48 protein-coding genes and 1 pseudogene (1 of these 49 running past the window's edge) are annotated in these 57,671 nt (G+C 62.5%); 20 read left to right on the forward strand and 29 right to left on the reverse strand.

What is annotated here, in order from left to right:
* Positions 1-164: 164 nt before the first annotated feature.
* The gene (locus WM94_RS25610; RefSeq protein ID WP_061552423.1) at positions 165-749 is read right to left on the reverse strand and encodes an ACP phosphodiesterase; all 585 of its coding nucleotides are present in this window, start codon (positions 747-749) and stop codon (positions 165-167) included.
* A gap of 150 nt (positions 750-899) precedes the next feature.
* On the opposite strand from WM94_RS25610, the gene WM94_RS25615 reads away from it, so the two are divergent.
* Entirely contained in the window at positions 900-1,202 is a 303-nt protein-coding gene (locus WM94_RS25615; RefSeq protein ID WP_003258229.1) for a helix-turn-helix transcriptional regulator, read from the forward strand.
* Between the two features lie 17 nt (positions 1,203-1,219).
* Complete coding sequence (locus WM94_RS25620; protein WP_039613786.1) at positions 1,220-2,269, forward strand: alkene reductase; 1,050 nt, start codon at positions 1,220-1,222, stop codon at positions 2,267-2,269.
* Positions 2,270-2,392: 123 nt separating this feature from the next.
* On the opposite strand, the gene WM94_RS25625 is transcribed toward WM94_RS25620, so the two are convergent.
* The 3 genes from WM94_RS25625 to WM94_RS25635 form a co-directional block, all read right to left on the reverse strand.
* Positions 2,393-3,262, reverse strand: a complete 870-nt coding sequence (locus WM94_RS25625; RefSeq protein ID WP_015271677.1) for a hypothetical protein — start codon at positions 3,260-3,262, stop codon at positions 2,393-2,395.
* Positions 3,263-3,349: 87 nt separating this feature from the next.
* Positions 3,350-4,345, reverse strand: a complete 996-nt coding sequence (locus tag WM94_RS25630) for an NAD(P)-dependent oxidoreductase (RefSeq protein WP_015271678.1) — start codon at positions 4,343-4,345, stop codon at positions 3,350-3,352.
* 45 nt (positions 4,346-4,390) lie between these two features.
* Positions 4,391-5,281, reverse strand: coding sequence for a LysR family transcriptional regulator ArgP (locus tag WM94_RS25635; RefSeq protein ID WP_013974075.1), 891 nt, complete (start codon positions 5,279-5,281; stop codon positions 4,391-4,393).
* 97 nt (positions 5,282-5,378) lie between these two features.
* Between WM94_RS25635 and WM94_RS25640 the strand changes: the two genes are divergently transcribed.
* The gene (locus WM94_RS25640) at positions 5,379-5,978 is read left to right on the forward strand and encodes a LysE/ArgO family amino acid transporter (RefSeq protein ID WP_003258234.1); all 600 of its coding nucleotides are present in this window, start codon (positions 5,379-5,381) and stop codon (positions 5,976-5,978) included.
* Between the two features lie 473 nt (positions 5,979-6,451).
* Positions 6,452-7,048 carry a superoxide dismutase gene (locus tag WM94_RS25645; protein ID WP_013974076.1) on the forward strand — a complete coding sequence of 199 codons (597 nt, stop codon included), beginning with the start codon at positions 6,452-6,454 and terminating at the stop codon, positions 7,046-7,048.
* A 115-nt stretch (positions 7,049-7,163) separates the two neighbouring features.
* Here the strand turns inward: WM94_RS25645 and WM94_RS25650 are convergent, their stop codons facing one another.
* Positions 7,164-7,913 (reverse strand): hydroxypyruvate isomerase family protein, encoded by a 750-nt coding sequence (locus WM94_RS25650; protein ID WP_061552424.1) that lies wholly within the window; start codon positions 7,911-7,913, stop codon positions 7,164-7,166.
* A gap of 93 nt (positions 7,914-8,006) precedes the next feature.
* Here WM94_RS25650 and WM94_RS25655 point away from each other — a divergent pair, with 93 nt between their 5' ends.
* The 9 genes and pseudogenes from WM94_RS25655 (at position 8,007) to WM94_RS25695 (ending at position 23,928) form a co-directional block, all read left to right on the forward strand.
* A complete protein-coding gene (locus tag WM94_RS25655; RefSeq protein WP_061552425.1) occupies positions 8,007-8,909 on the forward strand; it encodes a GntR family transcriptional regulator in 903 nt (300 codons plus the stop codon).
* A 212-nt stretch (positions 8,910-9,121) separates the two neighbouring features.
* Positions 9,122-11,575, forward strand: coding sequence for a membrane-bound PQQ-dependent dehydrogenase, glucose/quinate/shikimate family (locus tag WM94_RS25660; protein ID WP_061552426.1), 2,454 nt, complete (start codon positions 9,122-9,124; stop codon positions 11,573-11,575).
* Between the two features lie 437 nt (positions 11,576-12,012).
* Positions 12,013-14,067: pseudogene (locus WM94_RS25665) on the forward strand (putative bifunctional diguanylate cyclase/phosphodiesterase).
* Positions 14,068-14,224: 157 nt separating this feature from the next.
* Entirely contained in the window at positions 14,225-15,559 is a 1,335-nt protein-coding gene (locus WM94_RS25670) for an imelysin family protein (protein WP_061552427.1), read from the forward strand.
* 317 nt (positions 15,560-15,876) lie between these two features.
* On the forward strand, positions 15,877-17,304 hold the full coding sequence (locus tag WM94_RS25675; RefSeq protein ID WP_061552428.1) for a di-heme oxidoredictase family protein: 1,428 nt from the start codon (positions 15,877-15,879) through the stop codon (positions 17,302-17,304).
* A gap of 20 nt (positions 17,305-17,324) precedes the next feature.
* The gene (locus WM94_RS25680; RefSeq protein ID WP_013974082.1) at positions 17,325-18,389 is read left to right on the forward strand and encodes an imelysin family protein; all 1,065 of its coding nucleotides are present in this window, start codon (positions 17,325-17,327) and stop codon (positions 18,387-18,389) included.
* 2 nt (positions 18,390-18,391) lie between these two features.
* On the forward strand, positions 18,392-19,489 hold the full coding sequence (locus WM94_RS25685) for a DUF1513 domain-containing protein (protein WP_061552429.1): 1,098 nt from the start codon (positions 18,392-18,394) through the stop codon (positions 19,487-19,489).
* Positions 19,490-19,722: 233 nt separating this feature from the next.
* A complete protein-coding gene (locus WM94_RS25690) occupies positions 19,723-20,871 on the forward strand; it encodes an efflux RND transporter periplasmic adaptor subunit (RefSeq protein WP_061552430.1) in 1,149 nt (382 codons plus the stop codon).
* Between the two features lie 12 nt (positions 20,872-20,883).
* Positions 20,884-23,928: a multidrug efflux RND transporter permease subunit gene (locus WM94_RS25695; protein ID WP_039612987.1), complete on the forward strand. Its 3,045-nt coding sequence runs from the start codon at positions 20,884-20,886 to the stop codon at positions 23,926-23,928.
* 297 nt (positions 23,929-24,225) lie between these two features.
* Here the strand turns inward: WM94_RS25695 and WM94_RS25700 are convergent, their stop codons facing one another.
* From WM94_RS25700 to colR, 5 genes are all read right to left on the reverse strand, one after another.
* Positions 24,226-24,459, reverse strand: a complete 234-nt coding sequence (locus tag WM94_RS25700; RefSeq protein WP_013974086.1) for a hypothetical protein — start codon at positions 24,457-24,459, stop codon at positions 24,226-24,228.
* The gene (locus WM94_RS25705; RefSeq protein ID WP_061552431.1) at positions 24,456-25,157 is read right to left on the reverse strand and encodes a lipopolysaccharide kinase InaA family protein; all 702 of its coding nucleotides are present in this window, start codon (positions 25,155-25,157) and stop codon (positions 24,456-24,458) included. Before WM94_RS25705 ends, WM94_RS25700 begins: the two co-directional genes overlap by 4 nt.
* A gap of 6 nt (positions 25,158-25,163) precedes the next feature.
* Positions 25,164-25,847 carry a class I SAM-dependent methyltransferase gene (locus WM94_RS25710; RefSeq protein ID WP_061552432.1) on the reverse strand — a complete coding sequence of 228 codons (684 nt, stop codon included), beginning with the start codon at positions 25,845-25,847 and terminating at the stop codon, positions 25,164-25,166.
* Between the two features lie 107 nt (positions 25,848-25,954).
* Complete coding sequence (locus WM94_RS25715; RefSeq protein ID WP_061552433.1) at positions 25,955-27,265, reverse strand: HAMP domain-containing sensor histidine kinase; 1,311 nt, start codon at positions 27,263-27,265, stop codon at positions 25,955-25,957.
* Positions 27,255-27,938, reverse strand: coding sequence for a two-component system response regulator ColR (gene colR, locus WM94_RS25720; protein WP_003255215.1), 684 nt, complete (start codon positions 27,936-27,938; stop codon positions 27,255-27,257). The genes WM94_RS25715 and colR overlap by 11 nt, the downstream gene beginning before the upstream one ends.
* A gap of 183 nt (positions 27,939-28,121) precedes the next feature.
* On the opposite strand from colR, the gene WM94_RS25725 reads away from it, so the two are divergent.
* Complete coding sequence (locus WM94_RS25725) at positions 28,122-28,850, forward strand: phosphatase PAP2 family protein (protein ID WP_046616956.1); 729 nt, start codon at positions 28,122-28,124, stop codon at positions 28,848-28,850.
* A gap of 284 nt (positions 28,851-29,134) precedes the next feature.
* Here the strand turns inward: WM94_RS25725 and WM94_RS29870 are convergent, their stop codons facing one another.
* From WM94_RS29870 to WM94_RS25755, 7 genes are all read right to left on the reverse strand, one after another.
* Complete coding sequence (locus WM94_RS29870) at positions 29,135-29,359, reverse strand: DUF2188 domain-containing protein (RefSeq protein WP_071984793.1); 225 nt, start codon at positions 29,357-29,359, stop codon at positions 29,135-29,137.
* 114 nt (positions 29,360-29,473) lie between these two features.
* The gene (ltrA, locus tag WM94_RS25730) at positions 29,474-31,135 is read right to left on the reverse strand and encodes a group II intron reverse transcriptase/maturase (RefSeq protein WP_082810649.1); all 1,662 of its coding nucleotides are present in this window, start codon (positions 31,133-31,135) and stop codon (positions 29,474-29,476) included.
* 1,036 nt (positions 31,136-32,171) lie between these two features.
* The gene (gene groL / locus WM94_RS25735) at positions 32,172-33,812 is read right to left on the reverse strand and encodes a chaperonin GroEL (RefSeq protein ID WP_013974091.1); all 1,641 of its coding nucleotides are present in this window, start codon (positions 33,810-33,812) and stop codon (positions 32,172-32,174) included.
* A 48-nt stretch (positions 33,813-33,860) separates the two neighbouring features.
* Complete coding sequence (locus tag WM94_RS25740; protein WP_003260750.1) at positions 33,861-34,154, reverse strand: co-chaperone GroES; 294 nt, start codon at positions 34,152-34,154, stop codon at positions 33,861-33,863.
* Between the two features lie 332 nt (positions 34,155-34,486).
* The gene (locus tag WM94_RS25745) at positions 34,487-34,948 is read right to left on the reverse strand and encodes an FxsA family protein (RefSeq protein ID WP_039612990.1); all 462 of its coding nucleotides are present in this window, start codon (positions 34,946-34,948) and stop codon (positions 34,487-34,489) included.
* A 67-nt stretch (positions 34,949-35,015) separates the two neighbouring features.
* The gene (locus tag WM94_RS25750; protein ID WP_039612991.1) at positions 35,016-35,747 is read right to left on the reverse strand and encodes a HugZ family protein; all 732 of its coding nucleotides are present in this window, start codon (positions 35,745-35,747) and stop codon (positions 35,016-35,018) included.
* Between the two features lie 181 nt (positions 35,748-35,928).
* Positions 35,929-36,939 (reverse strand): DUF481 domain-containing protein, encoded by a 1,011-nt coding sequence (locus WM94_RS25755; protein ID WP_061552434.1) that lies wholly within the window; start codon positions 36,937-36,939, stop codon positions 35,929-35,931.
* A gap of 166 nt (positions 36,940-37,105) precedes the next feature.
* Here WM94_RS25755 and WM94_RS25760 point away from each other — a divergent pair, with 166 nt between their 5' ends.
* On the forward strand, positions 37,106-37,459 hold the full coding sequence (locus WM94_RS25760; protein WP_003260756.1) for an MGMT family protein: 354 nt from the start codon (positions 37,106-37,108) through the stop codon (positions 37,457-37,459).
* 43 nt (positions 37,460-37,502) lie between these two features.
* Positions 37,503-39,050, forward strand: coding sequence for an AmpG family muropeptide MFS transporter (locus WM94_RS25765; RefSeq protein WP_013974096.1), 1,548 nt, complete (start codon positions 37,503-37,505; stop codon positions 39,048-39,050).
* Between the two features lie 115 nt (positions 39,051-39,165).
* Here WM94_RS25765 and WM94_RS25770 read toward each other — a convergent pair whose 3' ends face one another.
* From WM94_RS25770 to WM94_RS25780, 3 genes are all read right to left on the reverse strand, one after another.
* A complete protein-coding gene (locus WM94_RS25770; RefSeq protein WP_061552435.1) occupies positions 39,166-40,410 on the reverse strand; it encodes an MFS transporter in 1,245 nt (414 codons plus the stop codon).
* Positions 40,411-40,624: 214 nt separating this feature from the next.
* Positions 40,625-41,467, reverse strand: a complete 843-nt coding sequence (locus tag WM94_RS25775; RefSeq protein WP_015271698.1) for a mechanosensitive ion channel family protein — start codon at positions 41,465-41,467, stop codon at positions 40,625-40,627.
* Positions 41,468-41,581: 114 nt separating this feature from the next.
* Positions 41,582-42,067 carry a YajQ family cyclic di-GMP-binding protein gene (locus tag WM94_RS25780; RefSeq protein WP_003260761.1) on the reverse strand — a complete coding sequence of 162 codons (486 nt, stop codon included), beginning with the start codon at positions 42,065-42,067 and terminating at the stop codon, positions 41,582-41,584.
* 100 nt (positions 42,068-42,167) lie between these two features.
* Here WM94_RS25780 and WM94_RS25785 point away from each other — a divergent pair, with 100 nt between their 5' ends.
* Genes WM94_RS25785 through WM94_RS25795 form a run of 3 tightly spaced genes read left to right on the forward strand, consistent with a single transcriptional unit; the run spans position 42,168 to position 45,722 of the window.
* Positions 42,168-43,085, forward strand: coding sequence for a putative 2-dehydropantoate 2-reductase (locus tag WM94_RS25785; protein WP_061552436.1), 918 nt, complete (start codon positions 42,168-42,170; stop codon positions 43,083-43,085).
* 38 nt (positions 43,086-43,123) lie between these two features.
* Entirely contained in the window at positions 43,124-45,154 is a 2,031-nt protein-coding gene (locus WM94_RS25790) for an ATP-binding protein (RefSeq protein WP_061552437.1), read from the forward strand.
* Between the two features lies 1 nt (position 45,155).
* The gene (locus WM94_RS25795) at positions 45,156-45,722 is read left to right on the forward strand and encodes a cob(I)yrinic acid a,c-diamide adenosyltransferase (protein ID WP_061552438.1); all 567 of its coding nucleotides are present in this window, start codon (positions 45,156-45,158) and stop codon (positions 45,720-45,722) included.
* A 121-nt stretch (positions 45,723-45,843) separates the two neighbouring features.
* Here WM94_RS25795 and WM94_RS25800 read toward each other — a convergent pair whose 3' ends face one another.
* The 4 genes from WM94_RS25800 to secA form a co-directional block, all read right to left on the reverse strand.
* On the reverse strand, positions 45,844-46,788 hold the full coding sequence (locus WM94_RS25800; RefSeq protein ID WP_061552439.1) for a Nudix family hydrolase: 945 nt from the start codon (positions 46,786-46,788) through the stop codon (positions 45,844-45,846).
* Positions 46,785-47,417 carry a glutathione S-transferase family protein gene (locus tag WM94_RS25805; RefSeq protein ID WP_013974104.1) on the reverse strand — a complete coding sequence of 211 codons (633 nt, stop codon included), beginning with the start codon at positions 47,415-47,417 and terminating at the stop codon, positions 46,785-46,787. Before WM94_RS25805 ends, WM94_RS25800 begins: the two co-directional genes overlap by 4 nt.
* Positions 47,418-47,560: 143 nt before the next feature.
* On the reverse strand, positions 47,561-48,778 hold the full coding sequence (gene argJ, locus WM94_RS25810) for a bifunctional glutamate N-acetyltransferase/amino-acid acetyltransferase ArgJ (protein WP_061552440.1): 1,218 nt from the start codon (positions 48,776-48,778) through the stop codon (positions 47,561-47,563).
* A 196-nt stretch (positions 48,779-48,974) separates the two neighbouring features.
* Positions 48,975-51,710 carry a preprotein translocase subunit SecA gene (secA, locus tag WM94_RS25815; RefSeq protein WP_061552441.1) on the reverse strand — a complete coding sequence of 912 codons (2,736 nt, stop codon included), beginning with the start codon at positions 51,708-51,710 and terminating at the stop codon, positions 48,975-48,977.
* 390 nt (positions 51,711-52,100) lie between these two features.
* Between secA and WM94_RS25820 the strand changes: the two genes are divergently transcribed.
* On the forward strand, positions 52,101-52,556 hold the full coding sequence (locus tag WM94_RS25820; RefSeq protein ID WP_023661964.1) for a DUF721 domain-containing protein: 456 nt from the start codon (positions 52,101-52,103) through the stop codon (positions 52,554-52,556).
* Between the two features lie 47 nt (positions 52,557-52,603).
* Here the strand turns inward: WM94_RS25820 and lpxC are convergent, their stop codons facing one another.
* The 5 genes from lpxC to WM94_RS25845 all read right to left on the reverse strand — a co-directional run.
* Entirely contained in the window at positions 52,604-53,515 is a 912-nt protein-coding gene (gene lpxC / locus WM94_RS25825; protein WP_023661965.1) for a UDP-3-O-acyl-N-acetylglucosamine deacetylase, read from the reverse strand.
* 112 nt (positions 53,516-53,627) lie between these two features.
* Positions 53,628-54,824: a cell division protein FtsZ gene (ftsZ, locus tag WM94_RS25830; RefSeq protein ID WP_003260772.1), complete on the reverse strand. Its 1,197-nt coding sequence runs from the start codon at positions 54,822-54,824 to the stop codon at positions 53,628-53,630.
* Between the two features lie 55 nt (positions 54,825-54,879).
* Positions 54,880-56,136, reverse strand: coding sequence for a cell division protein FtsA (gene ftsA, locus WM94_RS25835; RefSeq protein ID WP_015271706.1), 1,257 nt, complete (start codon positions 56,134-56,136; stop codon positions 54,880-54,882).
* 14 nt (positions 56,137-56,150) lie between these two features.
* Positions 56,151-57,020, reverse strand: a complete 870-nt coding sequence (locus WM94_RS25840) for a cell division protein FtsQ/DivIB (RefSeq protein WP_012274056.1) — start codon at positions 57,018-57,020, stop codon at positions 56,151-56,153.
* A 4-nt stretch (positions 57,021-57,024) separates the two neighbouring features.
* A protein-coding gene (locus WM94_RS25845) for a D-alanine--D-alanine ligase (RefSeq protein WP_015271707.1) crosses the window boundary here: on the reverse strand, positions 57,025-57,671 show its 3' portion. It continues 310 nt past the right edge of the window; only the last 647 of its 957 coding nucleotides appear in the window; its start codon lies off the right edge, out of view; it ends in the stop codon at positions 57,025-57,027.

Here is a 57,671-nt window from a genome sequence, read left to right on the forward strand (position 1 = left end):
TCGAAGCCAAAAGCCAAGACCGACAGCTTCGGGCTTTGCTTCGCAAAGCCCGAAAGCTGGGATATCAATTGGTGGCAGCCTAAGGTGCTTAAAAAACAGCGGGTTGCATTTTGTTTGATGAGAGCGGGTTTACCCGCGAAGAGGCCGGCAATGCCAACCCAGCACTAACTGTCAGACATCCGCCCCGCTGCAGCAAACGCCTGCAACTGTGGATAAAACTCCCTGAAGTCCGCCAGCAATGGCTCATACAGCCGCTCCAGCTCCCCCATCACCCCAACCATGCCCTCCGGCCGCGATAGGCGCCGGGCAATGCCGTTGAACACCTGCTCCAGCGTGGCAAAGTCGCCATACGCACCCAGCCAGTCATCCGCCGCCATGAACGGCGCTATCCGCGCCAGCCGCCCCGGCAACTCGGGCTCCGCAAGCAATACCCGATAAAAATCCCCGGTGAACTGCTCCAGCGGCTGCTCGGCATAATCCTGCCAATGCCGGGCCAGGAAATGGTCGAAAAACACATCCAGAACGATGCCGGCAAAGCGCCGCCGCTCCCGCGGAAAGCGCGCCAGTGCCGCCAGCACCAACGGGTGCTGGTCGGTATAGCTGTCGATATGCCGGTGCAACCGGATGGCCGCCTCCAGCGCTGGCGGGAAGCGCCCTTCCAGCGAGCCTTTGACGAAGTCGCCATACAGGCTGCCAAGCAGTTGTTGCGGCGCCGGGCCGCCAAGGTGCAGGTGTGCGAGGTAGTTCATGAGCGCAGTCTAGCACCGCCGGCCCATATATCGTTATAACGCGATATAGCGATTCGTGCTCAGCTCAGAACCTCTTCATATTTGTATATCGGGAAACCACGATTTACATTTCGTCCTATCGCGATATACCGCTACAACGAGCCTCAACCCATGCCTCTCGATCTCGACGAAATCATAAAAGCGCTGGCCCACCCGGTCAGGCGAGAAATCCTCAGCTGGCTGAAGGACCCGGCAACGCAATTCCCCGACCAGTACCACAGCACCGAGAACGGTGTATGTGCCGGGCAGATCGACCAACGCTGCGGTCTGTCGCAGTCGACCGTCTCCGCCCACCTGGCCACCTTGCAGCGCGCTGGGCTGATCAGCAGCCAGAAGATCGGCCAATGGCATTTCTTCAAACGCAACGAAGCCACCATCCAGGCGTTTCTCGAACAACTGCGCCAAGCACTCTGAACAGGCAGGTAACCGTCATGACCACGCTTTTCGATCCGATCACCCTGGGCGACCTGCAACTGCCCAACCGCATCATCATGGCCCCGCTCACCCGCTGCCGGGCCGACGAAGGCCGCGTGCCCAACGCGCTGATGGCCGAGTATTACGTGCAGCGCGCCAGCGCCGGGCTGATCCTCAGCGAGGCGACCTCGGTCAGCGCCATGGGCGTCGGCTACCCGGATACCCCCGGTATCTGGAACGACGAACAGGTGCGTGGCTGGAACAACGTGACCAAGGCCGTGCATGCCGCCGGCGGGCGCATATTCCTGCAGCTGTGGCATGTTGGCCGCATCTCCCACCCCAGCTACCTGAACGGCGAGCTGCCGGTGGCCCCCAGCGCGATCCAGCCCAAGGGCCATGTAAGCCTGGTGCGCCCGCTCAGTGACTACCCCACCCCACGTGCGCTGGAAACCGAAGAAATCATCGACATCGTCGAGGCCTACCGCAGCGGTGCCGAGAATGCCAAGGCTGCCGGTTTCGATGGCGTGGAAATCCACGGCGCCAACGGCTACCTGCTCGACCAGTTCCTGCAGAGCAGCACCAACCAGCGCACCGACCGCTACGGCGGTTCGCTGGAAAACCGTGCACGGCTGCTGCTGGAAGTGACCGATGCGGCCATTGAGGTGTGGGGGGCAAACCGCGTGGGCGTGCACCTGGCGCCGCGGGCCGATGCCCATGACATGGGCGATGCCGACCGTGCCGAAACATTTACCTACGTGGCCCGTGAGCTGGGCAAGCGTGGTATTGCCTTCATCTGCTCGCGGGAAAAGGAAGCCGATGACAGTATCGGCCCGCTGATCAAGGAAGCGTTCGGCGGCCCGTACATCGTCAACGAGCGCTTTGACAAGGCCAGTGCCAATGCAGCCCTGGCCAATGGCAAGGCCGACGCCGTGGCGTTTGGCGTGCCGTTCATCGCCAACCCTGACCTGCCGGCGCGGCTGGCGGTGGATGCGCCGTTGAACGAAGCGCGGCCGGAGACTTTTTATGGCAAGGGGCCGGTGGGGTACATCGATTATCCGCGGTTGTAACTGAAATCGCCGGGGCCGCTTTGCGGCCCTATCGCGACACAAGGCCGCTCCTACAGGGGAACGCGATTTCCTGTAGGAGCGGCCTTGTGTCGCGATAGGAGGGCAAAGCCCTCCCCTGCAATGTCACGGCCGGGCATTGATCTGCTGCTGCAGGTTCTGGATCTGGCTCTGCAAGGTATTCAGGTTGCGTGTCGTCTGCGCCCGGAAGGCGTCGAATTCCTGCACCGAAGCACCACTGGACGCCGCCGCGGCCGGGCGGTTATCGATCTGGCTCTTGAGCACCAGGATGTCCTGCTCCAGGTCCTGGATGGCCGCGCTCGGGTTACCCTGCTTCTTCAGCGCAGCAACCTCGCTGCCCAGGCTCTTGAGCTGCGCATCCAGCTTGGCGCCATCCACCTGCGCGGCCTTCAGCGCAGCAACCTGTTCGTTCAGGCCCTTGAACTGGGTATCCAGCTTGCCACCATCGACCTGGCCCGAGCGCAATGCGGCCAGCTCGCCATTCACCGCCTTCAGTTGCGCCTGCAACTGGGTTTGCAGCTGGGTCACGGCCTTCTGCTGTTCGCGGGTATCAGCCAGTACCTGCTCCAGGCGCTTGCCCAGATCGCCGGTCTGCCCGGCCACCCCCTGCTGCAACTGACGCAGTTGCAGCTTCAACGCCTCGCTGTTGGTAGTGGCGCCGGATTCGCTGGCCGCCACCTTGCCGCTGATCGCCTGCAGGCGCCCGGCAGCCTCTTCGCTGATGCGAGCGAAGCTTTCCTGGGTCGCCACCAGCTGCTGCTCCATCAGCGAGATCTGCTGGAAGCTCCACCAGCCAAGGCCCGCCAAGGCGATGAACGAGGCCCCGAGCAATGCCCACAGCGGCGCCGTGCTGGCACCGCGAGCGGCCTTCTGGCGGCTGCGCACCACGTGCGCCGGCATCAGTTCGTCATCGTCATGGGTGCCCGCCCGCAGGCTAGGCACGTCATCGTAGTCATCGTGAGCATGGTTACGCATTGATACATTCAACCGCGGTAGTCGCAAAGAGGCACGAGTATAAACCGCCTGCGCGGCGCGTTGATGACCATTGTCGGCCGGCCGGCTTTACTGCCCCGGCGGCTGGTGCTTCCACCAGGCACAGAATTCATCCAATGCCGTCCACAGGCTGACCTTGGGCTGGTAGTCCAGGTACTGTCGGGCGCGGCTGATATCCAGGGTGAAATCGCGGCTCATCACCTGCATCCCCAGGCGCGACAGGGTCGGTTGCGGGCGTCCCGGCCACAACATGCAGGCCGCCTCGTTCAGCGCGGCCAGGCTGTAGGCCAGGCCGTAGGAACGGTAACGGGTAACCTGCGGCAGCTGCATCTGGCGCATCACGTAGTTGACCACGTCCCACAGCGGCAGCGGCTGGCCGTTGCTGATGTTATAGGCTTGGCCCAGCGCCCGGTCATCGGCGAACAGGGCACTGAGCAGCGCTTCGTTAAGATTGTGCACGCTGGTGAAATCGACTTTGTTCAGGCCGTTGCCGATGATCGCCACGCGCCCCTTGCGCTGCATCTGCATCAGCCGCGGGAAGATACTGGCATCGCCAGCGCCGGTGACGAAGCGTGGGCGCAGCGCCAGCACCTCGAGGCCGAACTCCTGGGCACCGAACACTTTCTGCTCGGCCATGTACTTGGTCTGCCCGTAGTGGTCGTGGAAGCGGCGCGGCACCTGGTCTTCACGGATGTCCAGGCGCGAGCGGCCATTGAAGTAGATCGACGGCGACGACAGGTGTACCAGCCGCCGTACGTGCTCCTTCAAGCAGCCCTCGACCACGTTTTCGGTGACCACCACATTGCCTTGATAGAAGTCCTGGTAGCGCCCCCAGTTGCCCACTGCGCCGGCGCAGTGCACTACCGCCTCGACGCCCTGGCACAGGCGGCGGGCCAGCTCGGCATCCCCCAGGTCGCCGGGGATGAACTGGGCGCCGCGCTTGACCAGGTGCTCGACCCCTTCGGCTCGACGGCCGCTGACCCGCACGTCCAGGCCCTGCTCCAGGGCAAAGCGTGCAAAGCGCCCGCCAATGAAGCCACTCGCGCCGGTGACCAGAATTCGCATGTAAGACTCCGTCTAGATTTCAGATGCAACTGACGCCAGCCGTGGCTACAAGGGCACCAGCCATTGCCGTGCGGTGTGCCGCAGGTGGTCGGTCAGTTGCGCGAGCAGTTGCCCGCCATTGCGCCAATGATGCCAGTACAGCGGCACATCGATGGGGGTATCACTGCAGATTTCCACCAGCTGGCCGCTGGCCAGTTGCTCGCGGGCCTGCAGTTCGGGCACCAGGCCCCACCCCAGGCCGGCTTCGGTCATGCGCAGGAAGCCTTCGGACGACGGGCACAAGTGGTGCAGGAAGCCATCCTCGATGCCCAGCGATGCCAGGTAGCGGTGTTGCAGGAAGTCGTCCGGGCCGTAAACGATCGCCGGGGTACGGGCCAGGCGGCTGGCAGCGAAGCCCTGCGGAAAATGCCGCGCCATGAACCCGGGGCTGGCCAGCGCCCGGTAGCGCATGGCGCCCAGCGGCAGGCTGCGCGCGCCGGCCACCGGCCGCTCGCTGCCACACAGGCAGGCCGCAACTTCGCCCGCACGCATGCGTTTCAGGCCCACTTCCTGGTCTTCCACCACCAGGTCGGTCAGCACATTCTGCTGCGCGCAGAAAGTGCCCACTGCCCCGGCCCACCAGGTGGCCAGGCTGTCGGCATTGAGAGCAATGCGCAGGCGCTCCGGCATACCCTCCTCGTCCAGTGCCGGCACCTGGCGCTGCAGGTCGCGTTCGAGCAGGCGCACCTGCTGCACATGGTTGAGCAACTGGCGGCCGACTTCGGTCGGGCTTGGCGGTGTGGCACGCACCAGCACCGGCTGGCCGACCCGCGCCTCAAGCAGCTTGATGCGCTGGGAAATGGCCGACTGCGACAAGCCCAGCACCTGCGCCGCGCGTTCGAAACCACCCTGCTCGATCACGGCGGCGAGGGCGGCCAGCAGCTTGTAGTCGAACATCGATTTTCCTAATGACGGATCAGCTCTATTTGTTTTTCTTATACAGCGTGGTTCATCACAATGGCCAGCATCTTTTAGACGCTTTGGAGAGCGCGCCATGTGGCAAAGCTATCTCAACGGCATGCTCGTGGCCTTCGGCCTGATCATGGCCATCGGTGCACAGAACGCTTTCGTCCTCGCCCAGAGCTTGCGCCGCGAGCATCATTTGCCGGTGGCGGCACTGTGCATCGTCTGTGACGCCATCCTGGTGGCTGCCGGAGTGTTCGGCCTGGCAACCGTGCTGGCGCACAACCCTACCTTGCTGGCGATCGCCCGCTGGGGCGGCGCGGTGTTCCTGATCTGGTACGGCGCCAAGGCGTTGCGCAGCGCCTGCTCCAGGCAGAGCCTGCAGCACCAGCAAGGCCAGGGTGCGCGCTCACGCCGCGCGGTACTGCTCAGCGCCCTGGCGGTGACCCTGCTGAACCCGCACGTATACCTCGACACGGTGCTGCTGATCGGCTCGCTGGGCGCCCAGCAGGCTGCGCCTGGCGCCTACGTGGCCGGCGCTGCCAGCGCCTCGCTGCTGTGGTTCTCGACCCTGGCGATCGGTGCGGCCTGGCTGGCGCCGTGGCTGGCCCGGCCAGCGACCTGGCGCATGCTCGACCTGATGGTGGCGGTGATGATGTTCGCGGTGGCGGCGCAGTTGATCTTCAACTGACCTCGGCTCACCACAACATCTTTATCGCCTGTGAGATCGAGCGCCGCCCGCGCGGCGCTTCGCAGCACAAGGCTGCTCCTACATCTGTTTCGGGCCAGTAATGCCTGCACCAACGCGCGCGACCGCCTTGTTGGTCCGACACGATATCGAGGTGAACACTAAGGGGCCGAGCGCGCCTGCCTCAGGAATGACTGGCCTGAAACAGATGTAGGAGCAGCCTTGTGCTGCGAAGCGCCGCGCGGGCGGCGCTCGATCTCACAGGCGCTACAAGCGTTAAGCCGAACACCACCGGTCGGCACACCCCAACCGCTCTGGAACCTCTATTCCCTATCTTTGTTGCGTGGTTATGCGCCGGGCCCGGTGCTATGATCCAGCCCTTGCGTCGCAAAGAGTACAAACTCGCCGACGCTCATCGGGCCGCCCGTGATCGGCCTTGCGCAAACCGCAAACAGACCTGAATCAGGAGATCCACCATGGCTTTTGAATTGCCGCCGCTGCCGTACGCCCACGATGCCCTGCAGCCGCACATCTCCAAGGAAACCCTGGAGTATCACCACGACAAACACCACAACACCTATGTCGTGAACCTGAACAACCTGGTCCCAGGCACCGAATTCGAAGGCAAGACCCTGGAAGAGATCGTCAAGAGCTCTTCGGGCGGCATCTTCAACAACGCCGCTCAAGTCTGGAACCACACCTTCTACTGGAACTGCCTGGCACCAAACGCCGGTGGCCAGCCGACCGGTGCCCTGGCTGACGCCATCAACGCCGCTTTCGGTTCCTTCGACAAGTTCAAGGAAGAGTTCACCAAGACTTCGGTTGGCACCTTCGGTTCCGGCTGGGGCTGGCTGGTGAAGAAGGCTGACGGTTCCCTGGCCCTGGCCAGCACCATCGGCGCCGGCTGCCCGCTGACCAGCGGCGACACCCCGCTGCTGACCTGCGACGTCTGGGAACACGCCTACTACATCGACTACCGCAACCTGCGTCCGAAGTACGTCGAGGCGTTCTGGAACCTGGTCAACTGGGCCTTCGTTGCCGAACAGTTCGAAGGCAAGACCTTCAAGGCCTGAGTCATCCAGCCTTGAGACAGAACCCCGGCGCCACGCCGGGGCTCTTCGAAGATCCGATGCCAGTCCCCTGGTATCGGATTTTTCGGGGCATGCGAGGGGCCAGAACGCCCTGTTTTCAGGAAGCGTACCGATCAAGCCAGCCAAGGCTATCTACGGTGGCACCCGTAGGCCGATACTCACATCCAACCCACCCCGCATACCCGCGCTGCTCCAGCGCCGCCAACAACCCCGCAACATCCAACTGTCCCGTTCCCGGCTGATGCCGCCCCGGACAGTCGGCCACCTGCACATGCACCGTCCGTTCAAAGAACTGCGCCAACACATCGGCAGCATTTCCAGTCAGCAACTGTGCATGATAAAGATCAAGGATCAGCCCCATACCGGGATGCGCCTCCAGTACCTGCTGCGCCTTGCCGAAATCGGACATGTAATACCCCGGCATTGCCTGCGTGCAGATCACCTCGATCAATGGCCGCAGCCCCTGGTCCTCAAAATACTTCACGGCATAGTCCAGGTTGCTCGCATACACCTTGTCGGCGCCATCCTCGTGGGTTACCCCGGACATCAGGTGCACATCCGCACACGCCAGTGCGCGGGCATAGCTGACGGCCTGGCGTAACCCGTCACGGAATTCGAGCTCCTTGCCCGCCACAGCAGCAATGCCCTTGGAAACGCCGGCCGGCGCGGCAAACTGGACCAATGGCAACGCATATTGCGCCAGTTGATCAGCCAACAAACTCGCGTCGAATTCATAGGGTGACGGGAATTCCACCGCGCGAAATCCGGCGGCGGCAGCGGCTTCGATACGCTGCAGAAAAGGCAGTTCATTGAACTGGAAGCCGAGATGAGCATTGAATTTGAGCATACGTATAGATCCATCCGTGTGTGGTATTTTCCTGTCCCCAGTCCGACCCGAATCTGCTGGATCGACTGAAGATAACCATTCGGAATACAGCCTGTGATAAAGAAAGATCTCGCCCTGCAGTTGGCCCCTCGCGTCATCGAGATGATCCGCGCCCGGTCGATGAAGGCCGGCGAGCCATTGCGCGAGCAGACCTTCGCCCAAGCCTTCGATGTCTCCCGCTCCCCCATTCGCAGGGTATTTGCCCTGCTCGCCGAGTGGAACATCGCGGTGCAGGAGCCCAATCGCGGCTACTTTCTGAAACAGGACGCCGGGCAGATCCAGGAAACCACTGTACCGCCCACCTGCGACCCATTCGAAGACTTCTACCTGCGCGTGGTGGACGACATCCTCAGCGGGGAAATCCCTGCCGAATTCTTTGAGGCCCAATTACTGCGACGCTACTCCGTGCCCCGCGGGCAACTGCTCAAGGTCCTCAACCGGCTGGCAAGCGAAGCCATGGTCGAGCGCAAGCCCGGGCAAGGCTGGAGCCTTAACGAATTCGTACACAACGCCCAGACCCACATCCAGAGCTACCGCTTCCGCATGGCCATCGAGCCGGCCGCACTGCGCGAACCAGGCTACAAGGTCAACCAGGCCGCATTTGCCAAAGCCCGGGAGCAACAGCAGGCCATGCTCGACGGCGAAATTCACCAGCTGTCACGTGCCCAACTGTTCGAAATTGGCGCCCAGTTTCACGAAATGATCGTGCAGTGCTCGGGCAATCTCTTCTTCCTAGATGCCATACGTCGGCAAAACCAGCTCAGACGCTTCATGAGCTACAAAGCCAACGTCGACCGCAGTCGCCTGATGACGCAATGCCTGGAGCACCTGCACCTGCTCGACTTGATCGAGTCCGGTCGACGTGAAGAAGCCGCTCAGTTTCTCTGGAAACATCTGGACGAAGTCGGCCGGCTCAAGACCCGTCAGGATGCCTTGCTGGAAAGCCAGCAGGCGTAACCCCTTCCCCCGCCTACCTTTCATTACCCGCGCGTTCAGATCAGGGAAGGCAGCTTAGACATTGCCTTCTTTTCACGCAAGATACAAAACCACCCTGAGATCCAGCGCCAGGAGTAAATTTCGCGCCACTTATTGTATTTCATTGCAAGAATAAGCAATTATGCGCGCCGCTCGGACGCACTGTGGCACCGAATCACACAGGGATGATTGCAATGAAACAAGGAACGTTGGCTAACGGGACGGGGGTCTCCAGCCTGCTGTTCGGGGTGTACACGATTCTGCTGGCCCTGCTTGGCCTGACGCTGGCCTGTCAGGGAAGCACGCTGGTCAGTGCCGGCGGCTCGCCTTACTACGCAATGATGGGTACCGCATTGCTGCTGTCAGCCGCACTCATGGGCCTGAAGAAGTCGCTCGGCATCTATCTCTACGGTGCAGCATCCCTGGCCACCTACGGCTGGGCAATCTGGGAATCCGGCTACAACGGCTGGGCCTATATCCCACGTCTGGCATGGCTGGTACTTCTCAGTGTGATCTTTCTGGCCTTCTGGCCTCTTGTCCGGCGCGACTTTGCCAAAGTCAACAAGGCACTGTATTTCAGCATCATGGGGGGGCTGCCGCTGCTGATGGCGGCCACCATCCTGACACCGCTGTTCTTCCCCAACACCGTTCACCTGGCCGACTCGCCCGCTATCACCGCCCATACACAGCAACCCTTCAGCCGCAGTACGGTGACCTCACCGGACGCCAATGTCGCCGCGTCCCACGACAAGACCAACTGGACCGCCTATGCCGGCTCCAACCGCAACCACTATTCCGCTGCGGCGCAGATTACCCCAAGCAACGTTTCCGGCCTGGTCAAGGCCTGGGAGTATCATCATGGCGATGTGAAACAGCCTGGCGAAAAAACCAAGTATCTGAACGAGGCCACGCCAATCAAGGTTGGCGACTCGCTGTATACCTGCACGCCCAAGCAAATCATCATTTCGTTGAGCGCCACTACCGGCAAAGAGAACTGGCGCTACGACTCGAAAGTCGACCCGGACTATTTCGCCAACGGTGGTGCCTATTGCCGTGGTGTCTCGTACTACGAAGTACCCAATGCCAGTGGCCTATGCGCCAAACGCATCATCTGGGGCACCAACGACATCCGCCTGGGTGCAGTTGATGCGCTCACCGGGCAGGCCTGCCCAGATTTCGGCACGGCAGGCTTTGCCGACCTCAAGGACGGCCTGGGCACGTTCCGCAAAGGCTCCACCGGCATCACTTCTGCACCACTGGTAATCCGCGGTGTGGTCATTACCGGTGGCCGCGTGCTTGATTCGGATGTGCGCCCAGCGCCATCAGGTGTGGTTCGCGCCTACGACGCAGTCAGCGGCAAACAGAAGTGGGCCTGGGACCTCGGTCGCCCCGACAGCACTGCGCCTGCCGACGCCGATGAAACCTATACGCTCAGCACGCCCAACTCATGGGCGCCGATTTCCGCCGACGACGAACTGGGGCTGGTCTACATCACCACCGGCAATGCTGCAGGCGACTTCTATGGCGGTACCCGTACCGAACAGGAAGACAAGTTCAGCTCTTCACTGGTGGCCCTGGATGCGCTCACCGGCAAGGTCAAATGGCATTTCCAGACCGTCCATCACGACCTCTGGGACTACGACCTGAGCCCACAACCGGCGCTGATCGATTTCCCCACGAGCAGCGGCCCACGCCCGGCCGTCATTCAAGCGACCAAATCGGGCCAGTTGTTCGTCCTCGACCGCGCCACCGGCGCACCGCTGGTCGACGTGGTGCAGGCTGCCGTCCCGCAGGGTACTGCCCCTGGAGACTACACCGCGGCGACGCAGCCGCTGTCACCAAGCATGCCGAGCACCATGGGCCGCCCATCGAAAAGACCGGAAGTGCTGAACGAAGCCGACGCTTGGGGCCTGACGCCCTTCGATCAGTTGCAATGCCGCATCGAGTTTCGCCAGGCGCGTTACGAAGGGATCTTTACACCGCCGGTAGTCGGCCAGCAAAGCCTGATCTTTCCCGGCCATCACGGCGGCCTGAACTGGGGCGGAGTGATGGTGGACCTGCAGCGAGGCCTGCTGATCATCAATAACCAGCGGTTGCCGTACATGCAGGGGCTGGTTCCACGCGAACAGCTCGATGCGATCAATGCCAAGTCGTTCCAGGAGTCGCCGGGCAATAACCAGGGGTTCCGCGTCCAGGCCGGTCTGCCGTTCGGGGCAATCAAGGACCCATGGATGTCAGCGCTGGAACAGCCGTGCATCGCACCACCCTGGGGGTTCATCTCCGCTATCGACCTGCGCACACGTGAAGTGCGCTGGAGCCGCCCGTTCGGCACCGGCTATGACAGTGGGCCCTTGGGCATCCCCTCGAAACTGCGCTTCGAAATCGGCACTCCGAGCGACGCCACTGGCGTGGCTACAGCAGGAGGCGTGACCTTCATTGGCGCTGCCATCGACCGTTTCATGCGCGCCTACAACAGCGAAAGTGGTGAATTGCTGTGGGAAGAGCGCCTACCGGCCGGCAATCAGGCTTCGCCCCTGACCTACATGAGCGAAGGGCGGCAGTACGTTGTTGCCGTGGTCGGCGGGCATGACCGGATTCCGACCAAGCTGGGTGACAGCATCATTGCCTGGGCGCTGCCGGAAAAATAGCGCGCCCGCTGCGTAAAGGCGCTGCTCGGCACTGAAAGCCAGGCGCTGACATACCCGCTATCAACCAATCATCGACAGCCGATGGCGCGCCGTGCGCCGTCGGGTGGTAGTTGCCGTTCATCGCAGGGACCCGTCCGCTTCTCCAGCGGCGTGCAAATCAGACCCGCCCCACAGGCGCTACTCCATTTGGAGGAATGTGCCATGCCTGAGGGGGCGGGCTTGCCCGCGAAGCGGTCGACACGGTTTTCATCCACGCCCCACCCGCAAAACGCTTGCTCAGCCCGCATACCACGCTAACATCAAACCTCTGGAAGATTGTCACGGCGCATTCAAGTTGCGGGGTCAGGCAACCGATACACTTCTGATGGTCGGCCGATAGTGTATCGTCATCGTTGATGGCAAAATGATGCCATGCGCATGGATTAAGGAAACCCCCATTGAAGCTGGAATTGCGGAACAGCTTGTCGGTCAAGTTGCTCAGGGTCGTGCTGCTGTCGGCGCTAGCGGTCGGTGTCGTGCTCAGCTGTGCGCAAATCGTCTACGACACCTACAAGACCCGCCAAGCCGTGAACAGCGATGCCCAACGCATCCTCGATATGTTCCGCGACCCCTCGACCCAGGCGGTATATAGCCTCGACCGCGAAATGGGCATGCAGGTGATTGAAGGCCTGTTCCAGGACGAATCGGTACGCATGGCCTCCATTGGCCACCCCAACGAAACCATGCTCGCAGAAAAGTCCCGCCCGCTGCAGGACATGTCCATGCGCTGGCTGACCGACCTGATCCTCGGCCAGGAACGTACCTACAGCACGCAACTGGTCGGCCGCGGCCCCTACAGCGAATACTACGGCGACCTGAGCATCACCCTCGACACCTCGTCCTACGGCGAAGATTTCCTGATCAACGCCGTGATCATCTTCATATCCGGCGTTCTGCGGGCCCTGGCCATGGGCCTGGTGCTGTATCTGGTCTACCACTGGCTGCTGACCAAACCGCTGTCGAAGATCATCGAGCACCTCACCCAGATCAACCCCGACCGCCCAAGCCAGCACCAGCTGCCGCTGCTCAAGGGGCACGAGAAGAACGAGCTGGGCCTGTGGGTAAATACCGCCAACCAGCTGCTGGCCTCGATCGAGCGCAACACCCACCTGCGTCACGAGGCGGAAAACAGCCTGCAACGCATGGCCCAGTACGACTTCCTCACCGGCCTGCCCAACCGCCAGCAACTGCAGCAGCAACTGGACAAGATCCTCGTCGACGGTGGCCGCCTGCAACACCGCGTGGCGGTGCTATGCGTAGGCCTGGACGACTTCAAGGGCATCAACGAGCAGTTCAGCTACCAGGTCGGCGACCAGTTGCTGCTGGCCCTGGCCGACCGACTGCGCGCCCACAGCGGCCGACTGGGCGCCCTGGCACGCCTGGGTGGTGACCAGTTCGCCCTGGTGCAGGCCAATATCGAGCAGCCCTACGAGGCCGCCGAACTGGCGCAGAGTATCCTCGACGACCTGGAAGTGCCGTTCGACCTCGACCACCACCAGCAGATCCGCCTGCGCGCCACCATCGGCATCACCCTGTTCCCGGAAGACGGCGACAGCACCGAGAAGCTGCTGCAGAAAGCCGAACAGACCATGACCTTGGCCAAGGCCCGTTCGCGCAACCGCTACCAGTTCTACATCGCCAGCGTCGACAGCGAGATGCGCCGCCGTCGCGAACTGGAAAAGGACCTGCGCGAAGCCCTGCCACGCAACCAGCTGTACCTGGTGTATCAGCCACAGATCAGCTACCGCGACCACCGCGTGGTCGGTGTCGAAGCACTGCTGCGCTGGTAACATCCGGAGCTGGGCATGGTGCCCCCGGACCAGTTCATCCCCCTGGCCGAACAGAACGGCAGCATCATCGGCATCGGCGAATGGGTGCTCGACCAGGCCTGCCGGCAATTGCGCGAATGGCACGACATGGGCTTCAGCGACCTGCGCATGGCGGTCAACCTGTCCACCGTGCAGCTGCACCACAACGAGCTGCCGCGGGTGGTCAACAACCTGCTGCAGGCCTACCGCCTGCCACCACGCAGCCTGGAGCTGGAAGTCACCGAGACCGGCCTGATGGAAGACATCAGCACCGCTGCCCAGCACCTGCTGAGCCTGCGCCGCTCCGGAGCACTGATTGCCATCGACGACTTCGGCACCGGCTACTCGTCGCTCAGCTACCTGAAATCGCTGCCGCTGGACAAGATCAAGATCGACAAGAGCTTCGTCCAGGACCTGCTGGACGACGATGACGACGCCACCATCGTCCGCGCCATCATCCAGCTGGGCAAGAGCCTGGGGATGCAGGTAATCGCCGAAGGCGTGGAAACCGCCGAACAGGAAACCTACATCGTCGCCCAGGGCTGCCACGAGGGCCAGGGCTACCACTACAGCAAGCCGCTGTCGGCCCGTGAGCTGACCAACTTCCTCAAGCAGGCACAGCGAAACCAGGTTTCGATGTTCTGAGCCGCCTGCCCGATTACAGCCCGTGACCGGCATTTACACGAATTGCATGCCCGCCCCCTTTACAGCAAATGCAAATCTTTCGCATGATGTTGTCGTTTCGCGTGCCACGGCGCACCGTCCACCCCTTGGTCCAACCACACGACGCAGGAAACCAATAATGATTCGAATGCCTCTGGCCTCCGCCAGTCTGCTGGCCATTGCCATCGCTCTCGCCGGTTGCGGTGAAGGCAAGGACGACAAGGCCGCCGCGCCGCAAGCCCAGGCACCTGCTGCCGCCAGCACCACCGCTGCAGCGCCCGGGGCTGTCGACGAAGCCGCCGGCAAAGCCGTGGTCAAGCATTACGCCGAGCTGGTCTACGCCGTGTACAGCGACTCGCTGAGCACCGCCAAGACCCTGCAGACCGCAGTCGACGCGTTCCTGGCCAAGCCGAACGACGAAACTCTGAAAGCAGCCAGGGAAGCCTGGGTCGCCTCGCGCGTACCGTACCTGCAGAGCGAAGTATTCCGTTTCGGCAACACCATCATCGACGACTGGGAAGGACAGGTGAACGCCTGGCCGCTGGACGAAGGCCTGATCGACTACGTCGACAAGAGCTATGAGCACGCCCTGGGCAACCCGGCGGCCAACGCCAACATCATCGCCAACACCGAGATCCAGGTGGGCGAAGAGAAGATCGACGTCAAGGACATCACCCCCGAGAAGCTGGCCAGCCTGAACGAACTGGGCGGCTCTGAAGCCAACGTCGCCACCGGCTACCACGCCATCGAGTTCCTGCTCTGGGGCCAGGACCTGAACGGCACCGGCCCGGGCGCGGGCAACCGTCCGGCGTCGGACTACCTGGAAGGCAAAGGCGCCACCGGTGGCCACAACGACCGCCGCCGTGCCTACCTGAAAGCGGTCACCGACCTGCTGGTCAAGGACCTCGAAGAAATGGTCGGCAACTGGGCACCGAACGTTGCCGACAACTACCGCGCCAAGCTGGAAGCCGAGTCGGTCAACGACGGCCTGCGCAAGATGCTGTTCGGCATGGGCAGCCTGTCGCTGGGCGAACTGGCTGGCGAGCGCATGAAGGTTTCGCTGGAGGCCAACTCGCCGGAAGACGAGCACGACTGCTTCAGCGACAACACCCACTACTCGCACTTCTACGATGCCAAGGGCATCCGTAACGTCTACCTGGGCGAGTACACCCGCCCGGACGGCAGCAAGGTGACCGGCCCGAGCCTGTCGTCGCTGGTGGCCAAGGTAGACCCGGCCGCCGACGCCCTCAAGGCCGACCTGGAAGCCACCGAAGCCAAGATCCAGGTGATCGTCGACCACGCGCTCAAGGGCGAGCACTACGACCAGCTGATCGCTGCCGACAACGCAGCCGGCAACCAGATCGTGCGTGACGCCATCGCCTCCCTGGTCAAGCAGACCGGTGCGATCGAGCAGGCCGCGGGCAAGCTGGGCATTGCCAACCTGAACCCGGATACCGCGGATCACGAGTTCTGATCCTGCTGTAGCGGTTCTGAAAGAGGCGGCCTTCGGGTCGCCTTTTTCGTCCAGGCAACACACACCCTTGTAGGAGCGGCCTTGTGTCGCGAAAGGGCCGCAAAGCGGCCCCCCCCGGCATTGTTTGCATCGGTGCCGAAATCCTGGGGCTGCTTTGCAGCCCTTTCGCGACACAAGGCCGCTCCCACAAGAGACCGAGCATGCCGACATGGCCAACTGACACCGATTTCATCCAGCAATTGCAAATTGCTCTTATTCAAACTCACTCACCCTGCTAAGCTTGCACGCCGGTTTTTCGCTCACGCCCAGGATTTTCGATGTCCTTGTCGCTGTCCCGACTCTCCCCCCTGCTGCTGGCCTTTGCCCTTGCCGCCTGCGACGACGCCCCGCGTTTCACCCAGGCCGAGCCCGGCGAAGCGTTGTCGGGCGGCAAAGCCACCGTGCAGCGTACTGACCGCAATGCCTATTCCCTGCCCTCGGCCAACCTCACGCCCGAGCGGCGCCTGGACTTCGCCGTAGGCAACAGTTTCTTCCGCAACCCCTGGGTGATCGCCCCGTCCACTACCACCGCCCGTGACGGCCTGGGGCCGCTGTTCAATACCAATGCCTGCCAGAACTGCCACGTGCGCGACGGCCGCGGCCACCCGCCAGAGCCGGGCGACAGCAACGCCGTATCGATGCTGGTACGCCTGTCGATCCCCGACCAGCCCTACCTGGCCAAGGTGGTCGAACGCCTCGGCGTGGTGCCGGAGCCGGTCTATGGCACCCAGCTGCAGGACATGGCCATCCCCGGCGTGACGCCGGAAGGCAAGGTGCGGGTGAGCTACACCAGCGAAACGGTGTCGTTCGAGGATGGCCACCAGGTCGAGCTGCGCAAGCCGGCCCTGCAGATCACCCAGCTCGGCTATGGCGTGATGCACCCCGACACGCGCTTTTCGGCGCGGGTGGCGCCGCCGATGATCGGCTTGGGCCTGCTCGAAGCCATCCCCGAAGCCGACCTGCTGGCCAACGAGGATCCCGACGACCGCAACCGCGACGGCATCCGCGGCCGGGCCAACCGGGTGTGGGATGACGCCCAGGGCAAAACCGTGGTCGGCCGCTTCGGCTGGAAGGCCGGGCAGCCCAACGTCAACCAGCAGAACGTGCATGCCTTTGCCGGCGACATGGGCCTGACCACCACCCTGCAGCCCAACGACGACTGTACCCCGGCGCAGGCCGACTGCCTGGCCGCGCCCAACGGCGACGGTGCCGATGGCGAGAAGGAAGTCAGCGATAATATCCTGCGCCTGGTCACTTTCTACACCCGCAACCTGGCCGTGCCGGCCCGCCGCGATGTTGGCTCGCCGCACGTGCTGGCGGGCAAGAACCTGTTCTACCAGGCCGGCTGCCAGGGCTGCCATACACCGCAGTTCACCACAGCCGCCAATGCCGCCGAGCCGGAGCTGGCCAACCAGTTGATCCGCCCTTACAGCGACCTGCTGTTGCATGACATGGGCCCGGGCCTGGCCGACGAGCGCACCGAATTCGCCGCCAACGGCCAGGACTGGCGCACCCCGCCACTGTGGGGTATCGGCCTGAGCGAAACGGTCAGTGGCCACAGCCAGTTCCTGCACGACGGCCGCGCCCGCAACCTGCTCGAAGCCGTGCTCTGGCACGGTGGCGAGGCCGAGGCGGCACGCAATTTCGTACTCACTTTCAATGCCGAGCAGCGTGCCGCGTTGCTGGCTTTCCTGAACTCACTTTAAAAAGCGCAAAGGAGCCGGGCATGTTCCGACCCAAACTGTTGTTCACCAGCCTCGCCGCACTCGCCCTCGGCGCCTGCTCGCCGCAGGACCCGCAAGCCGTGACCTCCGCTGCCATCGCCAAGCAGGTGATCCTGCCCACCTACAGCCGCTGGGTCGAAGCCGACCGCACGCTGGCCGCCAGCGCCCTGGCCTACTGCGAAGGCAAGGAAACCCTGGACAAGGCCCGTGCCGACTTCCTCAACGCGCAAAAGGCCTGGGCCGAGCTGCAACCGCTGCTGGTCGGCCCGCTGGCCGAAGGCAACCGCGCCTGGCAGGTACAGTTCTGGCCCGACAAGAAGAACCTGGTCGGCCGCCAGGTCGAGCAACTGGTCAACGCCGACCAACCGGTCGATGCCGCGGCCTTGGGCAAGGCCAGCGTGGTGGTACGTGGCCTGTCGGCCTACGAGTACATCCTGTTCGACAGCAAGCCGGACATCGCCACTGCCGAGCAGAAAGCCCGCTACTGCCCGTTGCTGGTGGCCATCGGTGAACACCAGAAAACCCTGGCCGAAGAGATCCTCAAGGGCTGGAACAGCACCGACGGCATGCTCTCGCAGATGACCAAGTTCCCCAACCAGCGCTACGCCGACTCCCACGAGGCCATCGCCGACCTGCTGCGCGCCCAGGTCACCGCACTGGACAGCCTGAAGAAAAAGCTCGGTGCGCCGATGGGCCGCCAGAGCAAGGGCATTCCGCAGCCACTGCAGGCCGAAGCCTGGCGCAGCCACAGCTCGCTCAAGAGCCTGGAGGCCAGCCTCAAGGCCGCCGAAGCGGTCTGGGTCGGGGTCGACAACCAAGGCCTGCGCGGCTTGCTGTCCAGCGATCAGAAAGCCCTGGCAGACAAGATCGACGCCGCCTACGCTGCCTCGCTCAAGCTGCTGGCCGACAACCAGAAAACCTTGGGCGAGCTGCTGGCCGACGACGCTGGCCAGCAAACCCTGAACCAGATCTACGACAGCCTCAACGCCGTCCACCGCCTGCACGAAGGCGAGCTGGCCAAGGCGTTGAACATCCAGCTGGGCTTCAATGCCAACGACGGTGACTGATCATGCTGCGACGCCAGGCCCTCAAACTCGGTAGCGTATTGCTCAGCGCCCTCACCCTGGGCGGCTGGAGCCTGTTCCGCAACAAAGGCAGCGAGCCCCTGCTGCTGTCGGCGCGTGACGACGGCGACGGCAAGCACTATGCGGTCGGGTTCCGCCTGGACGGCACCCAGGTGTTCAGCACCCAGGTCGCCCAACGTTGCCATGCCATCATCCATCACCCGGACCTGCCGATCGCGCTGTTCGTCGCCCGCCGTCCCGGCACCGAAAGCTACCTGGTCGACCTGCGCGACGGGCGCCTGCTGCAAACCGTCACCTCGCAGCCGAACCGGCACTTCTACGGCCACGCGGTCATCCACAAAGGTGGCGAATGGCTGTATGCCACCGAGAACGACACCACCGACCCGGGGCGTGGCGTACTCGGTGTGTACCGCTTCGAAGGCGAGCGCCTGGTGCACAGCGGGGAGATTCCGACCCACGGCATCGGCCCGCACGAAGTGGCCTGGCTGCCGGACGGCGAAACGCTGATCGTGGCCAACGGCGGTATCCGCACCGAAGCCGAAAGCCGAGTGGAGATGAACCTCGACGCCATGGAACCGAGCCTGGTGCTGATGCAGCGCGACGGCACCCTGCTGAGCAAGGAAACCCTGGCCCAGCAGATGAACAGCGTGCGCCACCTGGCGGTGGGCAGCGATGGCACCATCGCCGCCTGCCAACAGTTCATGGGCGATGCCGATGAAACCGCCGAACTGCTGGCGATCAAGCGCCCGGGCGAGCCGTTCATGGCCTTCCCGGTACCGGAGCGGCAGTTGCAGGCCATGGCCCAGTACACCGCCAGCGTGGCTATCCACAGCGAGCTGCGGCTGGTCGCGCTGACCGCGCCACGAGCCAACCGCCTGTTCGTCTGGGACCTGGACAGCGGCGCGGTGCGGCTGGATGCGCCAATGCCCGATTGCGCGGGGGTGGGCGCGGTACAGGACGGCTTTGTCGTCACCTCCGGGCAGGGCCGTTGCCGGTTCTATGATTGCCGCAAGGCCGAGCTGGTCGGGCAACCGATGAACCTGCCGTCCGGTTTCTGGGACAATCACCTGCATCTCGTCTGATTTTCGGGTTGGCTGTACTGGCCCCTTCGCGGCTAAAGCCGCTCCCACAGGAATAGCGCAACCCGTTGACTGCGCGTTCCCTGTGGGAGCGGCTTTAGCCGCGAAGAGGCCGGCCCAGGCATTCCACTCCCCTTCCCCCAAAAAACAGTCAATACTTCCCCCATCCACACGTGGGCAGGATCGCCCGTTGTCGTGTCTAAGCGAATAACAACCGCATCCAAGGAACCGGACCTATGCTGCGCCGCCGCATGCTCATCATGTTGGCCGTGGTTCTGCTGATCGTGCTGGCCCTGGGGGGCTACAAAGCCTTTTCGATCTACCAGCAGATCCAGATGTTCACTGCCCCCAAGCCGCCCATCACCGTGGCGGCCGCCTTGGCCGAACAGCGCCCGTGGCAAGAGCGCCTGCCCGCTGTCGGCAGCCTCAAGGCGCTACAGGGCGTTGAGCTGAGCCTGGAAGTGGAAGGCATCGTCAAGGCCCTGCATTTCGACTCAGGCCAGCAGGTCAAGGCCGGGCAACTGTTGCTGCAACTCAACGACGACCAGGAAACCGCCCTGCTCGGCACCGCCCAGGCTGACCTGGGCCTGGCCAAGGTAGATTTCGGCCGTGGCAGCCAACTGGTCGGCGACTCGGCCATCTCCCGCGGCGAATTCGACCGCCTCACCGCCCAGTACCGGCGCAATCAGGCGGTGGTCGACCAGCTCAAGGCATCGAAGACCAAGAAGAGCATCAGCGCTCCGTTCAGTGGCACCATCGGCATTCGCCAAGTGGACGTCGGCGACTATCTGGCCGCCGGCACGGTGATCGCCACCCTGCAGGACACATCCAGCCTCTACGTCGACTTCAACGTACCGGAACAGGCCCTGCCGCACCTCAGCCTGGGCCAGCAGGTGCTGGTGCAGGTGGCCGCCTACCCGGGCCAGACCTTCCCCGCCAGCCTCAGCGCCGTCAACCCCAAGGTCGAGGAAACCACGCGCAACCTGCTGGTGCGTGCAACCATGGCCAACCCGGACAGCAAGCTGCTGCCGGGCATGTTCGCCAGCCTGCTGATCCTGCTACCCAACCCGCAGCCACAAGTGGTGGTGCCGGAAAGCGCCATCACCTACACCCTGTATGGCAACTCGGTGTATGTCGCAACGCCGAAAAAGGACAAGGACGGCAAGCCACTAAACGACGATAAGGGCCAGCCGCAGCTCACCGCCGAGCAGCGCACGGTGCAAACCGGCGAGCGCCGTGACGGCGTGGTGGTGGTCAGCAAGGGCCTGCAGGCCGGGGAACAGGTGGTCACTGCCGGCCAACTGAAGCTCACCCCCGGCGCCGCGATCCGCATCGGCCAGGACAAAGCCCTGAAGCCCGCACAGGGCGCGCCGGGCAAGGACTGACAGGAGGCTGGCATGGCGTTCACCGACCCGTTCATCCGCCGCCCGGTGCTGGCTAGCGTGGTGAGCCTGCTGATCCTGCTGCTGGGCTTCCAGGCCTGGAACAAGCTGCAGATCCGCCAGTACCCGCAAATGGAAAATGCCCTGATCACGGTAACCACCGCCTACCCCGGCGCCAACGCCGAGACCATCCAGGGCTATATCACCCAGCCGCTGCAGCAAAGCCTGGCCAGCGCCGAAGGCATCGACTACATGACCTCGGTGAGCAGACAGAACTTCTCGATCATTTCCATCTACGCCCGCATCGGCGCCGACAGCGACCGGTTGTTCACCGAACTGCTGGCCAAGGCCAACGAAGTGCGCAACAAGCTGCCCCAGGACTCCGAAGACCCGGTACTGAGCAAGGAAGCCGCCGATGCTTCGGCGCTTATGTACATCAGTTTCTACAGCAAAGAGATGAGCAACCCGCAAATCACCGACTACCTGTCGCGGGTGATCCAGCCCAAGCTGGCGACCCTGCCGGGCATGGCCGAAGCGGAAATCCTCGGCAACCAGGTGTTCGCCATGCGCATCTGGATCGACCCGGTGAAACTGGCGGGCTATGGCCTGTCTGCCATCGACGTGACCAATGCCGTGCGCCGCTACAACTTCCTTTCCGCGGCCGGCGAGGTGAAGGGTGAATACGTGGTCACCAGCATCAACGCCAGCACCGAGCTGAAGTCGGCCGAGGCGTTCGCCGCCCTGCCGGTCAAGACCAGTGGCGACAGCCGCGTGCTGCTTGGCGATGTGGCGCGGGTCGAGATGGGGGCTGAAAACTACGATACGGTCAGCTCGTTCGACGGCACCCCATCGGTGTACATCGGCATCAAGGCCACACCAGCCGCCAACCCGCTGGACGTCATCAAGGAAGTGCGGCGCATCATGCCCGAGCTGGAAAGCCAGCTGCCCTCGGCGCTGAAGGTATCGATCGCCTATGACGCCACGCTTTTCATCCAGGCCTCCATCGACGAAGTGATCAAGACCCTCGGCGAAGCGGTACTGATCGTCATCGTGGTGGTGTTCCTGTTCCTCGGTGCCCTGCGTTCGGTGCTGATTCCGGTGGTGACCATTCCGCTGTCGATGATCGGCGTGCTGTTCTTCATGCAGATGATGGGCTATTCGCTCAATCTGCTGACCCTGCTGGCAATGGTGCTGGCCATCGGGCTGGTGGTGGACGACGCGATCGTCGTGGTGGAAAACATCCACCGGCACATGGAAGAAGGCAAGTCGCCGTTCGACGCCGCCCTCGAGGGCGCCCGCGAAATCGCCATGCCGGTGGTGTCGATGACCATTACCCTGGCGGCGGTGTATGCACCGATCGGCTTCCTCACCGGGCTGACCGGCGCATTGTTCAAGGAATTTGCCCTGACCCTGGCCGGTGCGGTGATCATATCCGGCATCGTTGCCCTCACCCTGTCACCGATGATGTGCGCGCTGCTGCTGCGCCAGGAACAGAACCCCAGCGGCCTTGCCCACCGCCTGGACGTGCTGTTCGAACGCCTGAAGGTGCGCTACCAGCGCCTGCTGCACACCACCCTCGACAGCCGGCCCGTCGTGCTGGTGTTTGCCGTGATCATTTTGTGCCTGATTCCGGTACTGCTGAAGTTCACCCAGAACGAACTGGCGCCCAACGAGGACCAGGGGGTGATTTTCATGATGAGCAGTTCGCCGCAGCCGGCCAACCTTGATTACCTCAACGCCTATACCGACGAATTCACCCCGCTGTTCAAGGCTTTCCCGGAGTATTACTCGTCGTTCCAGATCAACGGTTTCAATGGCGTGCAGACCGGCATCGGCGGCTTCCTGCTCAAGCCCTGGAACGAGCGCGAGCGCACGCAGATGGAGCTGCTGCCGCTGGTGCAGAGCAAGCTCGAAGAAATCAGTGGCCTGCAGATCTTCGGCTTCAACCTGCCGTCGCTGCCCGGCACCGGCGAGGGCCTGCCATTCCAGTTCGTCATCAACAGCGCTGGCGACTACCCGGCACTGCTGGATGTGGCCCAGCGCATCAAGGCCCGCGCCCAGGAATCCGGCAAGTTCGCCTTCCTCGACATCGACCTGGCCTTCGACAAGCCCGAGGTGGTGGTGGATATCGACCGGGCCAAGGCGGCGCAGATGGGGGTGTCGATGGACACCTTGGGCAGCACCCTGGCGACCTTGCTGGGCGAGGCGGAAATCAACCGCTTCACCCTCGAAGGCCGCAGCTACAAGGTGATTGCCCAGGTCGAGCGGCCTTACCGCGACAACCCCGGCTGGCTGAACAACTACTACGTGAAGAACGACCAGGGCCAACTGCTGCCGCTATCCACCCTGATCACCCTCACCGACCGCGCCCGCCCGCGCCAGCTCAACCAGTTCCAGCAGCTGAACTCGGCGATCATCCAGGGCGTGCCCATGGTCAGCCTGGGCGAGGCGCTGCAGACCGTACAGGGCATCGCCCGCGAGGAGGCTCCGGAAGGTTTCGCCTTCGACTATGCCGGCGTGGCGCGCCAGTACGTGCAGGAAGGCAGCGCGCTGTGGGTGACCTTCGGCCTGGCATTGGCGATCATCTTCCTGGTGCTGGCGGCGCAGTTCGAAAGCTTCCGCGACCCACTGGTAATACTGGTGACAGTGCCGTTGTCGATCTGTGGCGCGCTGCTGCCACTGTTCCTTGGCGTATCGAGCATGAACATCTACACCCAGGTCGGGCTGGTGACACTGATTGGGCTGATCAGCAAGCACGGCATCCTGATTGTCGAGTTCGCCAACCAGTTACGTGAGGAGCGCGGCATGAGTGTGCGCGAGGCGATCGAGGAAGCCGCGGCGATTCGCCTGCGGCCGGTGCTGATGACTACGGCAGCGATGGTATTTGGCATGGTACCGCTGATCCTGGCGACTGGTGCGGGGGCAGTCAGCCGCTTTGACATCGGTACGGTGATTGCCACCGGGATGTCGATTGGTACGCTGTTTACCCTGTTCGTGTTGCCTTGTATCTACACGTTGCTGGCGCACAAGGCGGTTGCCAGGGAAACATCGGTTGCCTGAACAGGCCTCTTCGCGGGCTCGCCCGCTCCCACCTGGCCAGCATCGACTTTGAGGTTTGCGCAGGACCGGTAGGAGCAGCCTTGTGCTGCGAAGGGGCCCCTACTGCCGAAGAAGCTCTGTTGCCCTGCTGGCCTCTTCGCAGCACAAGGCTGCTCCTACAAATACCGCACAGGTCTTGAACCTTGCGCGTTACCTGTGGGAGCGGGCAAGCCCGCGAAGAGGCCGGCGAGGCAAATGCAAAAATGCCAGAGGCCCCGCAACCGCGAGGCCTCTGGCATTTCCCATATACCACCGGGTTCAACCGAACGGCCGCAACCCCTGGCGCATGCCGAACAGGAACAGCAACAGGTCCTGATCCGGCGCGGCCTCGGCTTGTTGCTGCGGTTTCATTTCCCGCGGCAACGCGCACTGGTCGGCCAGTTCGGCCTTGCTGAACACCGTCGGCTTCGGCTCCTCCCAGGCAGCCACCGCCACGGTGGTCACCGCCAGGCCAGCTACCAGGAACAAAGCTCGAGCTATTTCTAGTTTCATTGCCCTAACCCTTTGACAGCGCTGCCAAACGCCATCTGGTAAAAATAGAGCAGTGTTTGCCATTCCGCGTCATTCATCGACGAATGGCGGCGCAGCTGGCGCAGGTCATTGCCCGCCGCACGCTGGCAGCTGATGCGCCGACGGCATTTTTCCAGGTCCAGCAGCGCGACTTCGACCCGGGCCTGCTCGCCCTCGCCAATCACCTTGACGAACACATGCTTGCCATACAGACAACCGTGCTGCCAATGCCCCAGGTGCATGCGCGCCAGGTTGTCCGCCAGGTCCTTGAGCATGCGCTCATGCACCACCTGCGGGTAACGCTCGCGGGCACCTTCGGCATGCCAGGTATCGAGGTCGACGAAACCGTCGAGTGCTTCGCTCACCAATAGCGCACGCCACTGCTTGTCGGCACCACGTTCGGCGCCACAGAAGACGATGCGCGGTACACGCACGCCCAGTTGCTCGAAGCTGTTCAACGCATCGAGCTCACGCAATACGGTCGGCCGGCCGAAAGGGTGCAGCAGGCTACGGTAGATATGCCCGACCTGGCGCTTGGCATACAGCAGCTTGCCATTGCCATCGTCGAGGCGTTGCACACCGCTCTCGCCACCACGGCGCTGGTTAGGCTCCTCGACCCACTCGCCCTGCTGGCGCCAGTAAAAATCGAACCGCGACTCCCCGCTCTGGGCTACAGCCATCAAACACTACCCCTTACGCAATACATATACCCGCCACATGGCATAGAACGGCAGGAAGTCGAGGCGTTCCTGGATTCTGAAGCCGGCGGCTCGGAATTCTTCTTCGACCGTGTCGGCCGGTAACACAAAACGGTTCTGGTAGTTGTCCAGGTCGCCCTTCCTGGACCTGCGGCGCTGTTCCAGTTTTTTCCGGCGCCATGCCTTGAAATTACCATCCACCCACAATGACAGGATCACACTATCACGGCTAACCCGTTGAAATTCCGAAAGAATGGTCTTTCTGTGCGCCGCTTCGCCGATGTGATGGAACAAGCGCATGCAAAAGATGCTGTCCACCGAATTGTCCGGCAAGTCGATGGCAAATGCCGAAGTCTGCAAAGGGCGTACCCGTGCCACCACCTCTGGCGCTTGCGCGGTACAGGCTGTCTCGATCATCGCTTCCGAGTTGTCGGCGCCGATGATCACTCGGTTGGGCTTTTCTGCCAGCAACGGCCAGAAGCGGCCGGCACCGCATGGCAGGTCGAGGACCAGCCCAGGCTCACCAGCCAACGCCAAGGCACGACGCGCCAGTTGCTCATCACGCTTGTGGGAAAGGCGTCGCGCCAGGCCATCCTGGTGCTTGAGAAAGTACTCGCGGGCATGTTCTTTGTCGTACTTCTCGGAAAATTCAAGCTTGATGGGGCTACGCATTGGGCATCTCCTGACTCCATTCCGCCCACATTAGGTAAGCAAGCGTAGGAATCAGGTCATGCTGATGTGAAAAATATGTTGAGCGCCGAATGGCCTGTAACAACAGATTACTCGACCAAAGCCTCCGGATCGCCCTTGACCGCGGTATTGCTCAGATCGACCACGAAACGGCAGCCGTGGGGCAAGGTTGATGTGAGGGTTACATGCCACCCCTGGTCATCGCAGATGCGCTGTACCAACGACAGGCCCAGGCCAAGGCCCTCACCGCGCCGCTCATCGCCGCGCACGAACGGCCGGAACATCGCCTCGCGCTGTTCCTCCGGGATACCCACGCCACTGTCCTCCACGCTGAAGCCGTTGGCTTCCAGGCTCAGGCGGATGTAGCCGCTGTCGGTGTAGTGCGCGGCATTACGCAGCAGGTTGCCCATTACCGACTGCAGGAAGGTGGCGTTGTACAGTACCGGGCTGGCACTGACGCGGCCATCGTAATACAAGGCCAGGCCCTTCTGTTCGATGGTGTCGCGCCAAACCCCGACCAGTTCGTCAGCCACCTCCCGCAGGGTGGCCCGCGATGCCACCGCACCCTCGTCGCGCTGTGCCCGGGCCAGCATCAGGAAGGTCTTGACCAGCTCGCGCATTTCTTCCGTGGCCCGCGCCACACGCTCCACCTGGCTGCGCGAGCGGGCGTCCAGCGTCGGGTTTTCCATCAGCAGCTCACACGAGGTGGCCAGCACCATCAAGGGTGTGCGCAATTCATGGCTGACGTCGCTGGTGAACAACCGTTCGCGGGTCAGGGCATCGCGCAGGCGGCCCAGGGTATCGTCGAAGGCTACCGCCAGCTGGCCGACTTCGTCCGCGGCATAGTCCGGTGCCAGCGGCGGGGCCAGCCCCAGCAACTGGTCACGGTGGCGTACCTGGCGCGCCAGGCGGATCACCGGCGCCATCACCCGGCGCGCCACCAGCCAGCCGAGGATCACCGCCAGTACCAGGCTGAGCACGAAGCCCACCACCACCACCGCGAACAGCAAGCGCACGCGCTCTTCGAAGTCGCTCTGGTCCTGCAACAGCACATAGCGACGGCCATCAACGATCTCGACCATGGCGTGGTACGACAGTTGATCGCGGAATACCTCGTGGAAGCCGCGGTCAAGGTGGCGCAGGTCCTTGGGCAGCTCGAAGTCGTCACGCCCGCCGCTGAAGTAGAACAGCTGGTCGGGGCGTGGCCGGTGGCTCCAGTCACTGACGCTGTCCATGCGCAGCAAGCGCTGCAGGTCACCGCCCAGCACCGACGAAATCAGCCGCTCTTCGACCAAGTGCACGGTGCCGACGATGCCAAAGGCGAAGGCCCCGGCCACCAGTGCACTCATCAGGGCAAAGGCGATGATGATGCGCTGGGCAAGGCTTTGCTTAAACTCCATCACGGCCCTCGGCGAGGCGATAGCCGACGCCATGGACGGTATGCAGCAGCGGTTTTTCGAACGGCTTGTCGATCACCTGGCGCAGCTGGTGCACGTGGCTGCGCAGGCTGTCGCTGTCAGGGCAATCATCGCCCCACAGGGCTTCTTCCAGCACTTCGCGACGCAATACGTGCGGACTCTTCTGCATCAGCACCGCCAACAGCTTGAGGCCGACCGGGTTGAGCTTGAGCAAGCGGCCCTGGCGGGTGACTTCGAGGGTGTCCAGGTCATAGCTGAGGTCGGCCACCTGCAAGGTGCGGCGCCCGCCCCCCTGGGCCCTGCGCAGCACCGCTTCGATGCGGGCAGCCAGCTCCGACAGGGCGAAGGGCTTGAGCAGGTAATCGTCGGCACCGGAGCGGAAGCCTTGCAGGCGGTCGTCCAGTTGGTCGCGGGCGGTGAGCATGATCACCGGCGTATCGCGGCGGGCGTCTTCGCGCAGGCGCTTGCACAGGGTGTAGCCGTCGATGCCCGGCAACATGATGTCGAGCACGATCAGGTCGTAGTGCTCGGTGGCAGCCAGGTGCAGGCCGGACAGGCCATCCTGGGCACAGTCGACGGTGTAGCCCTTCATGCCCAGGTAATCGGCCAGGTTGGCCAGGATATCGCGGTTGTCTTCAACCAAAAGAATGCGCATCGGTTTCTCCTGTGCGGCGCTTCTCGCTGTGGTGCGCGGCAGGCGCAGCTTAAGGCCTATGCCTGCAGGGTGCCAGCCCCAGGGAAAATTCAGCGCACTTGACGGTTTTTTCACTGATCCTTCACGGACACAGGATAGCGGGCGGCCGACAATGCCCGATCTTTTTCGCGCCCTGGAGCCGTCATGCAGCAACCAACCCGCCCTCGCCCGATCAATTTCTGGCTGTACCTGGGGCTACCCCTGGCGACCGCGCTTGGCCTGATCCTGCTGGAACTGACCTCGGTCGACATGGACATTGCCAACCTGTTCTTCGACCCTGCTGCCGGGCAGTTCATCGGCCGCCACAGCTATTTGCTGGAGAACATCCTGCATGACAGGGTCAAGCAGGGGGTGATCCTGCTGGGAGTGATGTCACTGGTGACCTTTGCTGCCAGCTTCTTCTGGAAGCGCCTGTTCGGCTGGCGCCGTGAGCTGGGCTGCCTGGTACTGGCACTGGGCCTGTCCACGGCGTTTGTCACACCGCTGAAGAAAGTGACCCAGGTGCAATGCCCGTGGAGCCTGACCCAGTTTGGCGGGAAGGAAACCTACAGCAAGCTGCTGGAACCGCGGCCGGCGACCGACAAGCCCGGGCTGTGCTGGCCGGGCGGGCATGCCGCAACCGGGTTCTGCCTGTTCGGGCTGTTCTTCATGTTGCGTGATCGCAAGCCAAGGCTGGCGCGGGTGGCGTTGACGGTGGCCTTCGTCGCCGGGTCGGTGCTGTCGCTGGGGCGGATGATGCAGGGGGCGCACTTCCTGTCGCACAACGTGTGGACGGCGGTGTTCTGCTGGTTGATCGGCTTGGGGTCGTATTACCTGATCCTGTATCGGAGGGGAATGGCTGAGGTGCCTGCTGCTGAGCGTAGCGTCGCCTGAACCCGGGGCCGCTTTGCGGCCCTTTCGCAGCACCTCCTACAAGAGTACGCGATCGTCTGTAGGAGCAGCCTTGTGCTGCGAAAGGGCCCTCACAGGAAAACAAAAAAGCCCCGGTTCTCGCGAACCGGGGCTTTTCATGGTGCAGGGGGTAAGGCTGGCTTTCGGGTAAGAAGCGACCATTACTGGCCGCCCCTCCCCTAAGAACTGTACGTGCGAGTTTCCCCGCATACAGCTCAAGCCTTTGTAAGCCCTTCCAAATGGGAGAGCCAGCAGTGAGCTCACTCCTAACCCTTGGGTGGATATGGATCGTTGCCGTAGGAGTCCCGGGCGCGGATCCTTCCATCCTGACCATGGATCAGAACTTCACTCTTTTGGTTCTGAGCAATGCTGCGTGCTGCTTCAGCGGCTTCCTGCTGGGTTCTGTGATGCGAGGTATCTTTCGAATTCCCCTCCCCACGTACTGCCCAACCCTCATCCCTCTTCACAACGTGCTGGTTCTTACCTGACATAGGACACCTCGACATTTGAGAATGTCCTTGGAGACTAGCAGGCGAAACCAACAAACACAACATGTACCAAAAACCAACCAACTGAAGCACATCATATAGTGATCTGATAAAGCATCACCGAATGGATTGTGCATGTAGCTGCCGATGACAGTTGGGATGCAACAACACCAGATTGTCCAGCTCGTCGCCTCCGCCCATGTGCCGCTCGATAACATGGTGGATGTTCCACCCGCTTTCGAACGTAATTAACTGCTTGCACATCGGGCAGCGCTTGCTCTGGCCAAGCCACAACGTCAGCGTCTTCCGCTTCCCTTCATCCGAACTCCGCCACGCATATTCCAGCCGTTGCTCGAAGTACATCTCGTCCTCTGGGGCGTACGGGTTAGCCTCCGCCTTGATTTTGGTGTGCCGCTTGATCGGCGTATCGCTGGCGTACAACAGGTGGAGCAGTTTGCCGCTGGGGTGTAGCCCGGTGAATACCCAACTGCGTGTTCCCACGCGCTTGAAGTATTTTTCCTTGATCCAACGTTTGCAGCGATTCAGATGTCGCCGTCTGCACCATCGCCATAGCAATTTCCAGATCCTGTAATCCACGTAGTTGAAGGTCTGCTTGGCGACAATCGGCCGATGATAATTGGCCCAACCCCGAATGACTGGATTGAGTTGCTTGATCAACAGACTGGCCGGTGCCGCTTTGTTTGCTTCAACCAACGCCTTAACCTTGGCCAGAAATGCTTTCACGTTCTTGTGGGCTGGCTTTATCAGCAGCTTGTCACCGTACTTGCGAATATTCTGACCGAGGAAATCGAACCCATCCGCTACGTGCGTGAACAGCGTTTTCTCCACCGCAAGGCTCAACCCCCGCTCGGCCATGAAGGCTTCGACGAGTGGCTTCACCTCGTTTTCCAGCAGCTCTTTCGAGATGCCGGTGATGACGAAATCGTCTGCGTACCGCACATAGTTGACCTTGGTCTTGTAGCTGGCTTTGGTATTACGCTGCCCGAACCGAGATTCGAGCTCCTTTTCCAGTCCATCAAGGGCCAGGTTGGCCAATACTGGCGAGATGATGCCTCCTTGCGGAGTTCCCGCCCCGATTGGGTTCAATTGACCGGATTCCATATATCCCGCTTTCAGCCATTTCCTTAGAACCACCTTGTCCATCGGGACATTGGTGATCAGCCAGTCGTGACTGATATTGTCGAAGCACCCCTTGATATCCCCCTCCATGACCCACTGCGCAGAGTGCTTGCGACCGAGATTGACGAACAATTGCTCGATTGCATCTGCCGTGGAGCGATGAGGACGAAAGCCATAGGAGTTTCGGTCGGCTGTGGTCTCGGACACCGGTTCGAGGGCAAGCAGGCATAACGCCTGCATTGCTCGATCCAACATCGTCGGAATCCCCAGCGGTCTGCGCTGGCCATTTGCCTTGGGAATGTAAACCCGCCGCAGTGGTCGGGGCTTGTAGCCCCTGCGCTCTAACCGAAAAACTGCCTTCCATTTGCTTTCAGGCGTACTCCAGGTTTCCCCATCGACGCCGGGAGTCCTGCGACCCCGGTTTTCAGTGACCCGTTTGACTGCCAATGTCTTGGCTGCAAACGAGCGAACCAGCATCCGCTGCAAGGTTTTCACCTGCCGCCATTGCCGATTCTTGGCTGCCTTCGCGATCCGTACCTGTAGCCCTCGCACCTGTCGATGACCTGTTTCCCAGTCTATCGAATGCCAACTGGTGGCCAGATGGGAGGACGCAGGTACTTCTATTTCAGACGCACTCATCTTGCTGTTCCTCCAGAGAAGATTTCCCCAGTGGGCAGCAGACGCACGTCGCCCCTGTGGGGGAGTGAGTGCACTGCCCCGCAAGGGATTTCTATGAATTAGACGCAGCCGGTCAGACCGACCAACGTCTGTTCTTGATGGCTTTACAAGCCTTTTCGCGATCAAAGACCAGTCGGAAGTCAGCACCGTTTCCGGTTGGGGCAACAGCCCCTATCCAACCCCATTACAGGGTGGCATTCGCTTTTTCCGACATCCTCTACCCGCACTTTCAACAGTCTTCCTCACGGTCGACCTGCCTTACCATACAGGCCAATGGCAAAAATACGGGCTTACCGAGTTCCATAACCGTCACAAGGATGGGTTAGGCCCTGCCTATTCACCGATGACTCAATGTCAGCGTGCCCCCAGATGTAAAAGGGACAACCAGTCATGCACCATTTTGGTCAAAGCCTATCAGCAACTTTGGCTCCATGCGGTTGACGGTGTTTATCAGCAGTTCACTTACGTTGGCCATACCAACCAGCCTAGCGTCTCGCCCGCGTGTTGCTCGCAGGGTCTGCATGGCGCCTCGCGGCGATCACACACCACAAACATCGTGGGACTACATTGTCAGGAAGCTTCGCACCCCGCCGTTACCAGCGACGCACTATCCCTAGGCTACTTTTGGCTGAACAAAAGGTCTCGTGCCTTTCTACCTTGCGGTTTCCAGGTGAGACAATGACAGCTATGGCTTGCGCCCTATAGATAGGAGCAGGCCAGCTCTTTGGACACGATTTCCCATACCTCCCTCGCAGTGTTTCAAAATCTGCAAGATCAGTACGCATATCGTTCTGATGATTTCCTGAGAGAAAATCACGATATATAGGCGACATTGCGCCGAATTCTAAGCACCTTGTGGGTGCCGGAAATCCGGGCTTTACCGCCCGGATTTCGGGTTTTTTAAGCTGTTTCTGCGGGAAAGTGGCCACCGGTTCAACCGGTGACCACCTAGGATGTAGCCCGCTAGGTGCTTCTACCTATAGCGACTCTCGTCGCACTACATCATGCCGCCCATGCCACCCATGCCGCCCATGTCAGGCATGCCAGCAGCTGGCTTGTCTTCCGGCAGGTCGGCAACCATGGCTTCGGTGGTGATCATCAGACCGCCGATCGAAGCAGCAGCTTGCAGCGCCGAGCGGGTGACCTTGGCTGGGTCCAGGATACCCATCTCGATCATGTCGCCGTATTCGCCGGTAGCAGCGTTGTAACCGAAGTTACCCGAACCTTGCTTGACCTTGTCAGCGACAACGCTTGGCTCGTCGCCGGCGTTGGCAGTGATCTGGCGCAGCGGCGCTTCAACAGCGCGACGCAGCAGGGCGATACCGACGTTCTGGTCTTCGTTGTCGCCTTTGAGGTTGGCAATGGCAGCCAGGGAGCGAACCAGGGCTACACCACCGCCAGGCACCACGCCTTCTTCAACGGCTGCACGGGTAGCGTGCAGGGCGTCTTCAACGCGGGCTTTCTTCTCTTTCATTTCAACTTCGGTGCCGGCACCGACCTTGATAACGGCAACACCGCCAGCCAGTTTGGCCAGACGCTCTTGCAGCTTCTCACGGTCGTAGTCCGAGGAAGTCTCTTCGATCTGGGCACGGATCTGCTTGACGCGTGCTTCGATCTCGGTGTCGGCGCCAGCGCCGTCGATGATGGTGGTGTTTTCCTTGGACAGGATGACGCGCTTGGCGTTACCCAGGTGCTCCAGGGTAGCGGTTTCCAGGGACAGGCCGATTTCTTCGGAGATGACCTGGCCGCCAGTCAGGACGGCGATGTCCTGCAGCATGGCCTTGCGGCGGTCGCCGAAGCCCGGAGCCTTGACCGCAGCAACCTTGACGATGCCGCGCATGTTGTTGACTACCAGGGTAGCCAGGGCTTCGCCTTCAACGTCTTCGGCAACGATCAGCAGTGGGCGGCCGGCCTTGGCAACGGCTTCCAGAACTGGCAGCAGCTCACGGATGTTGGAGATCTTCTTGTCGACCAGCAGCAGCAGCGGGCCTTCCAGCTCGGCAACCATGGTGTCCGGCTTGTTGACGAAGTACGGCGACAGGTAGCCACGATCGAACTGCATGCCTTCAACGACCGACAGTTCGTTTTCCAGGCCCGAGCCTTCTTCAACGGTGATCACGCCTTCTTTACCGACTTTTTCCATGGCTTCGGCGATGATTTCACCGATGGAGTTGTCGGAGTTGGCGGAGATGGTACCTACCTGGGCGATAGCCTTGGAGTCGGCGCATGGCTTGGACAGGTTCTTCAGCTCGGCGACGACGGCAGCGGTGGCCTTGTCGATGCCGCGCTTCAGGTCCATCGGGTTCATGCCGGCAGCGACCGCTTTCAGGCCTTCGTTGACGATGGCCTGAGCCAGGACGGTAGCGGTGGTGGTGCCGTCACCGGCAGCGTCGTTGGCCTTGGAAGCAACTTCCTTGACCAGTTGGGCGCCCATGTTCTCGAAGGCGTCTTTCAGCTCGATTTCCTTGGCGACGGAAACGCCGTCCTTGGTGATGGTCGGAGCGCCGAAGCTCTTGGCCAGCACCACGTTACGGCCTTTCGGGCCCAGGGTCGCTTTTACCGCGTCAGCCAGAACGTTGACACCAACCAGCATTTTCTTACGAGCGGAATCGCCGAATTTTACGTCTTTAGCAGCCATGATCGTGTAATCCTTGGAATTCTTTGGAGTAACGGGAAGTCGGGGAAATCAGCCTTCGATAACGGCGAGGATTTCGTTTTCGGCCATGACCAGCAGGTCTTCGCCATCGACTTTCACGGTGTTGCTGCCCGAGTAAGGGCCGAAAACCACTTTGTCACCCACTTTCACGGCCAGTGCGCGAACTTCGCCGTTGTCCAGGATGCGACCGGTGCCGACGGCGACGACTTCGCCGCGGTTTGGTTTTTCAGCGGCCGAACCCGGCAGGACGATACCGCCAGCGGTTTTCGATTCTTCTTCGCTGCGACGGATAACGACGCGGTCATGCAGAGGACGAAGCTTCATTGTCGATCTCTCCCAAATTGTGGTTTTCATCGGCCGGTGTCGACACCGGCGGGTTGTTGCTGTCCGGCGTTGCCGGGGTGGCCCGCAATGGGCGAACCACCTGAGTTATGCCTGGTGTTGCCACCAGAAACCTTGCGGTGACCACATACATGAGGCCGCCATATTCAATTACAAGGCTTGCTTCAGAAAATTTTTCATCAGCGCCTTGGCCCCGCAAAAAGCTGGGGCCGCTTTGCGCCCCTTTCGCGACACAAGGCCGCTCCACAGAAGGTATGCATTGCCTGTGGGAGCGGCCTTGTGTCGCGAAAGGGCCGCAAAGCGGCCCCCGGTTATTACTTGTCGCGGCGCTCGTACTCGCCTTCGATCACATTCGGCCTATGCCCGCCATCACGCGGCCGGGCCTGGAACGGGTCGTCCTGGAAGGCGCGCTGTCGCATGGCCTGGGCCTCGGCACGCTCGCGCATCTTGCGCGCGGCCAGATGACGGGTGAATGGCAGCAGGCACAGCAGGCCCAGCACGTCGCTGATGAAACCTGGCAGCAACAGCAGGCCACCACCAACGGCCAGCATCATGCCCTGGAACATGTCCTCGGCGGGCAGTTCGCCACGCTGCAGGCTTTCACGGGCGCGCAGTGCGGTTGCCAGCCCGGCCACGCGCATCACCAGCACACCCAGGGCGGAGCCGGCGATGATCAGCAGCAGTGCCGGGAAGAAACCGATGGCGGCACTGACCTTCACGAAGACGAACAGCTCCAGCACGGGAAACAGGAGAAACAGCAGTAGAAAAGCACGCATCAAAGCATTCCTCGTCGGAAGAGAACCTTCCTGTAAGACCAACAGATGGATGCGTGCGCTCGGCTTTTCAACCCTCGACTTCCGTCGCAACCGGCCACTGGTCGGCGCGAGCCAGCAAAACCAGGGCTTCGCGGACTTGTGTCGGCGTGTTGCAAGTACTTGGGAAGGGCAACCAGTAAACCGCCTGGCCAATACGCAGGTGCATGCCTTCACTGTCCACCCCGACCATCTGTGCTGGCGCATGGCGTGGCAAATCGGTCAGCTCCACATAATGGGCGATGGCGTTGGCGTGGTCGTTGTTCATGTGCTCGACCATGCTCGTCTCGGCCTTGCCGGCGAACGGGTTGGCCAGGGTCACCTGATCGAGCCAGTGGATCGCGCCGAAGCCGCCGATGTAGCGGTGGCGCACCGGCTGCAGCACCCAGAAGTCGAAGTCGTGGGCCTTGTGGTAGTTGGCCGCGTCCGGGAAATAGCGGTAGTAACGCTCGGCGGCAGCCTCGATGGCGGCCTCCTCCACCAGCTTGTGCGCCTCGGCCATCACCGTCAGGCGCCCCACGGCCTGCACGTCCTCGGCTTCGCGCTCACCTACCAGCAGCGAGCACTTGGGATCCTTCTGCAGGTTGTGCGTGTGCTGGGCGATGCGGCTGATGAGGATCAACGGGTTGCCCTGGGCGTCCAGGCAGTACGGCACGACCGAGCCGAAGGGGTAGCCGGGCATCGACTTGGAATGGGTCGAGAGCACGCCGCGGTATTCCTTGAGCAGCAGCTCCCGGGCGGGACGGATGGCATTGGTACTCACTTGGGGGCGGCTCCTGATATCGGGCTGGATGGGACAAGATAAGCATTATCAGATCCAGTGCCAATGGGGCTGCTTTGCAGCCCATCGCGACACAAGGCCGCTCCCACATGGACCGATGTATATCTTGCCTTTGTGGGAGCGGCCTTGTGTCGCGATAGGGGCGCAACGCGCCCCCGGCGGTTTACCAGGTAACGCCGAAGCCTGCGGTATAGCGGGTCTTGTCCAAGTCACTCTCACGGGTACCGGTGATGATGTCCTTCTCCGCCTTGAGGTTGAGCGAGGCCCATTCAGTGACCTTGTAGCGCAGGCCAACTTCGGCATCCAGCGCATAGTCGGCCACACCACCCAGCGGCTTGGCGAACTCGCCGTTGGTGAACAGTTGCACATTCTTGCCAATCAGGTAGCGGGTGTAGTCCCACTTCACTGCCGCAGAATAGAAGTTGTCCTTGGCGCCATCCTGGTATTCGAAGTCGGTGCGGTTGATCAGCGACCCCAGCGAAAACGCGCCCAGTTCGTCGTCCCAGAACTGGTAACCCGGGCCGGTACCCACGGTGCGCTGGCGAGCAAGGTCTTCGATGCGGTCGCGCTTGTACTCCATGCGCCCCTGCCAGAACCACTTCTCGGTGAGGAAGCGGTCCAGGGCGTACTCGGCACTCCAGTTGTCGGTGGTGGTGACGTCGTCCTTGGTCTCGCGGTTGTATTCGCCTTCAGCGTTGTGCCGCCAGCGGCCATGGCGGGCGCTGGTCTTGAAGCCGACGTCGTAGTCGTCGGTGTCGTTCTCGGCGCGCTTGTAGTCCAGCGCCACGTCGACGTTGCCCTTCCACACGAAGTCCTCGACCAGGGGCTTGGGCTTCATGATCTGCTCAATGCTGGCCAGCTCCACGGTCTTCGGCGCCTCGCCATTGGCCAGGGTCACCTTGCCAGGCTCGGCGGCCTTCAGCGACTTGGCGCGCTCACCGCTGTAGGCGTCCTGCTTGACCAGCATCTCCTGGTCGCTCTCCAGGGTCTGGACCTCTTTCCAGTCCAGGGCGATGGAACCGCCATAGGGGGTTTCCAGCAGCAGCTTGCCGCCGTCGAAGACTTTGATCTTGCCGCTGAGACGGTCACCGTTCTTCATCCATACGGTGTCGGCGAACACCGGGGAGGCGCAGAGGGAAACAGCAAGCAGGCACAACAAGGATCTAGAATACATAAGCGGGCTATGATTTTCGGACTACAGGTTCGATTTGGCGAAAAAAGCCGGGCATTATCCGGATAACGACGACCAGAGCAAGAAAAGACCGGGAGCATGCCGTTGAGTTCAACTCTCATTTGCCAGACCGCCGGTCCGGTTTCATCTGCAGCCCAGAGGGGGCCTGATGTCTGACGGATATGAGCACGCCCTCGACTCCGCCGAGGGCCGACGGACGGTGCTGTATTCGGTACTTGGCCAAGTTCCGGCCGGCAAGGTGGTCAGCTATGGCCAACTGGCCGAACTGGCAGGGCTTGGGCGGGCGGCACGCTGGGTCGGGCGTACCCTCGGGCAACTGCCCGCGGACACTCGCCTGCCCTGGCACCGGGTGCTTGGCGCAGGTGGCAGGCTGAGCCTGGCACTGGGTACCCCGTCTGGGGATGAACAACGGGCGCGACTGCGCGCGGAGGGTGTGAATGTAACCAACAATCGTGTGGATATGACGCGCCATGGCTGGCGCCCGATGGAGCACAGCGGTTAGAGTGCGCGCTTTGTTTTCGCAAACTTGAGGCAGATGTTGGCCCATGCCCCGTAAAACCTGGCGCGCTGCGCTTGCTGCCTATGCCAGCCCGTCAACCTTGGTACTTTTGCTGCTCGGCTTCGCCGCCGGTCTGCCCTACATGCTGGTGTTCTCCACCCTTTCGGTGTGGTTGCGCGAAGCTGGCGTGGCCCGCGAGACCATTGGTTACGCCAGCCTGATCGGCCTGGCGTACGCCTTCAAGTGGGTGTGGTCGCCACTGCTCGACCAATGGCGCCTGCCGCTGCTCGGCAGCCTGGGGCGCCGGCGTTCGTGGTTGCTGCTGTCGCAAGCGCTGGTGGTGATCGGGCTGGTCGGCATGAGCCTGTGCGACCCGCAGCAGCACCTGTCATGGCTGATTGCCCTGGCGGTGTTGGTGGCCTTCGCTTCGGCCACCCAGGACATCGCGGTCGATGCCTACCGCCTGGAAATCGCCGACGACCAGCGCCAGGCTGCACTCGCCGCCAGCTATATGGCCGGCTACCGCGTGGCGGCCCTGCTGGCCACGGCTGGCGCCCTGTTCTTCGCCGAGTGGTTCGGCTCCACTGGCTTCAGCTACCTGCACAAGGCTTGGGCCGGCACCTACGTCATGTTCGCGGTGATGATGCTGCCCGCCGTATTCACCACCCTGATCATGCGCGAACCGCCCGTACCCATGCGTACCCAGCTGTCGGCAGCGCGCTATGGGCTGGTGCACCAGCTGGCCTCGGTGTTCGTGCTGATAATCTTGCTGGTATCGGTACCGGCCAGCTTCACCCAGATGTTCAATACCGGCTGGTCCAGCGTCATCTCCGGTGATGCAACGCCACTGGACCTGCTGCTGGAAGACCGCGCCTTCCTGCGCCTGATCCTCTATGTGCTGCTGACATGGGCGTGCCTGTCGAGCCTGGGCCGTCGCGGCCTCGCGCCGGTGCTGACCCCGGTCAACGACTTCATCGCCCGCTACCGCTGGCAGGCCCTGCTGCTGCTCGGCCTGATCGCCACCTATCGCATGTCGGACACGGTAATGGGCGTGATGGCCAACGTGTTCTACATCGACATGGGCTTCACAAAGGACCAGATCGCCAGCGTCAGCAAGATCTTCGGCCTGATCATGACCCTGGTCGGCGCCGGTGTTGGCGGCCTGCTGATCGTGCGCTTCGGCATCATGCCGATCCTGTTCATCGGCGGTGCGGCCTCCGCGGGCACCAACATTCTGTTCCTGATGCTGGCCGACATGGGCCCGAACTTGCAAATGCTGGTGGTGACCATCTCGCTGGACAACTTCAGCTCCGGCCTGGCCACCTCGGCCTTCGTTGCCTACCTGTCGAGCCTGACCAACCTGAAGTTCTCGGCTACCCAGTACGCGTTGCTCAGCTCGATCATGCTGCTGTTGCCAAGGCTGATCGGGGGTTATTCGGGGGTCATGGTGGAGAAGTTCGGTTACCACGACTTCTTCCTGATCACTGCCCTCCTTGGCGTGCCGACCCTGATCCTGATTGCCCTGCAGTGGCGCCAGGAGGCCGGGCCGGGCAAACCGGTTGCAGAGGAAGGTTCGGCGGCCGAGCGGCCCTGACAGGTTTGTATTGCCTGTAGCGGCCTCTTCGCAGCACAAGGCTGCTCCTACAGAGCTGTGGTGTATCTGTAGGAGCAGCCTTGTGCTGCGAAGAGGCCGGTACAGGCAATAAAGTTTACTGAGCAACAGCCCCCTCACCAGGCCTTCCACCCACCACAAACCACAGCGGCCACAGCGCCAAGGCCCCCGCCACACCCGCCGCCAGGGCAAAGTGCAGCAAGCTGGCCCCGGCCCCAATCATCGCCAGCAGCGCCCCACCCAACCCCAGCAAGGCAATGGTGATCATCCCCAGCATGGCCGAGACCAGGCCCTTGCTCTGCTCGCTGGCGAACAGCGTCATGCGATACAGCACCGCGTTGGCCACGCCCAACCCCAGCGCGTACAGCGACATGCCCGCCACCACGCTGGTCACACTCGGCCAGTACCATGTCGCCAGTCCCATCAGGCACAGGCCGGCCAGGTATGGCCACAATGCACCACGCACCAGCGCCGCCAACGGATAGCGATCGGCAATGCGGTTGATGATCAGGTTGCCCAGGATCAGCCCGCCAAACACCGGCAACTGCCACAAGGCGTACTCCATGGTGCTCAGCCCCTCGTCGTGGATCAGCAGCACCGGCGACAGGCCGATCCAGCCAATCAGCGGCAGACCGACCAGGCCCAGGGCCGCGCTGCCAGCGACAAAGCGGCGGTTGCCCAGCAACTGGCCGTAGCCGGCCAGCAATGGCAGCAGGTGGATCGGCGTGAATGCCAGGCGCGAGCCGTCACGGCGCTCCACGCCCAAGGTCTCCGGCATCAGCCGGTACAGCAGCAGCCAGGCCACAACCGCGCCAATGGTGAAGGCCACGAACAGCCAACGCCAGTCCAGCCACTGCAGCAGCAAGGTGCCCACCAGCGGCCCGAGCAGTGGCGAGAGCAAGGCGATGTTGGCCAGCAGGGCCATCATGCGCACGGCGTCGGCTTCGCTGAAGGCTTCGTTCAGGGCCGGGTAGCTGACCGTGACCACAAACCCCAGGCCGATGCCTTGCAGCAGGCGCAGCAAGTTGAACAGGCCGATGTCGTGGACCCAGAAGGTGGCCAGGCAGGCCAGGCCGAAGAACGCGCAGCCGATCAGCAGCAACGGGCGCCGGCCATAGCGGTCGGCCAGCGGGCCGATCAGCCATTGCAGCACCACGCCCCCTAGCAGGTACAGGTTGAGGGCGTGGGGAATGTATTCGGGGCTGGCATTCAGATCGCCGACCACCACCGGCATGGCCGGCATGACGGCATCGCTGGCCAGGTAGGTGAGCAGCTCGAACAGGGCCAGGGTCAGGCCGAACAGCAAGGCGCGCAGGGGGGTGATGTACAGCAGTGGTTTCATGATGGCGTATCGGGTGTGGCAGGTGGGGTCAGGCTATATGCCAGAAATGGCGGGGTATTGCTGTGAACAAGTGTAAAAAGCCGGGGCCGCTTCGCGCCCCATCGCCGGCAAGCCAGCTCCCACAGGAACAACACAAGCCTGAAGACTGTGATAACCCTGTGGGAGCTGGCTTGCCGGCGATGGGGCGCGAAGCGGCCCCGGCTTCAACGCGGTATTACTGCGCTGCAGTCTCCTGCACCACGCGAATCACCCGCTGCGGGAACGGAATGTCGATCCCTTCGGCCTTCAACCGGTCACGCGCATGCTCATTGAGCATGAACATCACATCCCAGTAATCGGCAGTCTTGGTCCACAAGCGCAAGGACACTGTGATCGAGCTGTCGCCCAGGGTCGCGACCACCGCCTGCGGCGCCGGGTCGGGCAGCACGCGCGGGTCCTGCGCCAGCTCCAGCAGCACGTTGCGGGCCTTCTGCAGGTCGGCCTCGTAGTCCACACCCACATCGAACACCACCTTGCGCGTCGGCTGGCGGTTGGTGTTGGTGATGATGCCGTTGGACAGGCTGCCATTGGGCATGATCACCGTCTTGTTGTCACCAGTGCGCAGCACGGTGTGGAAGATCTGGATGCTGTCGACGGTGCCGGCCACGCCTTGCGCCTCGATCCAGTCACCGATGCGGAACGGGCGAAACATCAGGATCAGCACACCGCCGGCGAAGTTCGCCAGGCTGCCCTGCAAGGCCAGGCCGATGGCCAGGCCCGCGGCACCGATGGCGGCAACGAACGAGGTGGTCTCGATACCGATCATCGACGCCACGCTGACGAACAGCAGCACCTTCAGCACGATATTCGACAAGGTGCTGATGAAGCCCTGCAGCGCCAGGTCGGCGTTGCGCAGGCCAACCAGCTTGCCCAGGCGGGCGCTGACCTTGTTGATGATCCACCAGCCGACCGCCAGGGTCAGCAGCGCCAGCAGCACACGGCTGCCATATTCCATGATCAAGGGGATCCAGGTCTGGGATTGGCGGACCAGCTGATCGACTTCAGCGTTCAAATCCATATTCATCTCCTGATGCCGAGCGGCAAGTACACGGTAGAACTGGCCACGCGCGATGGCGCAGCCCCGGCCCCCATGGACATCATTTGGCCATCGGGGTTCCGGGCGATGCCCACATCAGTCGCGGAAGTTGTTGAACTGCAGTGGCATGTCGAATTCCTTGGTACGCAGCAGCGCAATGGCTTCCTGCAGGTCGTCGCGCTTTTTGCCGGTAACGCGTACCTGCTCGCCCTGGATGGCGGCCTGCACTTTCAGCTTGGCATCCTTGATGGTGGCGACGATCTTCTTCGCCAGTTCCTTGTCGATGCCTTCGCGGAACTTGGCTTCCTGTTTCTTTTCCTTGCCCGAGGCGTACGGGTCCTTGGTTTCCAGGCACTTCACGTCGATCTTGCGCTTGACCAGCGCCAGGCGCAGGATTTCCAGCATCGCTTCGAGCTGGAACTCTTCCTCGGCGGTGAGCATCACGGTCTGCTCTTTGTCCTTGAACTCGAAGGTGCCCTTGCCCTTGAGGTCGTAGCGACGGTCCAGGTCCTTGATGGCGTTGTCGACCGCGTTCTGCACTTCGTGCTTGTCCAGTTCCGATACCACGTCGAACGAAGGCATGGTTGTTCTCCCAAAATAAAAGCGCGCTCAGGCTGAAGATGGAGCGCGCTGGGTTTGACGGTTAAAATGCGGGCTCATTATAACGGGTTGCGAAACGCATATGAGCAGCACCTGGCATATTCTCGGCGCCGGTAGCCTGGGCAGCCTGTGGGCTTGCCGCCTGGCGCGCGCGGGCAAGGCAGTGCGCCTGATCCTGCGTGACGGGCAGCGGCTGCAGGCCTACCAGCAGGCCGGCGGCCTGACCCTGGTCGAACAGGACCAGTCCCGCCACTACGCCATCCCCGCCGAAACCGCGCAGGCACACGGCCCGATCCATCGCCTGCTGGTGGCCTGCAAGGCCTACGACGCCGCCCCGGCCATCGCCGGCGTGGCACCTCGCCTGGCCGAAGACGCCGAGGTGGTACTGCTGCAGAACGGCCTGGGCAGCCAGGACGAGGTCGCCGACCTGGTGCCCCATGCACGCTGCATCTTCGCCTCCAGTACCGAAGGCGCATTCCGCGAGGGAGATTGGCACGTACGCTTTGCCGGCCACGGCTTCAACTGGCTGGGTGACCCACGCAACCCGACGATCCCGGCCTGGTTCGATGACCTGCATCAGGCTGGCATCCCTGCCGAGTGGACGGTGGATATCCTCACCCGTCTGTGGCGCAAGCTGGCACTCAATTGCGCCATCAACCCGCTGACCGTGCTGCACGACTGCCAGAACGGCGGGCTGCTGGGGCACCTGGGCGAAGTGGATGCGCTGTGCGCCGAGCTGGCCCAACTGCTGCGCCGCTGTGGCCAGCCAGAAGCGGCAGACGGGCTGAACGAAGAAGTGCAGCGGGTGATCCTCGCCACTGCGGCCAACTACTCTTCCATGTACCAGGATGTACGCGCATGCCGCCGCACCGAGGTGCACTACCTGCTTGGCCATGCCTGCCGCGCCGCCGGCCGTCATGGCCTGCAGCTGCCAGAGCTGGAACGCCTGCTGCAGCACCTGGTCGATAACCTGCGTGTGCGTGGTTTGCCCTGCGACTGACGCAACCCTTTCAACCGGATACGGATATTGCCTAGCCCATGACCTTGCGCCAACGCCTGGAAAACCTCCCGGTCGGGCAGAAGCTGCTGGCAGCCCTGCTGGTGTTGCTGGTGACCATCCTGTTGGTGGCCAACCTAACCTTCATCAGCGCCGCCTACTGGATCACCCAGGAAAGCATGGCGCCACAGGCGCTGCACACCATCGGCCGGCTGGTGGCCAACCCGCAACTGGCGGAGCGCGCCGGCGATACACCGGACACCGCCAGCGCCCTGCTGAAAGAGCTGGACAGCTACACGCCGCTGCGCGCCGCTGCCGTCTACGGTGGCGATGGCCGCATGTTGGCGCAGCTGCAGCATGGCGAGCCGCTGGCACTGCCCAAGCGTTTTCGCAACATCGACGGCTGGCGCCTGATGGAGTTTCGCAGCACCCAGCTGATCCGCATGCCACGTGACGCCAACCCTCCCGCACACCTGCTGCTGGTGGCCAGCAGTGAACTGCCCACGGCTTTCTATACCGGCACCCTCAGCGCCAGCCTGGGCATCCTGGTGTTCAGCATCCTGCTGTGGATCGTCATCGCCCGACAGATAAAACGCCTGATCACCCAGCCGATCAACCAGCTCGAAGAGCTCAGCCGCCAGGTCACCCGCGAAGAGAGCTATGCCTTGCGCGCGCAGCGCGGTAACGACGACGAGATCGGCAGCCTGGCCGAAGCGTTCAACACCATGCTCTCGCGCATCGAAGCCCGCGAACAGCAACTCAAGCGCACCCGCGACGAGTTTCAGGAGGCCTACGACCAGGCCCAGGGCCTGGCCGAGGAAACCCGCCACACCAACCGCAAGCTGGAACTGGAAGTCCAGGTGCGCAGCAAGATCGAGAAAAAACTCACCGGCTTCCAGAACTACCTCAACAGCATCATCGACTCGATGCCCTCGGCGCTGATCGCCCTGGATGAACAGCTCTACGTGACCCAGTGGAACCACGAAGCCACGGTACTTTCCGGCACGCCTCTGGACGAGGCGCTGAATCAGCCGATCTTCATTGCCTTCGAACCGCTCAAGCCGTTCCTGCCGCAACTGAAGGAAACAGTGGAAAAGCACCGGGTGGCAAAGATCGAGCGGGTCACCTGGCCCAAGGGTGACGACCTGCGCCACTACGCCCTGACCTTCTACCCGCTGACCGGTGGCGGCGGCCGTGGCGTTGTCATCCGTATCGATGACATCACCCAGCGCCTGTCGCTGGAAGAAATGATGGTGCAATCGGAAAAGATGCTTTCGGTCGGCGGCCTGGCCGCCGGCATGGCCCACGAGATCAACAACCCGCTGGGCGCGATCCTGCATAACGTGCAGAACATCCGCCGGCGCCTGTCACCAGAACTGCCGCGCAATCAGGAACAGGCAGAGGAACTGGGCATCGACCTGCCCACGGTCAACCGCTACCTGGAGAGCCGCGAAGTGCCGCAATTGCTCGACGGCATCCAGCAGGCCGGTGCCCGGGCAGCTAAGATCGTCACCCACATGCTCAGCTTCAGCCGCCGCAGCAACCGTCAACTGGCGCCGTGCGACCTGCCGGCGCTGATCGATCAGGCGGTGGAAATTGCCAGCAACGACTTCGACCTGGCCATAGGCTTCGATTTCAAGGGCCAGGCCATCGTGCGTCAGTTCGACCCCGACCTGGGGCCGGTGCCGTGCACCGCCAACGAATTGGAGCAGGTGCTGCTCAACCTGCTGAAAAACGCGGCCCAGGCCATCCACCAGCGGCCGCAGCCGAGCGAGCCCGGGCGCATCACCCTGCGCACCCGCTTGAGCCCGCCATGGGCGGAAATCCAGGTCGAGGACAACGGCGTCGGCATGCCCGAAGGGGTGCGCAAGCGCACCTTCGAGCCGTTCTTCACCACCAAGGAAATCGGCCAGGGTACCGGGCTGGGGCTGTCGGTCTCGTACTTCATCATCACCAACAACCACAAGGGGCAGATGGAAGTGCAGTCCACGCCCGGCCAGGGCACCTGCTTCACCCTGCGCCTGCCCCTTGGCCAGCCGGCAGCGGTGGCGCCGGCCAAAATGGAGAAATGACATGGGCTACCGCCTGTCGAAGATCTACACCCGCACCGGCGACAAAGGCGAAACCGGCCTGGGCGACGGGCGCCGGGTGCCCAAGGATCACCCGCGAATCGAGGCGATTGGCGAGGTGGACAGCCTGAACAGCCAGCTGGGTTTGCTGCTGGCGGGGCTGGCCGAACAAGGGCTGGATGAAGTGAGCGCGGTGTTGGCGCCGTGTCAGCACCGCCTGTTCGACCTGGGCGGTGAGCTGGCGATGCCCAGTTATCAGGCGTTGAACCTGACGGAGGTGGAGCGGCTTGAGGCGGTGATCGATGTGTGGAATGAAGAGCTGGGGCCGTTGAAAAACTTCATCTTGCCCAGTGGCTCGGCGCTGGTGGCGCAGGCGCATGTCTGCCGGAGCTTGGCGCGCAGTGCGGAGCGGCGGTGCCAGCAGCTGAATGCGCTGGAGCCGTTGGCGGGGGTTGGGTTGGCGTATATCAACCGGCTTTCGGATTTGCTGTTTGTGGCCGCGCGGATTATTGGGCGGCGGCAGGGGGTGGCGGAGGTTTTGTGGCAGCCTGCTGAGAAACCAAACGGCTGATATTTCTGGTGCTGCTGCGCAGCCCATCGCCGGCAAGCCAGCTCCCACAGAGCCCGGTCTGTGCTGCCTCTGTGGGGGCTTGCCGGCGATGGGCCGCAAAGCGGCCCCAATTACAGGCGACTCAGATCTCAGGCCAGAACGCCCGGATCCCGGCCACACCCTGTGCCCCCGCTTCCCAGGCCTGCTCGCGCTCACCCGGCCCTACCCCACCCAGCAGGTAGACCGGCTTGTTGAACCCGGCAATCAACCGCTGTGCCTCGTCCCACCCCAGCGGCACCGCCTCAGGGTGTGTCCGGGTTGCCTGCACCGGCGACAAAGTGACGAAGTCCACGCCCATCTGCTCCGCCAACGCCAGCTCTTCGGCACTGTGGCAGGACGCCGCCAGCCAACGCTGCTTGGGGAACGGCCGGCCGTTGGCGGCATACTTGCGCAGTTGTGCAGCCGTCAGGTGCCAACCCGCGGCTGGGAAGTCACCCAGCCACTCCAGCGGCCCCTTGAGCATCAGCTGCGCCTTGCCCGCGCACAGGCCGACCGCGTCCACCGCCACATCGCGATACTTTGGATCGTACATGTCCGGGGCACGCAACTGGATCAGGCGAATGCCACTGGCCACTGCCTTCTGGATGCCCTTGAGCATCTGCGGCACTTCCAGGCCATCGGGGGTGATCAGGTACTGATCCGGCAGGCGCGCGGCTGCAACGATCGGCTTGTTGGCCTCGGGGAATTCGTATTGGGGCAAATCGCGTGGAGCAACCCATTCCAGCGGCTGCCCTTCGGCGCCATGCGGCTCGCCGGCGAATGCCTCGACTTCGCGCACATCCAGCAGCACCTGCTTGTCCGGGTAATCGTGGCTGACCTTGATCAGCGCGCGCGAACGGCTCACCTCGATACCCAGCTCCTCGCGCAGCTCGCGGGCCAGCGCCGCCTCGACGCCCTCACCCTCCTCCACCTTGCCGCCCGGGAATTCCCACAGACCGCCCTGGTGCTGGGTATCGGCGCGCCGTGCGATCAGAATACGGCCGTCAGTACCGCGAATGACAGCAGCTACAACATGAATCCGTTTCACCCTTCACGCTCCGCCAGGCCAGCCTTTTGCCAGGCCTGGAAGGCTGGCCACTGATAAATGGTTTCGATATAAGCCGCTGCCTCTGCAGGCACTTCCACACGGTAGGTGCGCAGGCGCACCGCCACCGGGGCGAAGAAGGCATCAGCCAGGCTCGGCCTGCCGAACAGGAACGGGCCGCTGTCCTTGGCCGCAAGGCGACATTCCGACCACAGTGCAACGATACGGTCGATATCGATTTGAACCTCCAGCGGCACACCGTCCAGCGCCTGGTCGCGGGACAGGTCGAACGGCATCGCGCCGCGCAGGGCGAAGAAGCCGCTGTGCATCTGCGCGCAGGCCGAACGGGCCTGGGCCCGGGCCGCCACGTCGGCAGGCCACAGCTGCGCGTCGGGGTGGCGTTCGTTGAGGTATTCGGCAATGGCCAGCGAGTCGGCGATCACACCGTGCTCGGTCTTGAGCAGCGGTACCTTGCCGGTAGCCGAAAAGGCGAGGATGCGCTGACGGGTGTCAGGCTGGTTCAGCTTGATCAGTGTTTCTTCGTAAGGCACGCCAGCCAGCTCGAGGGCCAGGGCGCCACGCAGCGACCAGGAGGAATACAGCTTGTCGCCGATGATCAGGTGATAGCTCATGGTTCGGCTCCATCGTTTGGGAATTCTGGGGCTGCTCTGCAGCCCTTTCGCGACACAAGGCCGCTCCCACATGGGGCGGTGTACGCAGGTTCTTGTGGGAGCGGCCTTGTGTAGCGATGGGCCGCAAAGCGGCCCCAATTACATCAGGTACGGTACTCGGCGTTGATCTTCACGTACTCGTGGGACAGGTCGGTGGTCCAGATGGTTTCGCTGCACTGGCCACGGCCCAGCTCGATACGGATGGTGATCTCTTCCTGGGCCATAACCTTGGCGCCCTGGTCTTCGGTGTAGCTCGGGCTACGGCCGCCTTTGCTGGCAATGCACACGCTGTCCAGGTACACATCGATCAGGCTCACGTCCAGCTCCGGTACGCCGGCACGGCCGACGGCGGCGAGGATACGGCCCCAGTTGGGGTCGGAAGCGAACAGCGCAGTCTTGATCAGCGGCGAGTGGGCCACGGCGTAGCCGACGTCCAGGCATTCCTGGTGGTTGCCACCGCCGTTGACCTGCACGGTAACGAACTTGGTGGCGCCTTCGCCGTCACGGACGATGGCCTGGGCCACTTCCATGCACACTTCGAACACTGCCTTTTTCAGCGCTTCGAACAGTGCGCCGCTGGCTTCGGTGACTTCCGGCAGGTTGGCCTTGCCAGTGGCAATCAGCATGCAGCAGTCGTTGGTCGAGGTGTCGCCATCGATGGTGATGCGGTTGAACGACTTGTTGGCGCCGTCCAGCATCAGGTCCTTGAGCACCGCCGGGGCAACCTTGGCGTCGGTGGCGATGTAGCCGAGCATGGTGGCCATGTTCGGGCGGATCATGCCTGCACCCTTGCTGATGCCGGTGACGGTAACCGTCACGCCATCGTGCTGGAACTGGCGGCTGGCCCCCTTGGGCAGGGTGTCGGTGGTCATGATGCCGCTGGCAGCTTCAGCCCAGTGGTTTTCCGACAGGTTGTCGAGGGCGGCCTGCAGTGCGCCTTCGATCTTCTCGACCGGCAGCGGCTCGCCGATCACGCCGGTGGAGAATGGCAGTACCGACTCGGCCGGTACGCCGGCCAGTTCGGCCAGCTTGGCGCAGGTGCGCTCGGCGGCGGCCAGGCCTGGCGCGCCGGTGCCGGCGTTGGCGTTACCAGTGTTGGTCAGCAGATAGCGCACGGTGCCCTGCACACGCTGCTTGGACAGGATCACCGGCGCTGCGCAGAAGGCGTTGAGGGTGAACACGCCAGCCACGCTGGAGCCTTCGGCGCAGCGCATGACCACCACATCCTTGCGCCCAGGGCGCTTGATGCCGGCAGAAGCGATGCCGAGTTCAAAACCCGGAACCGGGTGCAGGGTGGGCAAAGGACCAAGACCAACAGCCATTAGAGCGCTCCTAGAAAATACGGTGAACAGGTGATGGAAGAGCGGGGCCGCTTCGCGCCCCATTCGCGGCACAAGGCCGCTCCTACAAGGACATCGCAACCATTGGGGCGGGCGCGGTCCCTGTAGGAGCGGCCTTGTGCCGCGAATGGGCCGCAAAGCGGCCCCGGATGTTTCAGGTTACAACAGCCTGGTCAGATCACTCGATCTGCCCGTGGCAATGCTTGAACTTCTTGCCCGAACCACACCAGCACGGCTCGTTGCGGCCCAGCTTCTGCTCGTTGCGCACCGGTGCCGAGGCAACGGCCACTTCGGCGCCCTCCTCGTTCAGCTGCTCGCTTTCCAGGCCCGGAGCAGCGGCATGCTGGAACTGCATGCGGCTGGCCAGTTCCTCGGCCTCGCGGCGCAGGCGGGCTTCCTCTTCGACCGGGTCTTCGCGGCGTACCTGAACGTGCGACAGCACGCGGATGGTGTCGCGCTTGATCGACTCGAGCAGCTCCTGGAACAGGCTGAAGGATTCGCGCTTGTACTCCTGCTTCGGGTTCTTCTGCGCATAACCACGCAGGTGGATACCGTGACGCAGGTGGTCCATGGTCGACAGGTGGTCTTTCCACAGGTCATCCAGCACACGCAGCAGGATCTGCTTCTCGAAGGTACGCAGGGCTTCGATACCGGCCTGGTCTTCCTTCTCGGTGTACGCGGTGGTGATTTCGTTCAGCAGCTTCTCGCGCAGGGTCTCTTCGTAGAGGTGATCGTCCTCGTCGAGCCACTGCTGGATCGGCAGCTTCATGGCGAAATCGCTGGCCAGCGCAGCCTCCAGGCCGGCCACGTCCCACTGTTCGGGCAGCGACTGCGGCGGAATGTGCTGGCTGATGGTAGCGTCCAGTACTTCCTTGCGGAATTCGACGATGGTGTCGCCGATGTTCTCGGCGGCCAGCAGGCTGTTGCGCATGTGGTAGATCACCTTGCGCTGCTCGTTGGCCACGTCGTCGTATTCCAGCAACTGCTTGCGGATGTCGAAGTTGCGGCCTTCGACCTTGCGCTGGGCCTTCTCGATGGCGTTGGTGACCATGCGGTGCTCGATGGCCTCGCCGGACTGCATGCCCAGCGCCTTCATGAAGTTCTTCACCCGGTCAGAGGCGAAGATACGCATCAGGCTGTCTTCCAGCGACAGGTAGAAGCGGCTGGAGCCCGGGTCGCCCTGACGGCCGGAACGGCCACGCAGCTGGTTGTCGATACGGCGCGATTCGTGGCGCTCGGAAGCGATCACGTGCAGGCCACCCGACTCGATCACCTGCTGGTGACGCTTCTGCCAGTCGGCCTTGATCTGGGCGATCTGCTCGGCGGTCGGGTTTTCCAGGGCTGCCACTTCGGCTTCCCAGTTACCGCCCAGCAGGATGTCGGTACCACGGCCGGCCATGTTGGTGGCGATGGTCAGGGCACCTGGCGCACCGGCTTGCGCGATGATCTCGGCTTCCTTCTCGTGGTACTTGGCGTTGAGCACCTTGTGGTCGATACCTTCCTTCTTCAGGAGGTTGGACATGTGCTCGGAGGTTTCGATGGTCGCAGTACCCACCAGCACCGGGCGACCCTGCTTCATGCTTTCCTTGATGTCGGCGATGATCGCGGCGTATTTCTCGGCGGCGGTCAGGTACACCAGGTCGTTGAAGTCTTTACGTGCCAACGGTTTGTTCGGCGGAATGACCATCACGTTGAGACCATAGATCGACTGGAACTCGAACGCTTCGGTGTCAGCGGTACCGGTCATGCCGGACAGCTTGGTGTACAGGCGGAAGTAGTTCTGGAAGGTAGTCGAAGCCAGGGTCTGGCTCTCGGCCTGGATGTTCAGGTTCTCTTTTGCTTCGATGGCCTGGTGCAGGCCTTCGGACAGACGGCGGCCCGGCATGGTACGGCCGGTGTGCTCGTCGATCAGCAGGACCTGGCCGTCCTGGACGATGTATTCGATGTTGCGGTGGAACAGCTTGTGCGCGCGCAGGCCAGCATAGACGTGGGTCAGCAGGCTCAGGTTATGCGCCGAATACAGGCTCTCGCCCTCGGCCAGCAGGCCGGACTGGGTGAGCATCTCTTCGATGAACTGGTGACCGGCTTCGTTCAGCTCGACCTGACGGCTCTTTTCGTCAATGGTGAAGTGGCCTTCCTGGGTGACCTGGCCTTCCACTTCCTCGATGTGCTGGGTAAGGCGCGGGATCAGACGGTTGATCTCGATGTACAGCTTGGAGCTGTCCTCGGCCTGGCCGGAAATGATCAGCGGGGTACGCGCTTCGTCGATGAGGATGGAGTCGACTTCGTCGATCACGGCGAAGTTCAGTTCACGCTGGAACTTCTCTTCCTGGCTGAACGCCATGTTGTCGCGCAGGTAGTCGAAACCGAATTCGTTGTTGGTACCGTAGGTGATGTCGGACGCGTAGGCAGCACGCTTTTCTTCCGGCGGCTGGAAGGCCGAGACGATGCCGACCGACAGGCCGAGGAACTCGTACAGCGGGCGCATCCAGTTGGCGTCGCGGCGGGCCAGGTAGTCGTTGACGGTGACCACGTGCACGCCCTTGCCGGACAATGCGTTGAGATACACGGCCAGGGTACCGACCAAGGTCTTGCCTTCACCGGTACGCATTTCTGCGATCATGCCCTCGTGCAGGGTCATGCCACCGATCAGCTGCACGTCGAAGTGGCGCATGCCCATCACGCGCTTGCCGGCCTCACGGGCCACGGCGAAGGCTTCAGGCAGCAACTGGTCCAGTGTCTCGCCTTTGGCCAGGCGCTCCTTGAACTCTGCGGTCTTGCCCCGCAGTTGCTCGTCGGAGAGGGCCACCATCTTCTCTTCGAGAGCATTGACGATGTTCACCGTCTTGAGCATGCGTTTGACTTCACGCTCGTTCTTGCTTCCAAAAAGTTTCTTTAACAAAGGCGCAAACATATCGGCAGGATCTTCCACACGTAGGGATGGAGGGCGGCCCCATGAGTCGCCCGTGCAGCCCTGAGGCCGCATGCGAACGAGCATTCTACCCGGAAACGATGGTGAGGAAAGTGGTGGATTTCCACGATGCTTGGACAGCGTTTTGGCGGGGGCTTGTTTTAGATAGGGGCATTTTCCCTGAGTTCAAGGTTCGGGAAGATGAAACGTATCGAGAATGAGTCTTGTCTTTTGTTATCTGCGCCGGCCTCTTCGCGGGTAAACCCGCTCCCACAGGATTACCTACACATCAAAGGCAGTGCCGTACGTGTAGGAGCGGGTTCACCCGCGAAGAAGCCAGTGCAGGCTATAGAGATGTTAGACTGCGGACCATGTAACCTCATGCGTACCCCCATGGCCTACAAACCCTCCCCCGCCCAGCCGCCCTCGGCCCTGCTCCGCCAGGTCCGCCCGCTGCGCCTGCTGCTGAACCAGGCCGAACGCCTGGAGCACCTGCAGCGCCTGCTGGAAAGCCAGCTGCAACCGGCCGCCCGCGAGCATTGCCATGTGGCGTCGTGGCGCGATGGCACATTGTTGCTGGTGGTGACAGACGGCCATTGGGCAACCCGCCTGCGCTATCAGCAGAAACGCTTGATGTCTGCATTACAGGCCATGGAGGCATTCGCCAACCTCAGGCGCATCCTGTACAAGGTCCAGCCACCGCTGGTGCCAGCCAAGCGTGGTGGCAATGCCGCAGAACTGTCCAATAACGCAGCCGAGAGCCTGCGCGATACCGCCGAGGGCATCACTGACCCCAAGCTGCGTGCAGCACTGGAACGATTGGCCGCCCACGCCCGTGACAAGCCATAAAAAAGGCCACCCGAAGGTGGCCTTAATGAACTAGAGAGTGTTCGAACTTACACGGCCGCAACAGGGCGCATGTACGAGATCGGTGCCGTGCTGGCATCTTCGAAGGTGACCACTTCCCAGGCATCGGTTTCGGCAATCAGCTTGCGCAACAGCTGGTTGTTCAGCGCGTGGCCGGACTTGTAGCCCTTGAACTCGCCAATCAGGCTGTTGCCCAGCAGGTAGAGGTCGCCGATAGCGTCGAGGATCTTGTGCTTGACGAATTCGTCTTCGTAACGAAGGCCGTCTTCGTTGAGCACGCCGTCCTCATCGACCACGATGGCGTTCTCGACACTGCCACCCAGCGCAAGGTTGTGCTTGCGCAGGTACTCGATGTCACGCATGAAACCGAAGGTACGCGCGCGGCTGACTTCCTTCACGAACGAGGTGCTGGAAAAGTCGACGCTCGCGCTCTGGGTCCGGTTGCGAAGCACCGGATGATCGAAGTCGATCTCGAAGCTCACCTTGAAACCGTCGAAAGGCAGGAAAGTGGCGCGCTTGTCGCCCTCTTCCACAGTTACCTCACGCAGGATGCGGATGAACTTCTTGGCTGCGTCCTGTTCTTCCAGGCCGGCAGACTGAATCAGGAATACAAAGGGTCCGGCGCTGCCATCCATGATCGGCACTTCCGAGGCGGAGAGCTCGACGTAGGCGTTATCGATGCCCAGGCCCGCCATGGCGGAGAGCAGGTGCTCGACCGTATCGACCTTGACGTCACCGTTGACCAGCGTCGTCGACATGGTTGTCTCGCCGACGTTGGCCGCGCGCGCCGGGATTTCGACCACAGGGTCGAGGTCGGCGCGGCGGAAGACGATGCCGGTGTCAACAGGTGCAGGCTTGAGGGTCAGGTAAACCTTCTCCCCGGAGTGCAGACCGACACCTGTGGCACGGATGGTATTCTTCAGGGTGCGTTGTTTAATCATGGCATTGGCCGCTTCAGCGCAAATTGCGAACAGGTATCAACAAAGGCTGGGGATGATAACAGACCCAACCTTTGATGAATACCAATCACCTTTATACCCCTGATAAATTCCATTAATCAGCCTGACGACGCAGGAATGCCGGGATATCAAGGTAGTCCAGGTCATCCTGAGGGTTCAGTTTAGCGGCTGCAGCGGCACCTGCATGAGCCTGGTTGCGCATTACGGTCGGGCGCTCCAGGTCACGGTAGTTGACCGCAGGCTGCTCCTGGCGAACCGGCGCCGGGTTGGAGGCCTCGTACACCTGCTGGGCAGTCTGCAGGGTGTTGTCGACCACCTTCACAGGCTTCTCGATGCGCGCGCCCAAGCCAGTAGCCACCACGGTCACGTGCAGCTCGTCACGCATGTCCGGGTCGATCACGGTGCCGACCTTGACCATGGCGTGGTCGGAGGCGAAGGCTTCGATGATGCTACCCACGTCGGAGTACTCGCCCAGCGACAGGTCAGGGCCTGCGGTGATGTTCACCAGGATGCCGCGGGCGCCCTGCAGGTTGACGTCTTCCAGCAGCGGGTTGCGGATCGCTGCCTCCGTGGCTTCACGCGCACGGTTCGGGCCGCTGGCACAGCCAGTACCCATCATGGCCATGCCCATTTCACCCATCACGGTACGCACGTCGGCGAAGTCGACGTTGATCATGCCCGGGCGCTTGATGATATCGGAGATACCGCGCACGGCACCGGCCAGTACGTCGTCGGCCTTGGCGAAGGCGGACAACAGGCTGGCATCCTTGCCCAGGATGGTCAGCAGCTTCTCGTTGGGGATGGTGATCAACGAGTCGACGCTTTCGGCCAGCATGCGGATGCCTTCATCGGCGATCTGCATGCGCTTGCGGCCTTCGAACGGGAACGGACGGGTCACCACGGCAACGGTGAGAATGCCCATTTCCTTGGCCACTTCGGCGATGATCGGCGCTGCACCGGTACCGGTACCGCCGCCCATGCCAGTGGTGATGAACACCATGTTGGTGCCCTGCAGCACTTCAGCGATGCGCTCACGGTCTTCCAGCGCGGCCTGACGGCCGACTTCCGGATTGGCACCAGCACCCAGGCCCTTGGTCACGCCAGTGCCCAATTGCAGGATGGTGCGCGCGCCGATGTTCTTCAGCGCCTGGGCATCGGTGTTGGCGCAGATGAATTCCACGCCTTCGATGCTGCTCTTGACCATGTGGTTGACGGCGTTGCCGCCACCACCGCCAACACCGATCACTTTGATGACCGGGCTTTGCGGGACGTTGTCTACGAGCTCGAACATTTTCCCTCTCCTTACAGTTCTCTAGTTGTCGCGCCTACCACTACTGCTTTGAAACTTAGAAATTGCCCTGGACCCAGCGCTTGAAGCGTTCAAGCACTGGAGCCTTCGGTTCATCGCCATAGCTGTTGTTGCTGCTGTTACCGGTCAGGGGCAGGTCTTCGGTCTGCTTCTGCAGGCCGTAGGTGAGCAAGCCCACGCCGGTGGAATAGATCGGGTTGCGAACCACGTCGCTGAGCCCCCGAACGCTGTGCGGTACGCCCAGGCGTACCGGCATGTGGAAGATCTCCTCGGCCAGTTCCACGGCGCCTTCCATCTTCGCGGTGCCGCCGGTGAGAACGATGCCGGCCGGCACCAGGTCCTCATAGCCACTGCGGCGCAGTTCGGCCTGGATCAGGGTGAAGAGCTCGTCGTAACGTGGCTCCACCACCTCGGCCAGGGCCTGGCGCGACAGCTCGCGCGGTGGGCGATCGCCCACGCTCGGCACCTTGATGGTCTCGCCGGCGCCAGCCAGTTTGGCCAGGGCGCAGGCGTAGCGGATCTTGATTTCTTCGGCGTACTGGGTCGGAGTACGCAGCGCCATGGCGATGTCGTTGGTCACCTGGTCGCCGGCAATCGGGATCACCGCAGTGTGACGGATCGCGCCCTCGGTGAAGATGGCGATGTCGGTAGTGCCACCGCCGATGTCCACCAGGCACACGCCCAGCTCTTTTTCATCGTCGGTCAGCACCGAGTAGGCCGAGGCCAACTGCTCGAGGATGATGTCGTCGATTTCCAGGCCGCAACGGCGTACGCACTTCTCGATATTCTGCGCCGCGTTGACCGCGCAGGTGACCACGTGGACCTTGGCTTCCAGACGTACGCCAGACATGCCCAGCGGCTCGCGCACGCCTTCCTGGTTGTCGATCACGTAGTCCTGCGGCAGGGTGTGCAGCACGCGCTGGTCGGCCGGGATGGCAACGGCCTGGGCGGCGTCGAGTACGCGCTCCAGGTCGGCCAGGCTCACCTCGCGGTCGCGGATGGCGACGATGCCGTGGGAGTTCAGGCTGCGGATGTGGTTGCCGGCCACACCGACGAAGGCCGAGTGGATGCGGCAGCCGGCCATCAGCTGCGCTTCTTCCACGGCGCGCTGGATCGACTGCACGGTGGACTCGATGTTAACCACCACGCCTTTTTTCAGGCCGCGGGACGGATGAGTACCGATCCCGACGATTTCCAGGGTGCCGTCCTCGCCCACTTCCCCCACCAGCGCCACCACCTTGGAGGTGCCGATGTCCAGCCCGACGATCATTTTGCCGCTATGCGCGTTTGCCATGGTCCTGCCTCTCTCTAATTCTTCGCAACGGCGGGTTGGGCCGTCGTCGGTGCAATCGGTTCCCGCCAACCAACGGCAAGTCCGTTGGAGTAACGCAGATCAATGCGGGCGATAGTGGTGATCTGGTCTTTGAGTGTCTTGTCGTAAATGGCAATGAAACGGCGCATCTTCTCCACCAGATGGTCGCGCCCCAACAGCAGCTCGATGCCCGGCCCGGCGCTGCTCGCGCCCGTGGTCAGGAACCAGCTGCCTCGCTCGCGCAGCTCCAGGCGAGCGATGGAAAAGCCCAGGGGGCGCAGCATCTGGCTCAATACCTGATACTGCTGCATGACTTGTTGCTGAGCACGCTGCGGCCCGGCCAGCTGCGGCAGGTGCTCGTAGTTGGCCAGTTCGCGCGGGGTGAAAGCCTGGCCCTGGTTGTTGAGCAAGGCTTCGTCACCCCAGCGCGCCACCGGCAACTGTTCTTCCAGGCGGATCACCACCTCGTCTGGCCACACCCGGCGCACTTCTGCATGGGCGATCCACGGCATCTGCTCGAGTTCTGCGCGCATCGCCGGCAGGTCGACGCTGAAGAAGCTCGCTGCCACGTAGGGCGCGATACGCTGCTGCACCGACTGCTGGCTGATGTAGCTGAGGTCGCCCTGCACGTCGATCTTGGTGATCGGCCGGTCGGCATATGGCATCAGGCGAATGGCGCCCTCGTAGGCGCCAAACCCGGCCGCCACCAACAGCACCGGCCACAACAGGCGCTTGAGGCCCCCCAGGCTTGGCCGCGGCAGGCGCGCCGATACGGGCTCGTCGGCCACCAGCCTGCTGGCACCACGCGGCACCGGCTTGCTACGGCCGGTAACGGGTTGCTGCTGACGTATCATCGCGCCTTGCATGGTTTTAACCTCGCGTCGCCACGCTCTCGGCCAGGATCGCCAGCACCAGTTGCTGGAAGTCCAGGCCGGCCGCGCGGGCCGCCATGGGCACCAGGCTATGGTCGGTCATGCCGGGTGCGGTGTTGACTTCGAGCAGCCAGAACCGGCCCTGCTCGTCCTGCATCACGTCCAGCCGCCCCCAGCCTTCGATGCCGATGGCATCGCAGGCACGCGCGGTCAGGTCGATCAGTTCCTGTTCCTTGACGCTGTCCAGGCCGCAGGGAATGCGATACTGGGTATCGTTGGCGATGTACTTGGCGTCGTAGTCGTAGAACACGTGCGGTGTACCCAGGGCGATCGGCGGCAGCACCTGGCCGCGCAATACCGCGACGGTGAACTCCGGCCCGTGGATCCACTGCTCCACCAGTACCTGGGAATCGTAACGGGCGGCATCCTGCCAGGCGGCGACCAGTTCCTGGGCGCTGTTCACCTTGGCCATGCCGATGCTGGAACCTTCATGGGCGGGTTTGACGATAAGCGGGAAGCCCAGTTCCGTACTGGCCTGCAAACAATCGCTTTCGCTCGCCAGCACCGCGTGGCGCGGGGTCGGAATGCCCAGGCTCTGCCACACCTGCTTGGTGCGCAGCTTGTCCATGGCCAGTGCCGAGGCAA

The organism is Pseudomonas sp. ABFPK, from assembly GCF_001586765.1.
GTDB lineage: Bacteria > Pseudomonadota > Gammaproteobacteria > Pseudomonadales > Pseudomonadaceae > Aquipseudomonas > Aquipseudomonas asiatica.

Excerpts from the sequence above, each read along its gene's own strand:
- WM94_RS25745 (WP_039612990.1), bottom strand. The coding sequence starts at position 34,948 with ATGCGTGCTTTTCTACTGCTGTTTCTCCTGTTTCCCGTGCTGGAGCTG.
- colR (WP_003255215.1), bottom strand. The coding sequence starts at position 27,938 with ATGCGCATTCTTTTGGTTGAAGACAACCGCGATATCCTGGCCAACCTG.
- WM94_RS25820 (WP_023661964.1), top strand. The coding sequence starts at position 52,101 with ATGGCCTACAAACCCTCCCCCGCCCAGCCGCCCTCGGCCCTGCTCCGC.
- lpxC (WP_023661965.1), bottom strand. The coding sequence starts at position 53,515 with ATGATTAAACAACGCACCCTGAAGAATACCATCCGTGCCACAGGTGTC.
- WM94_RS25775 (WP_015271698.1), bottom strand. The coding sequence starts at position 41,467 with ATGGATTTGAACGCTGAAGTCGATCAGCTGGTCCGCCAATCCCAGACC.
- ftsZ (WP_003260772.1), bottom strand. The coding sequence starts at position 54,824 with ATGTTCGAGCTCGTAGACAACGTCCCGCAAAGCCCGGTCATCAAAGTG.
- WM94_RS25635 (WP_013974075.1), bottom strand. The coding sequence starts at position 5,281 with ATGTTCGACTACAAGCTGCTGGCCGCCCTCGCCGCCGTGATCGAGCAG.
- ltrA (WP_082810649.1), bottom strand. The coding sequence starts at position 31,135 with ATGAGTGCGTCTGAAATAGAAGTACCTGCGTCCTCCCATCTGGCCACC.
- WM94_RS25705 (WP_061552431.1), bottom strand. The coding sequence starts at position 25,157 with ATGGCTGTAGCCCAGAGCGGGGAGTCGCGGTTCGATTTTTACTGGCGC.
- WM94_RS25625 (WP_015271677.1), bottom strand. The coding sequence starts at position 3,262 with ATGCGTAACCATGCTCACGATGACTACGATGACGTGCCTAGCCTGCGG.
- argJ (WP_061552440.1), bottom strand. The coding sequence starts at position 48,778 with ATGGCTGTTGGTCTTGGTCCTTTGCCCACCCTGCACCCGGTTCCGGGT.
- WM94_RS25785 (WP_061552436.1), top strand. The coding sequence starts at position 42,168 with ATGAGCAGCACCTGGCATATTCTCGGCGCCGGTAGCCTGGGCAGCCTG.
- WM94_RS25660 (WP_061552426.1), top strand. The coding sequence starts at position 9,122 with ATGAAACAAGGAACGTTGGCTAACGGGACGGGGGTCTCCAGCCTGCTG.
- WM94_RS25780 (WP_003260761.1), bottom strand. The coding sequence starts at position 42,067 with ATGCCTTCGTTCGACGTGGTATCGGAACTGGACAAGCACGAAGTGCAG.
- WM94_RS25680 (WP_013974082.1), top strand. The coding sequence starts at position 17,325 with ATGTTCCGACCCAAACTGTTGTTCACCAGCCTCGCCGCACTCGCCCTC.
- WM94_RS25755 (WP_061552434.1), bottom strand. The coding sequence starts at position 36,939 with ATGTATTCTAGATCCTTGTTGTGCCTGCTTGCTGTTTCCCTCTGCGCC.
- ftsA (WP_015271706.1), bottom strand. The coding sequence starts at position 56,136 with ATGGCAAACGCGCATAGCGGCAAAATGATCGTCGGGCTGGACATCGGC.
- WM94_RS25675 (WP_061552428.1), top strand. The coding sequence starts at position 15,877 with ATGTCCTTGTCGCTGTCCCGACTCTCCCCCCTGCTGCTGGCCTTTGCC.
- WM94_RS25795 (WP_061552438.1), top strand. The coding sequence starts at position 45,156 with ATGGGCTACCGCCTGTCGAAGATCTACACCCGCACCGGCGACAAAGGC.
- WM94_RS25790 (WP_061552437.1), top strand. The coding sequence starts at position 43,124 with ATGACCTTGCGCCAACGCCTGGAAAACCTCCCGGTCGGGCAGAAGCTG.
- secA (WP_061552441.1), bottom strand. The coding sequence starts at position 51,710 with ATGTTTGCGCCTTTGTTAAAGAAACTTTTTGGAAGCAAGAACGAGCGT.
- groL (WP_013974091.1), bottom strand. The coding sequence starts at position 33,812 with ATGGCTGCTAAAGACGTAAAATTCGGCGATTCCGCTCGTAAGAAAATG.
- WM94_RS25670 (WP_061552427.1), top strand. The coding sequence starts at position 14,225 with ATGATTCGAATGCCTCTGGCCTCCGCCAGTCTGCTGGCCATTGCCATC.
- WM94_RS25725 (WP_046616956.1), top strand. The coding sequence starts at position 28,122 with ATGCAGCAACCAACCCGCCCTCGCCCGATCAATTTCTGGCTGTACCTG.
- WM94_RS25840 (WP_012274056.1), bottom strand. The coding sequence starts at position 57,020 with ATGCAAGGCGCGATGATACGTCAGCAGCAACCCGTTACCGGCCGTAGC.
- WM94_RS25740 (WP_003260750.1), bottom strand. The coding sequence starts at position 34,154 with ATGAAGCTTCGTCCTCTGCATGACCGCGTCGTTATCCGTCGCAGCGAA.
- WM94_RS25615 (WP_003258229.1), top strand. The coding sequence starts at position 900 with ATGCCTCTCGATCTCGACGAAATCATAAAAGCGCTGGCCCACCCGGTC.
- WM94_RS25695 (WP_039612987.1), top strand. The coding sequence starts at position 20,884 with ATGGCGTTCACCGACCCGTTCATCCGCCGCCCGGTGCTGGCTAGCGTG.
- WM94_RS25760 (WP_003260756.1), top strand. The coding sequence starts at position 37,106 with ATGTCTGACGGATATGAGCACGCCCTCGACTCCGCCGAGGGCCGACGG.
- WM94_RS25700 (WP_013974086.1), bottom strand. The coding sequence starts at position 24,459 with ATGAAACTAGAAATAGCTCGAGCTTTGTTCCTGGTAGCTGGCCTGGCG.
- WM94_RS25650 (WP_061552424.1), bottom strand. The coding sequence starts at position 7,913 with ATGCTCAAATTCAATGCTCATCTCGGCTTCCAGTTCAATGAACTGCCT.
- WM94_RS25765 (WP_013974096.1), top strand. The coding sequence starts at position 37,503 with ATGCCCCGTAAAACCTGGCGCGCTGCGCTTGCTGCCTATGCCAGCCCG.
- WM94_RS25710 (WP_061552432.1), bottom strand. The coding sequence starts at position 25,847 with ATGCGTAGCCCCATCAAGCTTGAATTTTCCGAGAAGTACGACAAAGAA.
- WM94_RS25805 (WP_013974104.1), bottom strand. The coding sequence starts at position 47,417 with ATGAGCTATCACCTGATCATCGGCGACAAGCTGTATTCCTCCTGGTCG.
- WM94_RS25610 (WP_061552423.1), bottom strand. The coding sequence starts at position 749 with ATGAACTACCTCGCACACCTGCACCTTGGCGGCCCGGCGCCGCAACAA.
- WM94_RS25620 (WP_039613786.1), top strand. The coding sequence starts at position 1,220 with ATGACCACGCTTTTCGATCCGATCACCCTGGGCGACCTGCAACTGCCC.
- WM94_RS25640 (WP_003258234.1), top strand. The coding sequence starts at position 5,379 with ATGTGGCAAAGCTATCTCAACGGCATGCTCGTGGCCTTCGGCCTGATC.
- WM94_RS25630 (WP_015271678.1), bottom strand. The coding sequence starts at position 4,345 with ATGCGAATTCTGGTCACCGGCGCGAGTGGCTTCATTGGCGGGCGCTTT.
- WM94_RS25715 (WP_061552433.1), bottom strand. The coding sequence starts at position 27,265 with ATGGAGTTTAAGCAAAGCCTTGCCCAGCGCATCATCATCGCCTTTGCC.
- WM94_RS25645 (WP_013974076.1), top strand. The coding sequence starts at position 6,452 with ATGGCTTTTGAATTGCCGCCGCTGCCGTACGCCCACGATGCCCTGCAG.
- WM94_RS29870 (WP_071984793.1), bottom strand. The coding sequence starts at position 29,359 with ATGTCAGGTAAGAACCAGCACGTTGTGAAGAGGGATGAGGGTTGGGCA.
- WM94_RS25685 (WP_061552429.1), top strand. The coding sequence starts at position 18,392 with ATGCTGCGACGCCAGGCCCTCAAACTCGGTAGCGTATTGCTCAGCGCC.
- WM94_RS25770 (WP_061552435.1), bottom strand. The coding sequence starts at position 40,410 with ATGAAACCACTGCTGTACATCACCCCCCTGCGCGCCTTGCTGTTCGGC.
- WM94_RS25690 (WP_061552430.1), top strand. The coding sequence starts at position 19,723 with ATGCTGCGCCGCCGCATGCTCATCATGTTGGCCGTGGTTCTGCTGATC.